At 55.7% G+C, this 56,005-nt stretch carries 58 protein-coding genes (1 of these 58 cut by a window edge); 26 read left to right on the top strand and 32 right to left on the bottom strand.

The annotated features are described in order from the left end of the window. The 15 genes from traN to P1X16_RS29110 form a co-directional block, all read right to left on the bottom strand. On the bottom strand, positions 1-711 hold the 5' portion of the coding sequence (traN, locus tag P1X16_RS29180) for a conjugative transposon protein TraN (RefSeq protein ID WP_089334251.1). Its footprint begins 339 nt before the window's first position; only the first 711 of its 1,050 coding nucleotides appear in the window; its start codon is at positions 709-711; the stop codon falls past the left edge of the window. A 17-nt stretch (positions 712-728) separates the two neighbouring features. Beyond that, entirely contained in the window at positions 729-1,937 is a 1,209-nt protein-coding gene (gene traM, locus P1X16_RS29175) for a conjugative transposon protein TraM (protein WP_089334250.1), read from the bottom strand. 5 nt (positions 1,938-1,942) lie between these two features. Then, on the bottom strand, positions 1,943-2,557 hold the full coding sequence (gene traK, locus P1X16_RS29170; RefSeq protein ID WP_089334249.1) for a conjugative transposon protein TraK: 615 nt from the start codon (positions 2,555-2,557) through the stop codon (positions 1,943-1,945). Between the two features lie 44 nt (positions 2,558-2,601). Next, positions 2,602-3,756: a hypothetical protein gene (locus tag P1X16_RS29165; RefSeq protein ID WP_277236330.1), complete on the bottom strand. Its 1,155-nt coding sequence runs from the start codon at positions 3,754-3,756 to the stop codon at positions 2,602-2,604. 55 nt (positions 3,757-3,811) lie between these two features. Beyond that, a complete protein-coding gene (locus tag P1X16_RS29160) occupies positions 3,812-4,459 on the bottom strand; it encodes a hypothetical protein (protein WP_089334246.1) in 648 nt (215 codons plus the stop codon). A 33-nt stretch (positions 4,460-4,492) separates the two neighbouring features. Further along, complete coding sequence (locus tag P1X16_RS29155) at positions 4,493-5,140, bottom strand: hypothetical protein (protein ID WP_089334245.1); 648 nt, start codon at positions 5,138-5,140, stop codon at positions 4,493-4,495. Positions 5,141-5,183: 43 nt separating this feature from the next. Further along, positions 5,184-5,744, bottom strand: coding sequence for a hypothetical protein (locus tag P1X16_RS29150; RefSeq protein WP_143437239.1), 561 nt, complete (start codon positions 5,742-5,744; stop codon positions 5,184-5,186). A 19-nt stretch (positions 5,745-5,763) separates the two neighbouring features. Beyond that, positions 5,764-8,265 carry a TraG family conjugative transposon ATPase gene (locus P1X16_RS29145; protein WP_089334243.1) on the bottom strand — a complete coding sequence of 834 codons (2,502 nt, stop codon included), beginning with the start codon at positions 8,263-8,265 and terminating at the stop codon, positions 5,764-5,766. Positions 8,266-8,300: 35 nt separating this feature from the next. Next, complete coding sequence (locus tag P1X16_RS29140) at positions 8,301-8,630, bottom strand: DUF4133 domain-containing protein (RefSeq protein ID WP_089334242.1); 330 nt, start codon at positions 8,628-8,630, stop codon at positions 8,301-8,303. 12 nt (positions 8,631-8,642) lie between these two features. Beyond that, positions 8,643-8,963 (bottom strand): DUF4134 domain-containing protein, encoded by a 321-nt coding sequence (locus tag P1X16_RS29135; protein WP_089334241.1) that lies wholly within the window; start codon positions 8,961-8,963, stop codon positions 8,643-8,645. 69 nt (positions 8,964-9,032) lie between these two features. Beyond that, positions 9,033-9,995, bottom strand: coding sequence for a hypothetical protein (locus P1X16_RS29130; RefSeq protein WP_089334240.1), 963 nt, complete (start codon positions 9,993-9,995; stop codon positions 9,033-9,035). A 154-nt stretch (positions 9,996-10,149) separates the two neighbouring features. Continuing rightward, positions 10,150-10,896, bottom strand: coding sequence for a LytTR family transcriptional regulator DNA-binding domain-containing protein (locus P1X16_RS29125; protein ID WP_277236325.1), 747 nt, complete (start codon positions 10,894-10,896; stop codon positions 10,150-10,152). Between the two features lie 33 nt (positions 10,897-10,929). Beyond that, complete coding sequence (locus tag P1X16_RS29120) at positions 10,930-12,819, bottom strand: histidine kinase dimerization/phosphoacceptor domain -containing protein (protein WP_089334238.1); 1,890 nt, start codon at positions 12,817-12,819, stop codon at positions 10,930-10,932. 29 nt (positions 12,820-12,848) lie between these two features. Beyond that, a complete protein-coding gene (locus P1X16_RS29115; RefSeq protein ID WP_089334237.1) occupies positions 12,849-13,481 on the bottom strand; it encodes a hypothetical protein in 633 nt (210 codons plus the stop codon). Between the two features lie 36 nt (positions 13,482-13,517). Further along, positions 13,518-14,333, bottom strand: coding sequence for a ParA family protein (locus P1X16_RS29110; protein WP_089334236.1), 816 nt, complete (start codon positions 14,331-14,333; stop codon positions 13,518-13,520). A gap of 754 nt (positions 14,334-15,087) precedes the next feature. Here P1X16_RS29110 and mobC (P1X16_RS29105) point away from each other — a divergent pair. The 7 genes from mobC (P1X16_RS29105) (at position 15,088) to P1X16_RS29075 (ending at position 25,361) form a co-directional block, all read left to right on the top strand. After that, positions 15,088-15,408: a plasmid mobilization relaxosome protein MobC gene (mobC, locus tag P1X16_RS29105; protein ID WP_089334235.1), complete on the top strand. Its 321-nt coding sequence runs from the start codon at positions 15,088-15,090 to the stop codon at positions 15,406-15,408. Continuing rightward, the gene (locus P1X16_RS29100) at positions 15,405-16,247 is read left to right on the top strand and encodes a relaxase/mobilization nuclease domain-containing protein (RefSeq protein WP_089334234.1); all 843 of its coding nucleotides are present in this window, start codon (positions 15,405-15,407) and stop codon (positions 16,245-16,247) included. Before mobC (P1X16_RS29105) ends, P1X16_RS29100 begins: the two co-directional genes overlap by 4 nt. A gap of 40 nt (positions 16,248-16,287) precedes the next feature. Beyond that, positions 16,288-18,297, top strand: a complete 2,010-nt coding sequence (gene mobC, locus P1X16_RS29095) for a conjugal transfer protein MobC (RefSeq protein WP_089334233.1) — start codon at positions 16,288-16,290, stop codon at positions 18,295-18,297. A gap of 1 nt (position 18,298) precedes the next feature. After that, positions 18,299-18,742 carry a helix-turn-helix transcriptional regulator gene (locus tag P1X16_RS29090; RefSeq protein ID WP_089334232.1) on the top strand — a complete coding sequence of 148 codons (444 nt, stop codon included), beginning with the start codon at positions 18,299-18,301 and terminating at the stop codon, positions 18,740-18,742. Positions 18,743-18,856: 114 nt separating this feature from the next. After that, on the top strand, positions 18,857-21,664 hold the full coding sequence (locus P1X16_RS29085) for a DUF3945 domain-containing protein (RefSeq protein ID WP_179225600.1): 2,808 nt from the start codon (positions 18,857-18,859) through the stop codon (positions 21,662-21,664). Positions 21,665-21,793: 129 nt separating this feature from the next. Next, positions 21,794-23,863, top strand: a complete 2,070-nt coding sequence (locus P1X16_RS29080) for a toprim domain-containing protein (RefSeq protein WP_089334230.1) — start codon at positions 21,794-21,796, stop codon at positions 23,861-23,863. Positions 23,864-24,269: 406 nt separating this feature from the next. Further along, positions 24,270-25,361 (top strand): IS110 family transposase, encoded by a 1,092-nt coding sequence (locus tag P1X16_RS29075; protein ID WP_245855421.1) that lies wholly within the window; start codon positions 24,270-24,272, stop codon positions 25,359-25,361. Here P1X16_RS29075 and P1X16_RS29070 read toward each other — a convergent pair. The 10 genes from P1X16_RS29070 to P1X16_RS29025 all read right to left on the bottom strand — a co-directional run bounded on the left by P1X16_RS29070 (position 25,358) and on the right by P1X16_RS29025 (position 30,936). After that, positions 25,358-25,591, bottom strand: coding sequence for a GDCCVxC domain-containing (seleno)protein (locus P1X16_RS29070; protein WP_071884577.1), 234 nt, complete (start codon positions 25,589-25,591; stop codon positions 25,358-25,360). The two genes, P1X16_RS29075 and P1X16_RS29070, sit on opposite strands and share 4 nt — an antisense overlap. A gap of 14 nt (positions 25,592-25,605) precedes the next feature. Next, positions 25,606-26,223: a mercuric transport protein MerTP gene (merTP, locus tag P1X16_RS29065; protein ID WP_044017963.1), complete on the bottom strand. Its 618-nt coding sequence runs from the start codon at positions 26,221-26,223 to the stop codon at positions 25,606-25,608. Continuing rightward, positions 26,220-26,603, bottom strand: coding sequence for a metalloregulator ArsR/SmtB family transcription factor (locus P1X16_RS29060; protein WP_044017964.1), 384 nt, complete (start codon positions 26,601-26,603; stop codon positions 26,220-26,222). The genes merTP and P1X16_RS29060 overlap by 4 nt, the downstream gene beginning before the upstream one ends. 302 nt (positions 26,604-26,905) lie before the next feature. Next, complete coding sequence (gene arsB, locus P1X16_RS29055; RefSeq protein WP_089334424.1) at positions 26,906-27,994, bottom strand: ACR3 family arsenite efflux transporter; 1,089 nt, start codon at positions 27,992-27,994, stop codon at positions 26,906-26,908. An 11-nt stretch (positions 27,995-28,005) separates the two neighbouring features. Next, entirely contained in the window at positions 28,006-28,500 is a 495-nt protein-coding gene (locus tag P1X16_RS29050) for a GNAT family N-acetyltransferase (protein WP_089334425.1), read from the bottom strand. Between the two features lie 27 nt (positions 28,501-28,527). Beyond that, positions 28,528-28,971, bottom strand: a complete 444-nt coding sequence (locus P1X16_RS29045; protein WP_089334426.1) for a DMT family transporter — start codon at positions 28,969-28,971, stop codon at positions 28,528-28,530. 36 nt (positions 28,972-29,007) lie between these two features. Next, the gene (locus P1X16_RS29040) at positions 29,008-29,781 is read right to left on the bottom strand and encodes a metallophosphoesterase family protein (RefSeq protein ID WP_089334427.1); all 774 of its coding nucleotides are present in this window, start codon (positions 29,779-29,781) and stop codon (positions 29,008-29,010) included. Positions 29,782-29,850: 69 nt separating this feature from the next. After that, the gene (locus tag P1X16_RS29035) at positions 29,851-30,309 is read right to left on the bottom strand and encodes a DUF6428 family protein (protein ID WP_089334428.1); all 459 of its coding nucleotides are present in this window, start codon (positions 30,307-30,309) and stop codon (positions 29,851-29,853) included. 26 nt (positions 30,310-30,335) lie between these two features. Then, positions 30,336-30,686: a metalloregulator ArsR/SmtB family transcription factor gene (locus P1X16_RS29030; RefSeq protein ID WP_089334429.1), complete on the bottom strand. Its 351-nt coding sequence runs from the start codon at positions 30,684-30,686 to the stop codon at positions 30,336-30,338. Then, positions 30,673-30,936 carry a hypothetical protein gene (locus P1X16_RS29025; protein WP_143437259.1) on the bottom strand — a complete coding sequence of 88 codons (264 nt, stop codon included), beginning with the start codon at positions 30,934-30,936 and terminating at the stop codon, positions 30,673-30,675. Before P1X16_RS29025 ends, P1X16_RS29030 begins: the two co-directional genes overlap by 14 nt. Positions 30,937-31,279: 343 nt before the next feature. Between P1X16_RS29025 and P1X16_RS29020 the strand changes: the two genes are divergently transcribed. The 12 genes from P1X16_RS29020 to P1X16_RS28965 all read left to right on the top strand — a co-directional run bounded on the left by P1X16_RS29020 (position 31,280) and on the right by P1X16_RS28965 (position 42,017). Then, a complete protein-coding gene (locus P1X16_RS29020; RefSeq protein WP_089334431.1) occupies positions 31,280-32,182 on the top strand; it encodes a zincin-like metallopeptidase domain-containing protein in 903 nt (300 codons plus the stop codon). A 326-nt stretch (positions 32,183-32,508) separates the two neighbouring features. Continuing rightward, positions 32,509-32,925, top strand: coding sequence for a hypothetical protein (locus P1X16_RS29015; RefSeq protein ID WP_089334432.1), 417 nt, complete (start codon positions 32,509-32,511; stop codon positions 32,923-32,925). Between the two features lie 191 nt (positions 32,926-33,116). Then, on the top strand, positions 33,117-33,404 hold the full coding sequence (locus P1X16_RS29010) for a hypothetical protein (RefSeq protein ID WP_089334433.1): 288 nt from the start codon (positions 33,117-33,119) through the stop codon (positions 33,402-33,404). 28 nt (positions 33,405-33,432) lie between these two features. After that, positions 33,433-33,741, top strand: coding sequence for a hypothetical protein (locus tag P1X16_RS29005; protein WP_089334434.1), 309 nt, complete (start codon positions 33,433-33,435; stop codon positions 33,739-33,741). A 51-nt stretch (positions 33,742-33,792) separates the two neighbouring features. Further along, on the top strand, positions 33,793-34,356 hold the full coding sequence (locus P1X16_RS29000; protein WP_089334435.1) for a hypothetical protein: 564 nt from the start codon (positions 33,793-33,795) through the stop codon (positions 34,354-34,356). A gap of 55 nt (positions 34,357-34,411) precedes the next feature. Next, positions 34,412-35,098, top strand: coding sequence for a hypothetical protein (locus P1X16_RS28995; RefSeq protein WP_089334436.1), 687 nt, complete (start codon positions 34,412-34,414; stop codon positions 35,096-35,098). A gap of 317 nt (positions 35,099-35,415) precedes the next feature. Beyond that, positions 35,416-35,685 (top strand): hypothetical protein, encoded by a 270-nt coding sequence (locus tag P1X16_RS28990; RefSeq protein WP_089334437.1) that lies wholly within the window; start codon positions 35,416-35,418, stop codon positions 35,683-35,685. 620 nt (positions 35,686-36,305) lie between these two features. Beyond that, positions 36,306-38,210, top strand: coding sequence for a Qat anti-phage system ATPase QatA (gene qatA / locus P1X16_RS28985; protein ID WP_089334439.1), 1,905 nt, complete (start codon positions 36,306-36,308; stop codon positions 38,208-38,210). A 3-nt stretch (positions 38,211-38,213) separates the two neighbouring features. Continuing rightward, positions 38,214-39,116 carry a Qat anti-phage system associated protein QatB gene (gene qatB / locus P1X16_RS28980; RefSeq protein WP_089334440.1) on the top strand — a complete coding sequence of 301 codons (903 nt, stop codon included), beginning with the start codon at positions 38,214-38,216 and terminating at the stop codon, positions 39,114-39,116. 8 nt (positions 39,117-39,124) lie between these two features. Continuing rightward, positions 39,125-40,522: a Qat anti-phage system QueC-like protein QatC gene (gene qatC / locus P1X16_RS28975; RefSeq protein ID WP_089334441.1), complete on the top strand. Its 1,398-nt coding sequence runs from the start codon at positions 39,125-39,127 to the stop codon at positions 40,520-40,522. Positions 40,523-40,524: 2 nt separating this feature from the next. Continuing rightward, positions 40,525-41,274: a Qat anti-phage system TatD family nuclease QatD gene (qatD, locus tag P1X16_RS28970; RefSeq protein ID WP_089334442.1), complete on the top strand. Its 750-nt coding sequence runs from the start codon at positions 40,525-40,527 to the stop codon at positions 41,272-41,274. Positions 41,275-41,738: 464 nt separating this feature from the next. Beyond that, entirely contained in the window at positions 41,739-42,017 is a 279-nt protein-coding gene (locus tag P1X16_RS28965) for a hypothetical protein (RefSeq protein WP_089334443.1), read from the top strand. Between the two features lie 110 nt (positions 42,018-42,127). Here the strand turns inward: P1X16_RS28965 and P1X16_RS28960 are convergent, their stop codons facing one another. Together P1X16_RS28960 and P1X16_RS28955 are read right to left on the bottom strand one after the other, a co-directional pair. Next, positions 42,128-42,547, bottom strand: coding sequence for a toll/interleukin-1 receptor domain-containing protein (locus tag P1X16_RS28960; protein ID WP_245855414.1), 420 nt, complete (start codon positions 42,545-42,547; stop codon positions 42,128-42,130). A 470-nt stretch (positions 42,548-43,017) separates the two neighbouring features. Continuing rightward, positions 43,018-44,136 carry a replication initiation protein gene (locus P1X16_RS28955; protein WP_089334445.1) on the bottom strand — a complete coding sequence of 373 codons (1,119 nt, stop codon included), beginning with the start codon at positions 44,134-44,136 and terminating at the stop codon, positions 43,018-43,020. A gap of 810 nt (positions 44,137-44,946) precedes the next feature. On the opposite strand from P1X16_RS28955, the gene P1X16_RS28950 reads away from it, so the two are divergent. Next, positions 44,947-45,972, top strand: a complete 1,026-nt coding sequence (locus P1X16_RS28950; RefSeq protein WP_089334446.1) for an LPD29 domain-containing protein — start codon at positions 44,947-44,949, stop codon at positions 45,970-45,972. Between the two features lie 188 nt (positions 45,973-46,160). Further along, positions 46,161-46,331, top strand: coding sequence for a hypothetical protein (locus P1X16_RS28945; RefSeq protein WP_179225620.1), 171 nt, complete (start codon positions 46,161-46,163; stop codon positions 46,329-46,331). Positions 46,332-46,360: 29 nt separating this feature from the next. Here P1X16_RS28945 and P1X16_RS28940 read toward each other — a convergent pair whose 3' ends face one another. Both P1X16_RS28940 and P1X16_RS28935 read right to left on the bottom strand, forming a co-directional pair. After that, entirely contained in the window at positions 46,361-48,874 is a 2,514-nt protein-coding gene (locus P1X16_RS28940; RefSeq protein WP_089334447.1) for a Tn3 family transposase, read from the bottom strand. A gap of 3 nt (positions 48,875-48,877) precedes the next feature. Beyond that, positions 48,878-49,450: a DUF4158 domain-containing protein gene (locus P1X16_RS28935; RefSeq protein WP_089334448.1), complete on the bottom strand. Its 573-nt coding sequence runs from the start codon at positions 49,448-49,450 to the stop codon at positions 48,878-48,880. A gap of 138 nt (positions 49,451-49,588) precedes the next feature. Here P1X16_RS28935 and P1X16_RS28930 point away from each other — a divergent pair, with 138 nt between their 5' ends. Beyond that, positions 49,589-50,227, top strand: a complete 639-nt coding sequence (locus P1X16_RS28930) for a recombinase family protein (protein WP_089334449.1) — start codon at positions 49,589-49,591, stop codon at positions 50,225-50,227. Between the two features lie 184 nt (positions 50,228-50,411). Here the strand turns inward: P1X16_RS28930 and P1X16_RS28925 are convergent, their stop codons facing one another. Then, positions 50,412-51,293 carry an AraC family transcriptional regulator gene (locus P1X16_RS28925; RefSeq protein WP_277236301.1) on the bottom strand — a complete coding sequence of 294 codons (882 nt, stop codon included), beginning with the start codon at positions 51,291-51,293 and terminating at the stop codon, positions 50,412-50,414. A 96-nt stretch (positions 51,294-51,389) separates the two neighbouring features. Next, positions 51,390-51,683 (bottom strand): hypothetical protein, encoded by a 294-nt coding sequence (locus P1X16_RS28920; protein WP_019949546.1) that lies wholly within the window; start codon positions 51,681-51,683, stop codon positions 51,390-51,392. Between the two features lie 519 nt (positions 51,684-52,202). Here P1X16_RS28920 and P1X16_RS28915 point away from each other — a divergent pair. The 3 genes from P1X16_RS28915 (at position 52,203) to P1X16_RS28905 (ending at position 55,136) form a co-directional block, all read left to right on the top strand. Next, a complete protein-coding gene (locus tag P1X16_RS28915) occupies positions 52,203-52,610 on the top strand; it encodes a heme-binding protein (protein WP_089334453.1) in 408 nt (135 codons plus the stop codon). Positions 52,611-52,703: 93 nt separating this feature from the next. Continuing rightward, entirely contained in the window at positions 52,704-53,933 is a 1,230-nt protein-coding gene (gene fdhA / locus P1X16_RS28910; protein ID WP_089334450.1) for a formaldehyde dehydrogenase, glutathione-independent, read from the top strand. A 291-nt stretch (positions 53,934-54,224) separates the two neighbouring features. Further along, on the top strand, positions 54,225-55,136 hold the full coding sequence (locus P1X16_RS28905) for an AraC family transcriptional regulator (protein WP_179225621.1): 912 nt from the start codon (positions 54,225-54,227) through the stop codon (positions 55,134-55,136). Between the two features lie 53 nt (positions 55,137-55,189). On the opposite strand, the gene P1X16_RS28900 is transcribed toward P1X16_RS28905, so the two are convergent. Then, a complete protein-coding gene (locus P1X16_RS28900; RefSeq protein ID WP_183405510.1) occupies positions 55,190-55,345 on the bottom strand; it encodes a hypothetical protein in 156 nt (51 codons plus the stop codon). A gap of 433 nt (positions 55,346-55,778) precedes the next feature. Here P1X16_RS28900 and P1X16_RS28895 point away from each other — a divergent pair. Then, a partial coding sequence (locus P1X16_RS28895) for a helix-turn-helix domain-containing protein (protein ID WP_277236293.1) occupies positions 55,779-56,005 on the top strand: 227 nt, incomplete at its 3' end.

Genomic DNA, 56,005 nt, shown 5'->3' with positions numbered 1-56,005 from the left:
GTTGGCGATGTGCAGCGGGAAAAACAGCGTTTCGTTCTGATACCCTACCGAGCCCGCCCGCAGGCTGAGTTGATTGGCTGTTTTGCTATCCGCCGTGCCTTTTCCGGCCAATGCTTCAACTGAGAATGCATCGAGGTTGCCTTGGGGAATAGGCGAGTTGGATAGAATGGCCTCCGTGGTGGAGCGTGACGTAGAGGCAATGGCCGGTGAGCTAGAAAGAGAGTTGGACCGAACGGCGGCAGTGCCCGCGCCCAGGTTCAGCGACAGTATTTTGGGGTTGGAATTGTAGTTGACCAGAAACGAGTACAGCTTACCATCTGAGGTTAGAACCGTCATGTTGGTTTCCGCGAAGCCCTTGGCCGCTGCTTTCACGCGAACAATGTTCTCCGCGCCCGTAGCCTTCGCCGCAATTAGGCCCGCGCTACCCAAGTCAACATACGTCACCGGGAAGGGAAACACCAAGTGAGTAGTCTTTTGGTCGCTCACATAAAGTGGATAAGAAGCCATCTCGTTATCATCCGAGTAGTCCAGCATCTTAGGGGCTCTCTGAGCGTTATTGTCCGGTACATCAACGTACTGGCTTTTGGCCTGACGCATAGAGTTAGCGCGATAAGAGCGCCCTTGCGGCGTATTGGCTTGGGCCAGGATAGGCGAAGCGTTGAGCAAGGCCAGCGCGAGGGCGGCACCAAGGGAAAGGAGGGGCTTATTCATAGGAGGGAGGGATTAGGTTAATCTTTATCGACTTTCAACATGATATTGTACCCAGCTTTCAGGCGCACTTTGACCAAGCGAATTTTCTTCTGGCCCAAGCTCTTTACCGCCGTTACCGCTACCCCAGCCGCCGCCGTGGTAGGGTCCGCACTCATGGTCATCATATCGGCCGCGCCCATTGCGTCAGCCCCCGCTTGCTTGCTGGCATCCCGCGTGATAGTACCCGGAATGTGTAGGCCCTGCAATCCGTCCACGTCGTACACTTCGAGCGAAGCCGGGAAGATGCTACCCCCCGCTTTTAGTGTTTCAATGGTAATGCTCAACCGTTCCCCGCTGAGGCTACACGTACCATAGATGAAGGTGTTTGCCGCCAGCTTGTGGCCATTAACTACGGCCGGTTCTGTAAGCCGCATTTTCACCAGCGAACCGCTCACCACTTCTTGTGATTCGTGAATAACCGCCGGTAAGGTATTGGCATCGACATTGGCCGAGCTACCATCATCCAACCCTTGAAAAGAGGCCGTGCGCTTAGTGCCGCTGCTAGCACCCAGGCGCGAGACAATAGCATCGTTATCTTCCACGATAGCCTTAGTAGCCGGTTTCTTTTTAACGGGTGCAGCTGGTTTGGTAACCGCTACGGCAGCACCCCCACCGCTAGCCGAAGCCATTACTCCGGCATTGGTTTGAGCATTGATGCGTTCGAGAGTAGCTTGGGTGCGGGCCGCTTCCAATTCGCGCTGATGCTGAGAGCGCATCAATTCCATCTGCTGTTCCGGCGTTAGGGACGAGGTAGCCGGCGCGGCTACTTGCCCGCTGCTTTGCTGCGCGGCTTGTACCGCGGCCAACTGCTGCTGCGCCGCCAGTACCTGCGCGTCAGCCGGAGCCGAGCTAGGTTGACCATTCGCCGCCACTCCATAAGCCAAGCCGGTTGCAGCGCCCGGTGCAGAAACAGTATCTACTTTGCCAGAAACAAGGCCCCGGTTACGCATGGAATCAACCGGGGCGGCATACGCGGCTAATTTGCTGCTGGTAATGTTACTAGCGCCTGCTTTGGGTAATTCCGTATTGATACCGGCAACAGGTGGTGCAACGCCCGCTGCTTCGGCGCCCTTGCCCCCATCCCCCAGCCAAAACATAGCGGCCATAAACGGCACCCCGACAATGGGAATAAAGACCGCCATTTTGCGCGTCCGGTAGAACTGCGCATCTTTTGTGGTGGTAGCCATAGGACTTAACGGGCGATAGTGGATAAGGTGTTATTCTGCACTACCCGCCAGTTTTCCATGATGAAGCCGTGCGGGTTGTTTTCCGAGCGCGTTACGTCCCGCAGGGTGCAGTCGGCAACTAAGTCCCGGTTGGTATAAGAAGTAGCTCGAATCAGGCGCTGGTGGGCAAACGTGCGGGCCGTAATGGGCCGGGTATTGCTGAGCACCACGCTATCAACCGTAATTTCCATGCTGATATTGGCAGAAATCAAGTCGTTGTAAAACCCGCGCTCTTTCAAGTTCTCGTACTCCCGTTTCGCGGAGTTATCAGCCAGGTAAAGTGCCTGATTGATATTGCCATCAATGGCCTTTTGGTCGGGGTCCAGGCTAAAGAATAATTCGTGAAACCGCTTAACGTGGCTCCGGGCTTCTACTGGCCGGTTAGCCCGCGCATCGGTTGCGCCAGCGGTGAGCAGTTGGCCACCCTCTAATACATAAATCCGATTCGCTGCCGCCGCTGAGTTCTGAAAGGAAAAGTAGGCAATGGTAACGGCCAGCGTCAGGACGGAGACAATGAAAATGATAGCCAGGGTTTTTACCTGTTTGAAGGCAGAATCAATGGTTTTCAGGGATTCAAACATGATGGTAGCAGCTAGAGGACCGGGCTAGTGCCCGGTCCTGGTGATTAAGAATTGCCGTTGTTGCGGCCGAAGTAGCCGCCTACTCGCTCCCGGATGGCTGACCCGGCCCGATGGCCAAGCTGTTCGCCCCGCGTCATATTGGCCGCGCCGCTGAAGCCAAAGCCACCCTGCGCTGCCCCAACTACTGTTCCCACACCGGAAGCGCCAGCCGAAACGCCCTGCGCACCCATGCGGCCCGCAGCACCCATGCCCGCGCCAGCCGCCGCAGCGCCACCCGTAGCCGCGCTCACGAAAGCACCGGCCGCTGAGCCAGCACCGCTAGCCGAAATGAGCATATCCGTAATGAAGGGCACCAGCACGTAGCCCGCAATGGCCACGAGCAGGAAGACCAAGTAGCCGAAATCAGCGGAATCTACCCCGCGTTGCGCGTTCAGGCGGTCAATGTCGCCTTGCAGCATTTGCACCTGGAACGAGGCCATCATGGCCCCGAACACATTGGCCACCGGCACCCACAGCGAAATTGTAATGAAGTGGCCAAGCCATTTCTGAATACCGCCCCCAAAGCCGGGGAAAATGGCAATGCCGAACGTTATGGGCCCGAGTACCGAAAGCACCACCAGGATAAAGGTGGAGAGAAAGTGAATGAGCAGCCGCGCCCCAACGTGGAACAGTTCGAGCGTGTTCTTCATCCACTCCCGGAAGTTCTGGTTTACATCATAAGAAACCTTCTGGAAGGTAAGGCTCATTCGGTCACCAATACCCCCCATCCCGGTAGGCCCGGCCAAGTCGGCTAGCTTGCGCTCGTAGGCTTCATCCGTGGCGAAATCCTTGTTTTCCGGCTTATTAGCCAGAATATTCTTTTTTTCTTCTTGCAGCGCGACAATCTTAGCGGATTGGTCGTTTCGGATTGAATCGGTGCTATGGGACAGCGCCCCGGTAAAGCCTCGTAGGCCCTGGCAGAGCGCCGGGAAGAACAGGATGCACAAGCCAATTAAAAACGGCCGCAGCAGCGGGTACACGTCGATAGGTTCCGCCCGCGCAATGTGCCCCCACACTTTGGCACTGATGTAAATAAGTGCGCCCACACCGCCAATTGCCCGACCTAGATTCGTGAATTGGGATACAAGCGGCATCATGTTGGTGTACAAATCATCCAACATGGTTTCCATCGCGTCTACTTGCGCGAGGATAGAATTCATGTCCATAGGAAAGGGGAGTAAGATTCGGGACGGAAATAGAATAGCTAAGCGGCGATTACTTCTTGCCCATCAGGGCTAGTACTGACTCTTTATCTTGGACAGTTTGAGCCTGAACGCGGGCAACAGCCCGGCACTTGCTGGTATAGTAGTTCATCAAGTCATGCTGCCCTTCTATTTTGTCAGCGATGTTGTTGATGAACTCTATCCGTTCGGGATCCGTCATTTTAGCCTTCCCGGCGCTGAGCACCCCGACCAGCTCACTAAGCAGGCCGATGTTTTCATTCAGCATCTTACCGTACATGGAAGTAGCCCCGGCAAGCTGGTTGGCATCAAGACCCTTGTTGCGCAGCTCAGGCATAATGTTGGCGTACAGCGTAATCATCGCGGCCTGGCGGTCGTAAATTTCCTGTACCCGGCGATAGGTGCGAACCCCGGAACTGATTTGTAGCAGGCTGCTATACCATTGGTCGTGTAACTGTTGGGTTTTGTCGATTACACCCTTAATCTGACCGCTTACCACCTTCATATCGGCCGCTAGCAGCTTGCCTTGCGCTAGCAAGGTGCCCGATACGGTTTGGTGGCCAATCTGCTTGCGCGAAATCTTTTCCGAGATAGGAGCCGATATAACGGCTGGTAGTTGAGCGTATGCTTGGTGAGCACCCAGGGCGAGGGCCAGCGCGAAGAATTTGGAGAAGGTATTCATACTAGCTGAAGCTTTTAAGTGAGCATCCTACCCCTACCGTTTCGACATGAGGTTTTTAAGTGATTCCAGGTCTTGCGCCTGTTCCTTGGCTACGCGCATCATCATTAGGTTGCGCTGCGTGTAGTAATTCACTAGGCCAGATTGGTCGGTAATCTTCTTGTCCAGTTGGTCGATGAAGCGCATCCGTTCGGCATCCGTCATTTTGAGCATAGCCGGGCTCACGATGGTTTGCAAGTCACCAATGGTGTTGGAGCTTTCCAATAGCATCTTGCCGTACATGGTCGTCATATCGGCCAACTGTTGCGGCTTGATAAAAGGCGACTTGCGCAGCACCTCAATAGCCGACGAGTACTGTTGGATAATTTGGGTTTGCTTCTCGAAAATGTTCTTCACCCGGCGATAGTCCCGGACCGCCGAGCTAATCGACAGTAGCCCATCGTACCAGTTTTTGGCCATGAGCATATTCTTCTCCGAGAACATCTTGGTTAGTTCTTGCTCCTTCACCCCCGCCGAAACCAGCTTGTTAGCCGCCGATGAAAGAGCTTTCATGGTGCCTTGCAAGCCAGTTTGCACCCCACTTTGTACTTCTAGTACCGGAGCTGTTACCACGAGTTGAGCCGAGGCCTGCGTGACACTAAGGCCCAACAGTGCCAGGCTTAGGATTCCTATTTTCTTGTTCATAACAGTAGGAAAAGAGGGTGAATAGAATAGCGGAATTAGGCGGCTACTTTTTCGCCAGGGGCTCGATGTAGGACATTTCACGCTCAGCGTTCAGGCGGACGTGCTGCATTCCGTCCCATACCATCTGCATTTGCGGCACTGCTTTGTCGGACGTGGGCGCGGGCTCATCTTGGGTGAGGGGCACTAGCATCTTGGCCAACTGCTCGCATTGCGGCGTGTATTTGTCCCATATTTTGGCCTGATCTTCGGGCTTCTGCTTTTTAAGAGGCCGCGCCGTAATCACTTTGCGAATGATGGCGCGGTAGTTCCGCCAAATGCCCTCAGCTAGCGGGTGCTCCTTGATACCCGAGCCAAGCTCACTGCCGTACCAGTCGCTGACCGATTGCGCGTAAGCCCGCCCCGCCGCCACGTCGGCCGCAGCAGCCCCAGGCAGCGCTGCTACGCTATCAGCAAACGCCGTTGCCGCCGAGGCTTGGGCCGAAGCCGCTACCGCCGTTACCGGGGCACTGGCCGCAGTACCATCAGTACTAGGCGTAGAGGATTCCGAATTGCCACAGCCCGCCAAGGCCAGCAACATTCCTAGAGAGAGCAAGGACGTTTTCATGTTTTTCCCTTTTGTTCAATTACCGCTTGGCCAAGGCTTCTTCGCGCAGTTCGGCAGCCACCAGCTTTATTGCCGTGGGCATATCGGCCGTTTTCTTGAACTTGTCGAACAGCCGCATCTTCTCCGATTCTTCCGTGGAGTAGGTGATGTATTCCTCTTTGGAAACTTCGATGGAATACACCTTGGATACCACGCCCCCCAGGGAGATAAATACTTCGGTGTAACGGCCTCGTTCGGGCTTATTGTCCCGGTTGATAGAGAGGATAATAGCCTTCTCCTTTTCGGTCAGCGACAGCAGCGCTTGTATCTGGTCGAATTTGAGGATGAACTTGCGCTGGTCGAGTAGAATCTTGGTGTCCGAGTTGTTGATAATGGCATCTTTTACAATGGCATTACCGATAATATCATCTACTTCCTGCGTTACTACGATTGCCTCACCGAAGAACTTACGCACCGTCTTAAACAGGTACTTGATGTACTCTGCCATGCCCGGCGTAGTAAGCGCCTTCCAGGCTTCCTCAATCAAAATCATCTTCCGTACCCCTTTCAGCTTGCGCATCTTGGAGATGAAGGTTTCCATGATAATGAGGGTAACCACCGGGAACAGGATCGGATGATCCTTTATGTTGTCCAGCTCGAATACGATAAAGGGCTCATTCACCAAGTCCAACTCTTTAGGCGAGTTGAGCAGGTAATCGTACTCCCCACCCTTATAGTAGGGCTTTAGGACGTATAGGAAATTGTCTATATCAAAGTCCTTTTCGCGTACTTTTTCTTCGCGCAGAATTTCCGAGTAAGGGCCTTTTACGAAGTCATAGAACGTGTTGAAGCTAGGCTTAACAGCCGGGTTTTCTTCCAGCATCACGTAGTACAAGCTCACGGCCGTAGAGAGCGAAACGTACTCCGATTGGCTTACATTCTCGTCGTCCTTCTTCCAGAGAGCTTGCAGCAGCGTTTTGATGCTTTCCTTCTTTTCTACGTCCAGCTTACCCGACACCAGGAAGGGATTAAAGGCAATCGGGTTATCTTCTTCATAGGTGAAGTACACGCCGCCTTTCAGCTCACAGAGGCCCTTGTAGGAGTTACCCGTATCGACCAACAAGACGTGCGCCCCTTGCTCGTAGTACTGGCGAACCATATGGTTCGTGAAAAACGACTTGCCCGAGCCCGAAGGCCCCAGGATAAATTTGTTGCGGTTGAAGATGATTTGCTTTTTCATCGGCTCATCCGACAAATCCACTTGCACCGGCTTACCGGATAGGCGGTCGGAAAGCTTAATGCCCTTCGTCGCGCCGGTACTCCGGTAGTTGGTTTCGGTGGCCCAAAAGCAAACGGCCTGCTCGATGAAGGTGTAAAAGGTTTCTTCCGATGGGAAGTCGCCCGCGTTACCCGGCACCCCACCCCAATACAAAGCGGCAATGTCCACCGTGTTTTGCCGAGGCTTGCAGTTCATGGTGTTGAAGGCTGCATTGATCAGCTTGCGGGTTTCGGTCAGCTCATCTTCACTTTCGGCCCAGGTCAGTACATTGACATGCACCCGCGCCGGCCGGCGCTTGTCCGCTACCGCTTCATTGAGGTAGTCTTGATAGAATTGATAGTTGACCGTGTTTTGCCGCGAGTAGAGCGAGAGCGAGTTAAGCCGGTCCTTCTTTTGCTCGAAGGTTTTAAGCGTCTTAGCCGTATTATCCAGGAATACATATTGATTCAGGATATGGCTAGTACCCAGCAGCAGGCCCAGGGGGGCCGCAAAGGAAATCGGGAAGTCGGTGTATTCGGTGCTCAGCTGCTCGTAGCGAATATCCGATTCCACGCCCAGCGGCAAATCATCCAGATTCGCCACCGAAAACATGTTGCAGATTTGCTGGCCCACCTTCAACCCTTCGGTTAGGTCCAAGTCTACTTGTTGGGCCTGCTCAGATAGGTTGAGCGCAAAATACTTTTCCAGCAAGCCCGCTTTTTCCGGGGTGCCGGCCAACTCGTCGGAGGTGAGCCGGTGAGATTTGATGTAGGGGGCATTCGTGGGGCCTACTCCTTCCAACGTACGCACGAACTGCCCTACGTTGTCAAAAAAGGCTTCCATCACCTTTACATCGAGCATATCCTTGGGCACGATGTTACGCCGGGCCAGGAGCCCCGAAGCACTGTTCCAGTTGGGACGCTCCGAGGACATTTTAGTAATGAATAGGTAGCAGTAGTGGTTGAGAAACGGGCGCTCGAAAAAGTGCCGCTCATAGGCCGCGGAGAGTAGCGTTCTATCCGTTTCAAAGCCGGGCGCATACTTATCCTCTACAAACCAATCCTGCTTGTGGACCGCGCAGTGGTCAGGCAGCAAGCGCACCGCTTTTACAAAGGCCTGTTGTAGCTGCGCATAGTCTTCACGCGAGAGCGTAAAAATCTCCGGTAGCTCCAGCCGGAAGGCCACCGTTACATCGGCGTTCTTCGAGATGAGGCAATCCTTCTCAATCTTATAAATCGGCTGCTTGGATTCGAGCGAGGCGGACGGAAGTATTTTACTGCTCATATAATAAATCGGTAATAACCTAAGACCGGGCGCTACTAGCGCCCGGTCCGGTCCTCGTTCAAATTTTGGAATAAGCGACTCTGCCGATTCGTAATTCGCTTTGGCGCTGAGCGCCGAGCACCGGCTTTCATCATGCCGTGCTCCCCGTATTTCGTATTTAAGGCGAATACCCCGGCCCACATACCCCCACCCAGCACGAGCGTTATCACTACCGTCAGCAGCAGCGGAGTACCCAGTAGATACATGGTCACGAAGGCCGCGAACACCAAGCCGATGCCTGCTACCAAGTAGTATACATTGCCTCCAATAAGCCCGTTGAACTCCCAAGGCTTATTAATGCCGCGATTCAGGTTGTATTGAGGCATGGCGGCGTAGGCTTACAGGAAGAACGAGCGAACTACCGTTGCTACCAGTACCAGGAAAATCATAGAGCCGAACCACGATACCGCCGTTTTCTGCGTGTCTTGGTCGCCTGCGTTCCACTTGCTATACACCTTGATAGCGCCGATCAGACCAAGAACAGCCCCGATTGCATACATGAGCTTGGTAAGCGGGTCGAAATAGTTGGTAACCTGAGTAGTGGCATCCTGAATGCCGCTGGCACCACCAGCTGCGCCGCCGCCTTGAGCAAATACAGCTTGAGTGCAGAGCATGAGCCCGAGGATAGCAATTGACGTGAGAATCTGCTTCTTTTTCATGGTCGTAAAAGATTGGATGAGGGAAAGAAAAAGGTTTAATAATCTGGTTATGAGATGACTAAAGGATTGCTACGCGAACAGGCTCGCTATTTCATTGCTGGTTTCCTTGGTTCGGAGAGCCCATTGCTCGCCTAGAGTAGTATCCGCTAAAGCAGCAGGTCCCTGTGGCTGCTCTCCTGCCTGCAACTGAGCCACGAATGCGGCCACTGTTTCAACTGCAAACAGCTCTTCCATTTCGACAGGGGCAACGTCTGCTTTCGTCGCTACCAATTCCTCAAATTCGGCCAGAGGCTCCCCAAAATCAGCTAGAGGCTCATAGCTGCCAGCGACGGCAGGCTGGTACACTATCTCAGGCTCAATAGCAGATACCTCGATGGCGTGGTGCTTAGCTTCAGCATTTGTATCCGTCTTATTGGTGTCCTCAACCAGTCTTTCTTGGCCTGCAGTTGTGCTAGCACCATCCTTATCCACACCATTAGCCTCAGCCTCAGTATTATCAACGGGCATTTGGTGGGCCTTTCTGCGAATCAGCGCCTCTAGCTGCGGATTTGGGCGGTCCTCCTGCTCTTGCCGGGATTCGTCGGCTGCTATGGCCTCGTCCGTGGCTCCGGCCACTGATGCCGCCGCGTCCATTGGTCCACCATCATCTTCGCTATCATCCCGACCGGTTGCCCTGGCTGTGGAATCGGGCAGCTCCCCTCCTACTACCGCCGCTGCGCCTTCGGGTAGGTTCTCTGCCGCCCCAGCTTCGGGCGCTTCAGTAGTTGCGTCTGCTTCCGCCGTACCGGCTGCCGATTCAGTGGCCGTAGGCGTAGCCACGAAGGCTGACTTTGGCCGCACAAGGGACGGTGGCGCAGCGGCCGTAGTGCCAGGGGCCGCGCCTGCCAGTTGAGGTCCGCCGCTTACCTTCTTTCCTTTTAGAAGGTCAGAAAAGTCATCGCGGTAATAGAGAAATCCTACTACCAAGTAGTAGAGTACCAGTAATACCAGCACGAACACGAAAAACTGGCCCCAGGAATATTGACTAAGCATAGCAGTATAAAGCAGTGGCTGAATCCCCACTACTAAGCTAGAGTCAGGATTCAGCCAGAGCCAGAGTATTTGATGAATGGCAGAAATTGGGTGGTGAGCTGCAAATCCACTACACGAACGGTAATGGCCAATCAGTCACGAATGAGGAAAAACGCTACCCAAGCAGGTGGATACGGTTCTTCAATTCCTCTTTGCAGGCCCGACTAACGGGGATATACTCTTTGCCGAGCAGTACGCAGCCCTCGACATAGGCTTGCACATGGTCCAGGTTGACGATGTGGGAGCGGTGGGTTTTGAAGAAGCAGGGCGGTAGCTTTTGCTCTAGCTCCTTCAAGGTGGAGTCAAACACGTAGCTGCTGGTAGCCGTGTGCAGGCGGACGTAGTTTTGCAGGGCCTCGAAGTACAGTATATCGCTCACTGCTATCCGGACGTGCCCCGAGCCATGACGGACAAAGAAATGCCGGGCAAACTGAGTAGTATTTGGGGCTGAGGTTGCCATTTCCTCACTGGCTGCAGTTCTTGGCGGGGGAACTTCGTAGGCATTATACAGGGCCATTTCCAGTTGAGCCCGTAGCGAATCATCGGTGAAAGGCTTGAGCAGGAAGCCGAAAGGCTGCGCTACCTTGGCCCGGTTGAGGGTAGCCGAATCAGAACGGGCTGTGAGAAACACTACCGGAATGGCAAACTGACGACGTACCAGGATAGCTGTCGCAATACCATCGGTATCACCCTGAATATTCACGTCCATCAATACCAGTTCTACTTGCTGCTCAGCTAAGGTGGCCAGCGCATCATCGCTATTATCAACTGGCTCTAAGGCATTATGACCTAGTCGGATCAAAGCCCGCTGTATTTCGTCCGCAATCAATACTTCATCTTCAACAATGAGGATAGTAGCCATTAGGTCGGCGTTTAAAAAGGAAATGGATAGTCATCAAGGGTGAAAAATTTCGATGCAGGTGCCGGTGGGTACGTTGGGGGAAGCGGTGACGGTTGCTTTCAACTGCTTGGCCAGCTTGCGCACAATCTGCATACCGAGCCCCTGGCCCTCGAAGCCAGTGGCAGGCAAGCCAGCGCCATTATCCGTTACCGTTAAGTGAAATCCTTTGGTTGAAACGCCTTTCAGGGCGATATGCAGGTGGCCCGCGGCCTGCTCACGAAAGGCGTGCTTATAGGCGTTGGTTACTATTTCGCTGACCAGCAATCCAAACGCGCTACCGTCCTTGGCGCACATGGCGACTGGAGCCAAGTCCGTAGATAGCTCTATCTGCCGATGGGGAGTAGCCAAGGATAGACGGAGCGCAGGCAGCAACTCTGCGAGGTACGAGTCAAGCCGAATCTGAGCTAGGTTTTCCGCCCGGTACAGAAACTCGTGCACCAGGGCCATACTCTGAATACGAGCCTGGTTGCCCGCCATTAGAGCCGTAACGGTTGGGTCGTTCGAGGCGCTGCTTTGCCAGGAAAGCAGGCTGCTCACCAATTGCAGGTTGTTTTTAACGCGGTGGTGGATTTCTTGCACCAGCACTTCCTTTTCCGTTACTGATTCCTGAATTTCCGCATTGGCCGAGGCCAGCAAGCCATTAGTCTTAGCCAAGAGCGCCCGACTACGACGAAGCCGCCAGTAGAGCAGGGTGCCAGCCGTTAAACCTAGCAAGAGCAAGGAAGCCACCCCGAGCAGCGCCCGTTTCTGTTGCTGCTGCTCCCGAACCAAGGCAGCGTCAGCGCGGGCCTGCTGCCTCAAAAGCTTGATTTGTTGCTCCCGAGCTTGTACATCGTACTTGACGTGCAGCTGAGCCAGGGCTTTCTTGTTTTCTTGGGCTTCCAGAACACGGTTCAAGGCCGTAGCGCCTACCTCGTAAGAATAGGCTTGCTGATAGTCACCCAAGGCCGCATATGCCTTAGCCAGCAAGGTTGAGGCAGCCCCCTGAAATGGGATTGCCCCTACCCTATTGGCTAGCTCCAGGCAGCGGGCGGCAGCGTCGCGCATTGCCGGATAGTTCCGCTGCTGCTGGTACAGTTCCGCTACGTTGATGAGCGCCCCTGCTTCTTCTTTGGGATTGCCGGAACGCTGAGCATAGCCAACTGTCTGATGCAGGTACTTACTGGCTGAATCCAGATTGGTACGAGTGGCGGCCTGCTGCTGATAAATGCGGCCCATTAACAAGCTTGCTTGACCAGCGCCAAGGGACTTGGGTATCAGCCGGTACATGGCCACCGACTTTAAAGCAAACTTGCGGGCTAGGTCGAAACGGTGAAGCTGAAAGTAGGTGTTTCCCAAGTTGTGAAACACAATTGCGGAATCTTCTACTCCAATGCGCGAGGTACCCGAGAGCTTCATATTTTGATAGCTCCGCAAAAGGTATTTCAAGCTTAGCTCAGCATCACCAGTCGTAGAGGCTGTAGCGCCCATGTTCAAATAGAGCAGAGCCAGTTGCACAGGTTGGTTCTGAGCAGTCGCCAGGTCCACTCCTTGCTGATAGTAGGCCAGGGCCTCATCGTAGTTGCCGCTTTCCGTGTTGAAGTTGGCTAGCGTGCGAAGGATGTTCATCTGGCCCCGCCGATACCCGATTTTCTGCGCTAGTTTCAATGCTTCTTCTGCGGTGCTGATGGCGCCGGACAAGTCGTTCGTGCTGGTTTCCACCGCTAAGCGGCTGAGGCAGTACACCCGGAAGGTATCAGGTACGGCTGTTGAGCGACTAAGCAGGCGTAAGGAATCAATCGGGTAATCCCGGAACTCATACCGTATCGCAGGGCTCGACTGCTGACCTTTCGCTATGACGTTAAGCCCCAGCAACAAGACTGTACAGATTCGGAGGCTTAACATCGGCGGATTGTGAAGTACGTTGTAGAGAGCTATTTCTTGACTTGACGTTGGCGTAGCTGTTTTGCAATTGCCTTTTGAATTTGTGCGTCGTTCTTGTCAATGAACTGAGCAATGAGGTTATGCACTATGTCAGGTGGGGATGCGCCATTGCCCACGACAGTACCCAGCAATAGCAAGTATTGATAGTGAGCATCCGTTAGACGCATAGTAAATACCTTCTTATCGGCTGCGGGAGTAAAGAGCGAAGCAAGCTCCACTTTGCCCACTTCAATAGCAGTCGATGGCTCAGTAGTGGATTCTGGAATAGCTTCTACTTTCGGGGTAGTTTCTACAGCGGGTGCCGCCACAGGAGGGGCTGCTTGTGCAGGCTCAGGTGCCGCTGCGAGGGGTTCAACTTTTGGCGCTGGTATTGTCGTTTCAGGCGCAGGAGTAGGCTCTGAAGTAGTTGGGGTAACAGCTTCATTGCTTGGGGCCACCGAAACGTTTTCTCCCTTTTGTTCTTCTTTCCCGGTAGTGGTTTCCGAGGCTGGTTGCGTTGCTGAACTATTGTTCCGCTGAGTTGGAGCAGGACTATCTAAGTGGTTGCTGGTAGCAGCCATGCTTAGCATCTGGTCTAGTGCAGCTTTCTTTTCTTCTTCGCTTTTTGCTTTAGGCTTCGCCATTAGTGTGTTGGACTTTTAGAAGGTGTTCAGTACGTGTTATAGCGAATCGTCCGAAGTCGTAGCCGCACTGCTTGTGGTAACAGTAGCCGAAGGCATTTCAATAGTTTTGCCGGAGGGAGTGACTTGCCCGGGTCCGAGGACGATAGAAAGTATCTCCATTATCAGCTTGCCCATGCCCAGCTTGTCTAGCTCCCGTTCAGGCAGAGAGAACATCGTAGAACGCCTTTCTTTATAGCCAATCAGCAGTTCTACCCGGCTTTGCAGTAGAGGCAATCCTTTCTCTTCAAAAAACGCCTCTATTTTATCGTAAGTGGATTTTTTCTCCGACTTGACGAAGCGGTTCCAGAAAGCATAAAAACCTAGCAGGTTCGATTCGTCGGGGTCTGGTTGAGTTGATTTAAGGAACCCACCCAAAATCTGCATATAGCCCACCGTTGAGGCAATGGTGCCTTGGTCAGCTTCCATTGGCAGGAAAATGTACTGAACCATGCGCAGCAAGTCAGGAAGGCCGGTAACGTTGATAGTACCCGGAGTATCTACCAAAATGAAGTCGTATCCTTGCTTTTCCAGTGCCTCTATAGAATCAACTGATTTTTCAACGCTCGAAATACTCACCGGATAGGGGGTAATGCCTTGGTTGAGCAGCCGGTCTTTGAAAGCTTCATCGGTTTTGACCTTCTGCAATTCTTGATTGCGGTACACTTGAATAGTGTTCTGCGGGTAGTCACAATCTAGAATAGCCACTTTGTAGCCATAGACATAAGCTAGGGCCGAGGCAACGTGAACACTGATTGTAGACTTACCAGCGCCGCCCTTTTGGGTCGCAAAGGCGATAACTTTTGGTTCGCTCATGGGGTCTGGTGGTTTGAATAGGTGATAAACAAAGATAGCAATTGACTTGAAACCTCAAAGCCTCATAGCCTCAATGATATTTTGGTGTTTAACCTCATAGGCTCTTAACCCCAAAACACCAAAGGGTCAATGAGGCTAAATATCATAATATCATGGCCTCAAAACCTCATAATATCTTTGATATTTAGCATCGAAAAATCATCGCCTCAAAATATCAAGTCCTCAAATTTTCATAGCCTCAAAACCCCAATGCCTCAAAGCCTCATAATATCACAGCCTCAAAACTTCATAAGCAGTTGTCCATCTTCAACAGTAATATTGTTCAGTTATCCGGCCTCAAAACCTCAGAGCCTCAGAGCCTCAAAACTTCAAAACGTCCTAGCCTCATAACCTCAGAATATCATAGCCTCAAAATATCTAGAAGACAATTATCCGGTCGTGCAGTCTAAATAGGTAGCTTCGATAATCGTAGAAGTAGATGTTGAGCCTCAAACCCTCAAAGCCTCAAAGCGCCAAAGCCTCATATAAGCTCTAGCTCTAGCACTGTTCAACGACTGTTCAACGCCCCCGTTCTACTAGCCCGTTTAAACGTACAGCAAGCCATGTCATTGTATATACAAACTTCGTTTATATCTTACAATGACACCGCCAAGTTCGCAGGCTCACTTGGCTTGGCTTGCTAAAGCAGACGACATAAAATAGCCTCATAGATGATTTAGACGTAGCTTAGTCCCACTACTCAACGAAAGCCCCTATGACCAATGAAGCAACCCGGGAACCAGTAGAGCCAAACCGCGACCAGCAAATTAATTTTCGAGTAACCGAGCAGGAGAAGAATAAAATTATAGCTAACGCAAAGGCCGCTGGCTACAAGAAGTATTCTGATTATCTGCGCACCCTTGGCGTACAGGGCGAGGTAAAAGAAGTAATGCCGCCAGAGCTACGGCGGCAGCTCGTAGGCATTGGTACCAACCTTAACCAGATAGCGAGGCGCGTTCAGTCCAGCACCTTGTTTAACACCGACGAGGCCCACTTGAAGCAAGCCTTAGCTATCATTCGCTCCTACCTGAAATGATAGCAAAAACAGTAACCGGCAGCGATTTTGAAGGAGCCCTACTATATGGTGCAGGCTTGCGCCGTGGCAAAGGAAAAGAGCCTGAGGATGCGCCTTTACTGGTAGTATCTAATGTGATTCCAGGTAGCCCTAAAGAAATGGCTGAGGATATGCAGGCCACCGCCGCGATCAGCAAGAAGATACAGAAACCAGTATGGCATACGGTGCTTTCGTGGAAGGCCGACGAGGTAGTAACCCAGGAGCAAAAGGTAGCCGCAGCACGGCGTTATTGTGAGTTAATTGGCGCCCCAATTGACCGTCACCAGGTAGTCGTTTATGAGCACCGGGATAAGCAGCACGCCCACGTTCATATCTACCTAAACCGAGTGCCGATTGACGGAGGCCCAGCCCTACGGACTGATAATAATTTCTACCGTCAGCCAGCCATCACCAAGCAGATAAGCCAGGAGCTAGGGATGCAGCCGATACCCGAACGCCGGCAGAGTTTGGCCGATGTGGACCCCATCAAACAGGCAACCCGAGAACTGGTACGCGAGGCAGTAAAGCAGCTCGTAGCCCAGCCCGCTAATAGCGGCCCGCAGTGGCTGCAAGAGCAGTTAGAGCAAAGAGGTATTGCTACTCGATACCGCCACGACAAAGGCGGCATCCTACGCGGCGTTAGCTTCGAGCTAGAAGGAGTAGCAGTAACCGGCCAACAAGTCGGGTTCAAAGCGGCCCAGCTCCGCGAGATGTTCCCGGCTAGCCAGCAGCAAGTGCCCACGCTGCCAACACCTAGCAGCGAGGACGAGGACGAGGCCAAGACCGCCCCCAAGCAGAGGCCGCGAGGCACACGATTATAGAATTGTACTTATTTAATCCACCCCATTTAATAGTAGTATCATGGAGGACGAGAAGGCACTTAAAAAGATAATGGAGTTTATGCGGCTCTTTGCCATTGTGCTGATAGGCATAAACATCTACTACTACTGCTACGGCTACTTTAGTTTGATGGGATGGAGCGCGGCCGTGGTGGAGCGCATTATGGGCCAGCTTACCAAAAACTCATTCTTGTTCAAGGCTAGCTGGGTGAGTAAAACGCTAGCCGTGGTTTTCCTGTTGCTGAGCTGCCTTGGCACCAAAGGCCGGAAGGATGAAAACGTCAAGGGTATTTCCGTGGCAGGATATGGCATCATCGGCTTAACCCTGATTTACGGCTCTGACCTTATCCGCAGCATTGCTATGTCGCCGCTGGTCGCCACTGCTCTTTACTCGTTGTTGCTTGCCGTGGGCTTTCTGTTGCTGCTGAGCGCGGGTAACTGGCTGAGCCGCCTATTCAACAACGACTTGATGAAAGATATTTTCAACAAGGAAAATGAGTCGTTCCCCCAGGAGGAACGGCTTATGCAAAACGAGTTTTCGGTGAACCTGCGCACAGAATATCAGCTGCGAGGCAAAAAGCGCCAGGGCTGGTTGAACGTAGTAAATCCGTTCCGGGCCACAATGGTCCTTGGTACTCCCGGTAGCGGTAAGTCCTTCGCCGTGATAAATGAGTTCATCCGGCAGCACCTGGCCAAGGGCTTCTGTATGTATATCTACGATTACAAGTTTGACGACCTGAGTCGCATATGCTACAATACGCTGCTAAAGCACCAAGACAAGTTCGACAAGCCGGTGGGCTTCTACGTTATCAACTTCGACAACCCGCGCAAAAGCCACCGCTGCAATCCGCTGTTGCCCGAAATGATGACTGACATTGTAGATGCCTACGAGAGTGCATCTACCATCATGCTAAACCTCAATAAGAGCTGGATTAGCAAGCAAGGCGACTTCTTTGTAGAAAGCCCGATCAACTTTGTAGCCGCTATCATCTGGTTTCTAAAGCTGTTCGAGAAAGGCAAGTATTGCACCTTCCCCCACGTCATAGAATTTCTAAGCCGGGACTACGAAGAAATCTTTCCCGTACTGGCCTCTTACCCCGAGATTGAAAACTTAGTAAAGCCGTTCGTTTCGGCCTTCCAGAAGGACGCGATAGAGCAGCTAGAGGGACAGATTGCCAGTGCTCGTATTCCGTTGGGTAGGTTGGCCAGCCCGCAGCTCTATTGGGTAATGAGTGGCAATGACTTTACGCTCGACATTAACAGCAACGAGGAACCCAAAGTGTTGTGCGTAGGCAACAACCCGGATCGCCAAGCCATCTACGGTGCCGCACTTGGGCTTTACAACGCCCGCTTGGTGAAGCTGGTAAACAAGAAGGGCAAACGGAAATCTTCTATCATCATCGACGAGCTGCCCACCATCTACTTCAAAGGGCTGGATAACCTGATAGCCACGGCCCGGAGCAATAAGGTTTCGACCTGCTTAGGTTTCCAGGACTTCTCCCAGCTAGAGCGCGACTACGGCCAGAAGGAAGCCGAGGTAATCAAGAACACAGTAGGCAACGTTTTCAGCGGCCAAGTATCCGGGAACAGTGGCAAATGGCTGAGTGAGCGGTTCGGTAAGATTCTGCAAAAGCGCCAGAGCCTCAGTATCAATATGCGCGAAACCAGCACCAGCCTATCTACTCAGATGGATAGCATGATTCCGGCAAGCACGATTGCTAATCTAACCCAGGGCAACTTTGTTGGGGCCGTGGCGGATAACTTCGGGGAGGAAATAGAGCAGAAAGTTTTTCATGCTAAAATTCAAGTTGACATTAAAACTGTCACTGCTGAGGCGAAAAACTACCAGCCAATTCCCGACATTACCAGCTTCATAAACCCTGCTACTGGCAAGGACGAGGCAGACGAAATGATACAGGCCAACTTCAGGCAAATCAAAACTGACGTTAAAGACCTTTGTGCGCGGGAGTTGACCCGAATCAAAAGCGACCCTGACCTAAAGCACCTCATCAAAGAGAAAGCCGAAAAGTAAAATGAAAGAAGCCGACGCGCCCAGCCCAAAGAACAGCGCTCCAAATAGCCAGCGTGTAGGTAAACGGTTGGCCATTATTCGTGAGGAATTGGGGAAGCACTACGGCGAGGCTGAATGGACGCAGGCCGCCGTAGCCAAAAGGACCGGCCTAACGCAGAATATCATTTGGCGGATTGAGCAAGGAGAAGGAGGGAAGATTGAAAACTGGCTGAAAGTAATGGGCGTCTACGAGGCCGAGGGCTACAACCTGAATTGGGTCTTAACCAAGCATAATGGACGAGTTGGAAAGCTTCAAATGGATGAAGTGACAAAAAAGGCTCCCGAGCCAATCCGGGCGGCTGTTCAGAAGACCTTAGACCGCCACATAATAGCCGTTGACGAGAAGCTAGAGGCTAAAATGAATGAAATTAAAGAACTGATAGGAGCGCACTTTCGTACTTCCTAAAATCAATATTACGTTCTGTTTTCAATAAGCCGTATATTGATGGGTAGGAGCCGTAGCGGTTCCTGCCTTTCTTTTTTCTACGCCTATCCTATTCACATAAACCCAACTTTTCCAATGGCAGAGCAGGAAGTAGTATCCACCCCGGAGGCCGTAGCGCCTACCCCAGCAGCCCCGCAGGTTATCTATCTAAATGGTCTGCCAAATCCTAAAGGCGAAATTGACCCCACACTATTAAGCAACACCCAGGCCGCTTACAGCCTCTTTCAGTTGAAGGTGGACCCTAACAACCCCAATCGGGCCGAGGCTACTCACCTACCCGGAGCCGATGCCCAACTCATAAACGGCTACCATGCCACCATGCGGCCGATGTTCCACTTGAACGGTGCGCCCACGTCAGGTGAGGAATTTGTACACACCAACAAGCCCGCCATCTTCGAGCGCCAGGGGGAGAGCTGGAAAATGACAGAGCAGGGCAGAGCCAGCTTTGCTTACAGGCCACAAGGCCCCGAGGGAGCAAACTATCGGGTTTCTATCCCTGAGTACCAACCTATTCAGGACGCGCCTACTACCCAGGCCCCGAACAATACTGATTCAGCAGCCGGCGAGCTACAAATCAGGTGGAGGCAGCAGGATAAAGAGGTAGCGCCCATGTTGGAGCTACGCGCCTATGTAGCCCAGCTTGATAAGGCCGGGATTGCCGTAGGAGCCATGAGTTTCGGGCAGCAGCCAGATGGGAAGCTGAGCAGCAGCTTTGACGTGACGTACGACCCCAAAAGCCCCCTGCTTTTGCAATTGGAAAGCACCCTGCAAGCTATTCATCAGGTGAAAAACGGGGTTGAAGTAGTGGAGAAGTACGACCAGACCGTTAATCGTTGGAACTCCCTCAGCCCCGACGACCAGCAGAAGGTGATGCCGGGTGCAGCACAGGTAGTGGATGCGTTCAACTCTAAGCAGTGGGAAAGAATGAATGCCCGTTTAACCACCGTGCCATCGGAGAATCTGACCGGCCCGGAGCAAGCGCAGCAGAGCGCCGCCGCGGTGCGCGTAGAGCAGGTTACCCAATACCAGGGCGTGAGCCGGGAGCAACTGATTCAGGAAGCCCCGAACGTATCTCCTTTGCCGACTACCGCCGCTCAAGCCCAGCAATCGCAGCTAACCGCACAGGCAGCGGAGTTGGCCAGCGAGGTAGCCACCACTACCGGGGCCACGCGCAATGCAGCTGAGGCCAAACTAGAAACCGTTGCCGACCAAGCTATGAACGGACCTTCAACTAGCAAGGCTGAGAAAGCCGATGCGTTGCGCGATGAAGCAGTTACTAAGCTGGGAGTAGGAGAGCAGCAGCCAGCACCTAAAGTGGCCGCAGCACCAGCCGAAGCCGAGCAGCAGTCGGCAGCCGGTGAGCTACAAATCAAGTGGAAGCAGCAGGGCGAGGGAGTAGCACCGCTACTAGAAATGCGGGCCTACCTAGACCAGCTCAAAGATTCAGGAGTAGCGGTTGGCCCCATGAAGTTTGACCGGGGAGCAGATGGTAAGCTAAGCGGCAGTTTCGGCGTAAGCTACGACCCGGCCAGCCCCGACCTGGCCAAGCTAGAAGGCACCATTCAGGGCTTAAAACGGGTAGGCAACGGCGTCGAGGTAGTAGATACCCCGGAGCAGGTTGCCGCTCGTCGCCGCAGTATTGGGGTGGATGGCCAGGACCAAGCTACCGATTTGGGCTATTCCGTTAAGGAAGCGTTCGGCGTAAAGCAATGGGACGCACTGAGCGCCCAGCTCAGCCAAGCGCCGAAGCAAGCTCTCACCGGCCCGGAGCAAGTACAGCAGGAGGCAGGAATTGAGCGCGTAGGCCAGGTGGCCAAGCAGCGGGGCATCACGAAGGAGGAAGTTATTCAGGAAGGCAAGAGCCTGCTTGATATTGACACCAGCGGCAACCCGGTTTCAGCCTTTCTGAAAAACTTTTACGCCCAGCTAAACGGAGCCCCGAAAACCCGCCAGTCGTTGGAGGTCGATTATGACAAGACCCGCCAGGAGTTGCAGCAACGGTTGACCAGACTTGCCGGTAACGCTACCCCAAGCGACCAGCTAAAGCAGGGCACCCGCGCCGAGCAGGTTATACCAGCCCCCGCAGTAGTTACCCCCGCCGCAACCAGCCCGAGCGTAGCCGCTCCCGCCGCAGCTCCAACCCAGCAGCCCACCGTGCCCGCCCGGGCTCCCAAATTCACGGAGGCCGACATTCCTCAAAAGGTACTCGCTACAATGGGCTTGACGGTGGCCGATTTGAAAGCCAGTGGTCAGATGGAAAAACTGCTTAAAGGAGAGAAAACCGACTTGCTGGCCATGCAGGCCAGCGGCAAGGAAGGGCAGGAGCCGGTGAAATTTGATGCTAAGATGGTTTTGCATCGGGAGGCCAACGGTTCCGCTACTCTTAAAATGGAGTTGCCCAAGCGTCAGCTCGAAATTCCCAACGAGATAGGCGGTCAGCCATTCACCCCGGAGCAGCGCAAGCAACTTGAAACCGAAGGCACCGCGGGCTTGGTACGCGGGCTAAAGGATGAAAAAGGTAATACCTACAATGGCTATGTAGGCATTGACAAAGAGATGAATAAGGTTGTAGTATTGCCGGAAAACAAGGTGTCAATCAAGGACACCATCGCAGGCGTTAAGTTGACACCCGAACAGAGTAAGGATTTGCGCGAAGGCAAAGCCGTTGCTCTTTCCAACATGGCGCGAGGGGATGGAGGCAAGCCGTACGATGGAACGGCTCAAATAGTAGCCTCTAAGGCCAGCATCGTTGTAAAGCCCACTCCCGAGCAGCCCATGCAAAAGCAGACGACAGAAGTTGCGCAGTCCACTACGAAAACTGTCAAAACGGAAGTGCCAACAGTAGAAGCACCTAAGCCCAAGGTACGCGGCCCACGGCTCTAAACTACCCGGCCATCGTAGGCCAAGTTTTCTGACCTCAGAAGCCCGAAAGCCCATCTTTCGGGCTTCTATATTTTCCCTACTACCGCACACACCGAGTGCAGCAAGACCCAACGATTACCACGTACTACAATGGAACACGACCTAACTTTTCAGCAAATCAAGGAGCGCGTAGAACTTCCCGAATTGCTTACTCACTATGGTTACACGCTGCAAAAAGGTGAGGACTTAGCGAAAGGCAAGTGGCATGTTTTCGAGGGTGATGATAAGCTCGTCGTGTTCAAGGGTAGGGGAGGGGATTGGATGTATTTCAACAGCCAGGACGATAGGGACAAGGGTAGTGTGGTTGACTGGATGAAAAACCGGGTGAGCACGGGCCGCATCGCCGGTATCGAGCAGCTACCCGGCCGCAACTTATGGCAGAGTGTAAATGACCACTTCCGAGCTTACCTAAACTTGCCCGAGGCCGAACGCCCCAAGCTCACGTTGCCCCCAATTAGTGAAACCGCCCCAGGCGAGAAGTTTCAAAGCATCTTAACTAAGGACTGCCGCCCGCTGGAAAATACGGCCTACCTAGAAAGCCGAGGTATTACCAAAACCACGTTGCAGAATCCGCAATTTGCGGGCCGCATCCTGAACCAGCTTCATACCGTGCAGCGCGAGGGGATGCCCGCAAAGACGTTTGTAAACACGGCTTTTCCCTCTTACCATGAGGGCCGGATAGTGGGCCTAGAGCTGAAAGGCCAAGGCTTCAAAGGGCAAGCGCCGGAGAGCCAGTTTGCCCGCTCGTTGTGGTTGAGCAAGCTACCTGAAGGGAAGCCGCCAACTCACCTCGTCGTTAGTGAATCCGCCATTGATACGCTGTCCTACGCACAGATGCACCCCGGAGAACGGGCCTTGTATGCGTCCACGTCGGGCACGCTAACACAGAATAAGATTTTTGAAATGAAGCGGCTGATGGGTGAGGAAAGGATACCCGCCATCAAGTCAGCTTTTGATAACGACACCCAGGGCCACCACTTTGATACCAGGCTGCTAGCTGGCTTCGCCAGTGAGCAAAACCCGATGAAAGTAGTTCGGGAGCACCCGCACCTGCTGACCGTGGAAATCAACACAGCCAACTTACCCAGCGTCCAGGCGGTGAGCCAACAGCTCAAAGTGTTCAATGCGAAAATCACGGACCAGTACCACCGGGAAAGCGGCGAGCCAGTTTCACCAGCGATACCGCAGACCCTGCGCGACGAGCTAATTAGTTCGGCCAGACAATACCCGAACACTTATCAGTTTCATGTTCCAATGAACCGGGAGGCACTTGGTGCCTTCAACCAAGCCATCGGTCAGCACTTGCAGTATGACCAGAAAATTGAACTGGTAAAGAGCCAGGGCAAAGATTGGAACGAGGACTTGAAGCAGGAGCAGATGCAAAAGGTAGTCAAGCGAGAGCTTGGCGGCGTAAATGAGAACCAAGTAGGTAAAGCCACGGAGCAGCAGGCCCAGGCCGAAGCCCGCGAGAAGGGGGAGCGCCTAGTTACGGTAGAATTCCGCGAGGGCCGCAATGATATATTACAGCTGAACACCGTACAGCAAGACCTAGAGAAAGCGGGCCTGCGCATCGCCCACGCGACGAGATTAGATAGCAACGTTCCCCGCGAAATAGCTACCGAGCTAACCCTACGATACCGGATAGATTCACCCCAACTCCCCGCTATTAGTGCCGCCCTCGACAACCTAGCCACCAACCCCAGGGCCACCATTAATGAGCCAGTGCAGGATGCCACGGAACGCCGGCAGCTAGTCGCCACCCAGCAGCAGGCCGAGCAGCAGAAGCAGCAGGCAGGCCCACAGATTCAGCCCAGCGATTCACCGGCCCATGACCAAGCCCGCTTGTCGTTCGTGCGGGCCGCTAGTCCACTGGCTAAGGAATTGCGCGATAGTGGCGCGGGCTTGGAGGCTGCATTCTTGCAACAGTTGAGCAAGGTTCTAATTCGACAGCCGGAAATTAAAGGCGCTGACCAAGAGCAACTGAACAAGGTTATGGCCAAGCTCGATAAGTCGCCCGCGCTCAACGAAAGCCCCGCCGCGCAGCAGCTACGGCAGGCGGTGCAGGTGCTCACCACGCCCGCCGTAGCCCCTTCACGGCAGGTGCAGCAGAAGCCGGAGCCGCCAGCACAGGACGTGCGCAAACGTGGCCCCAGGCTCTAATTCTTCGCTTTTTCCCCTTTTGTTCTTTTAAGAAAAAGACCCTTGCCGATGTGGTAAGGGTCTTTTTTTGGGTTCTGCTTTGGTTCGTGCGGTGGCCGGGCTATCCAGGGCTCCGCTTCGCTTCGGTCCTAGCGGACAGCTCCCAATGGTCGCTCCCTTCCTATCCCTTGTATGATTGCAGTGCCTTTCGTAGAAGGGTAGCCAGAAAAGGAAACGAGGTCACCAACTATCCCTAAATGCGGGGCTTCGGCCCTGACATTGCGCGTTAGAGACTGTGCCTCGTTTCCCGTTTTTGCCTGAAGACTGAACAGTATGGAGGGAGCCCGGCGTTGGCATCCCGCATTTGTGCAAGGAGAGTTGCGGTAAAAACCGGACTGGCTAGTTCTTCCCCTTTTTTCATTTCCTTATGCCTACCGCCCATCCCTGCACCAGCCCACTCAAATTTGTCGTGGGCATCGACATTGCGAAAGATACTTTCGTCGCCTGTTTTGGGCAAATTGATGCCCGCCAGCACCTGCGCTTCGGCAAACAGACATCATTCGACAACACGCTGACTGGCTTTGCTGCTTTGCTTAGTTGGACTGAAAAACAAGCGGTGCTGCCGGCTCCCATTTGGTTTGTAGTAGAGGCCACAGGCGTCTACTACGAAGAACTGGCCTATTTTCTAAGTGATAAGGCGCAAGCACTCAGCGTGCTCCTCCCCAACAAGGCGAAGCATTTTGCACAGAGCACCGAGCAAAAGAGCAAAACGGACCAACTTGATGCGCGCTTACTCTGCCGGCTCGGGTTGGAGCGTGCCTTGCCTGCCTGGCAACCGCCCTCACCAGCCTTACGGCAATTACGGGCGCTGGCCCGCGAGCGGCAAAGCTTAACCGGACATGGGGCACGCCTCAAGGTGAAAATCCATGCCTATCAGCACAGCTATCAACCCGATGCCCGTTCCCTGTCCCGCTTGGCCACCCAACAAACACTTATTCAGCAGCAGTTGCTCGCCGTTGACCAGGACCTCGCCGCCTTGCTGGAAGCGGAACCCGAACTTGGTCGCAAGTTGAGACAGCTGACGAGTGTGCCTGGCATCGGTTTGACCACCGCTATCGTGGTCGTCGCCGAAACCAGCGGCTTCGTGCTCGTGGATAACGAGCGGCAACTGGCTTCCTACGCCGGGTTGGATGTAGTGCAACGCCAAAGTGGGCTGTTTGCCGGAGCCACGCGCATCTCGCGCCGAGGGAACGTACGCTTGCGTACGGCCCTTTATCTACCGGCTATCAGCAGCTTGCGTTACAACCCGCAGCAGATGGCCTTCTATACCCGACTGCGGGCGAGACACCCCAACGGCAAGCCTGGTGTGATTGCGGTCATGCGCAAACTCCTCCTGCTTTGCTACTCTCTGTGGAAAAATGACCGGATGTACGACCCGCAGTACCACCCCGCAGTTAACGAATTAGCAGCAGCGCTCGAATCCGTTCACCCCGAAACCAACGAGAAAGCACCAGTTTAGCCGCAGCAACTTCCTGAACCTTGTTCCTGAATGGGCGGACAGGGCACCGAGCCATAAGAGCAGTACACGCAGCAATCACCGGCCAGCGGTTTCAAGACCGTGTGGCAACTCGTGCATTCGTAGAAATATTGACAAGCGTCGGTCGGCATTTGCTCCGCTTGCGCGTGGCCGCATACCGGGCACGTTAGGACGGAAGTAAGCAACGGGGCCTTTGGTTCGAGCGTAAGCATGGAGCAGGGGGAGGTTAGTTCGTGGCCAGCACTTTGTAGCCAGTGCCGTTAATAGCTTGGGCGACCTGCGCGGCGGGGCTTTTGGCCGCATCAAAGCGGACTTGCGCTGTGCCCTGGTCGTAGGAAACGGTCACGGCCTGCACGCCCGGCAGCTGCTGCACCGCGTGCTCGACGTGTTTCGCGCAGGCGTCGCAGGTCATGCCCCCGATGCGGTAGTTCGCCGTTTGCCAGACCGGTCCGGCTGCACTTGCGGCCACTGGAACGGGTGCGACTGGGGTGGGATACAACTTTGCCCCGTAGTAAGGGAAGGCCAGCAGCAGCGCCGCCAGTACCGTTACCACACCTAGGAAGACCTTGGACTGCATAAAGGTGGGTTTTGTGTCCACTGTGCAGCCGCAGGCATCGGCGGCCGGCGCTGGTTTGAGTTGCTGATACCAGGCAAAGCCCAGTGCACCCACGGTAAGGGCTACTGAGTAGGGCCGCAGGGGTTCGAGCCAGGCAAAGGCCGAGGCCACGCCGCCCAGGCCCCCCAGGACCGCCAGCAACGGCGTGATGCAGCACAGCGACGCGGCCAGCGCCGCCACCAAGCCGGCCCCGAGCAGGGGTTTGTTGGAAGAAGGGGAAGTATTCATAAGGCCGATTGAAGCGAAGGAGTGGCCGCTAAGCCCGCCAATAGCGGTTGCAGAATGGGTAAATGCGGTTGGCTGAGGGCATAAAACACGGTCTGGCCGACCTTATGGGCGTGCAGCACGCCCCCATCTTTGAGCTTGCGTAAGTGCTGGGACACGGCCGAGACGGTCATTTGCAGCACGTCGGCGATGTCGCACACGCACAACTGCTGTTCGTCGGCCAGTAGCAGCAGAATTTTTAGGCGCACCTCGTTGCCGGCCAGGGCTAGGACCGAGGCCAGGGACTGAAGGGCCGGCTCAACGTGCGCCAATCGCGCCTGGCACTGCTCGATACGGGCCGTATCAGCGAATACCCGGATGCAGGCAGTAGCTTTTTTAGTCATGGTTATGCAAAGGTACTACTTGCGAATTTAAGCAATTGCTAAAATAAAAAGTTTCTTCTTTTTAAGCTAAAGCGCAGTCTTTGCTTGCATTTCATCACAGTATCTACCGCGAACCAAAGGAAAAGCCCCAGCGCAAAAGCGTAGCTGCTGATGCTCCGCTGCGCTGCGCAACTGCAGCTACGCTTTCGCTACCCACAGGCAAAAGTTGGAGTAGTACTAGAGTAGGAATATAAATTCTTGTTAAGACCTATGTACTGTTGTTAGAACGGTAGTTTCGGAAGCTGCACATTGCTCTTTTGAAGCTAATGACTGCTATACCAGCGGCGGCGGAACCAAAAGGCTACGTTGACCAGGGCAATTAAGGCAGGCACCTCAATTAGCGGCCCGATAACCCCAGCAAAGGCTTGTCCTGAGTTGAGCCCGAACACGCCGATAGCCACGGCAATCGCTAGCTCGAAGTTGTTGCCAGTTGCGGTGAAGGCAATAGACGCATTTTCGGCGTAATCGGCCCCCAGCCACTTACCGGCCGCGAAGCTGAGCACGAACATGATGCCGAAGTACAGGGCTAGCGGCAAGGCAATGCGCAGCACATCTAAGGGAATCCGCACGATGGTTTCGCCTTTCAAGCTAAACATGACCACGATGGTTAACAGCAACGCAATCAAGGTAATCGGGCTAATGGTCGGGATATACACCTGCTCGTACCACTCGTTGCCTTTCAGGCGACGCAGGATAGTGCGCGAGAGAAAGCCCGCCGCGAAGGGAATGCCTAGATAAATGAGCACGCTTTGGGCAATATCCCCGATGCCAATGTTCACGGCGTAGCCTTTCAGCCCAAAGTAGGGCGGGAGTACGGTGATAAACAGCCACGCCAGCACCGAGTAAAACAGCACCTGAAAGAGGGAATTGAGGGCCACCAATCCCGCCGCGTATTCGCGGGAGCCATCGGCTAGGTCGTTCCAGACCAGCACCATCGCAATGCAGCGGGCAATGCCAATGAGAATCAGGCCCATCATGTACTCGGGTTTGTCGGGCAGCAGCCAGATAGCCAGGAAGAACATGAGCAGCGGCCCGAGTATCCAGTTCAGAAACAGCGACAGGCCAATGATGCGCGTGTTCTTAAAGACTGACGGCAGTTGCTCGTACTTGACCTTGGCCAAGGGGGGATACATCATCAAGATAAGACCCAGGGCCAGGGGGACATTCACCGTGCCCACCGAGAAGTAGTTCACCGCGTCATTGATGCCGGGCACCAAGTAGCCCAGGCCCACGCCCAGGGCCATTGCCAGAAATATCCAGAGCGTGAGGCCCCGGTCCAGGCCCGAGAGTTTCTTTTGGGCAACCGCCGCAACGGGCGGCGAGAGGGGAGTAGATTGGTTGAGCGTTGTCATGTAGGGTAAGATTAGGTAATGCCGACCGAGGGGCTACGGCGCTCCATCTGCACCGTATTGCGCCACACGCCGTGGTGCTGGCCGATGCGTTCCCGGTGCCCGATAACCCGGAATCCCGCTTGCGTATGCAGGCCAATACTGGCCGTGTTTTCCTCGAAGGTGCCCGCTTGCAGCGTCCAGATACCGTTGGTTTCGGATGCTTGAATGAGGGCGTGAAGCAGTAGCCGCCCCACGCCTTGCCCGCGCGCTTCAGCGGCCACGTAAATGCTGAGTTCGGCCACGCCCCCGTACACGCAACGGCTCGATACGGGCGAAAGCGCCGCCCAACCCAGCACCGTACCGGCTTCATCCAGGACGACCAAGCGGCTATGGGGTAAGTGGGCTTTGTCCCATGCTTCCCAAGTGGGTGCCTGCGTTTCAAAGGTGGCGTTGCCCGTGGCAATGCCTTGCTCGTAGATGTCGCGTACGGCGGGCCAATGCGTAGCTAGTAGAGGTAGTAGGTTCATCACAGCGAAAAGCCGAAGCAGAAAGGGTTATTTACGATGGAGCAGGTACGCCCCCGCCGCTAGCAGCAACACCCCGGCCAGCTTGCTAAGCGAAAAGCTGTGACGAGGTAGGCTCATCAGCCCGAAATGGTCATACAGCACCGCCGTGAGCAGTTGCCCGGTGACCACTAGGGCGAAGAGGCTGGCTGCACCGACGCGAGGCAGCGAAAAAACAATGGCCGCGATGTAGACCATGCCGAGTGCGCCCCCGGTCCATTCATACCATTTCACCCCGCTCACGTCGGCTAGGGTAGGCAACGGGGACTGCATGGCTAGCAGCACCAGCGCTGCGGTTATGCTCCCGACTACGTAGGAGGCGAGCACGGCCCACATCACGCTGTGCAGCCCACTGCGTAACTGACTGTTGACCGCGGATTGGGTGGTCAGGGCAGCGCCCGCCAATACCAGCACGAGCAGGGGAAGGTATTTCATGGACGGAGGAAAAGGCAACGCGGTCCGTGTGGATGACTAGTAGGCCTTGCGGAGCATGTCGGCGTACTCATTCGGTAAGGGCGACGCTTCCACCGCCTGCGCGGCGTGCTCCACGTCGTAAGCCACCCGCACGAACTCCGAGCGGAGGCTGCTAGCGTCCGTGCGGGTCGTGCTCTGGTCAAGGTGCAGCAGCAGGTAGGCGGCGCGTGGGTCGCCATCCTTGGGCTTGCCCACCGAGCCGATATTGAGCGCGTGCCGGTAACGGGTTTCGCCTTCGTGCTCGTAAGGAATCGCCCGATGGTAGGGCTTATGGGTGTGGCCAAAGAGCAAAATATCCGCCCCTGCCCCTTCCAGCAGGCGCAAAAAGCTGCCTTCGGGAAAGTCCTCGAACAAGTACTGGTTAATGCGGCGCGGCGAGCCGTGGACCATGAGCAGGCTGAGCGTACAGGGTTCGTCCTGAAAGTCCAGGCGCATGTGCTTGGGCAACAGACGCAGATAACGCCGCTCGTCGTCGCCCACTACGGAGTTGGTATAGGCGATGCTTTGCGCGCCCAGGCTCTTGTCGGTGTCTGTCTGGTAGGCACAGCCACAATCGGAGCTGGCCAGGCCAATGCCCTGGTCGTAGTTGCCCGCCAGCGTCGGAATACCCCGCCGCCGCACTTCGTTTACTACCTCGTTAGGCCAAGGGGCATAGCCTACTAGGTCACCCAGGCAGAAAATCATGTCCGGGCGGCGCTGGTCCAAGTCGGCCAGCACGGCTTGCAGTGCGGGGAGGTTGCCGTGTACGTCGGAGAAAAAGGCAATTGTCATCGGAAAGAGAAGAAGGGAAAGTTGGAAAGCAAAACGGCGCAACCCCAGGGGCCGCGCCGTTACCAGAATTTAGCAGCACCCGCCGCCCGGTGTGCAGGCCGCTACTTGCAGTTGGGGCAGCGCAAATTGAGCATTCGGGATACCACAGGCTTCTTGCGCCAAGCAAGCGGTTTGCTTTTGCGTCAGCACAAAGTCTTGACCGTCGAAGGAGAGGCCGAACTTGCCAATAGTTTGCTGCTGGTATTCCACCTCAATGTCCAAATCCTCGTGGCCGAGGATTTTTTCGGATAGCGTCAGAATGTGCAGGAATTTTTGCGGGGCCAGCCGATGGTCATAGTCGCCCGCTTCCCACAGTTGGAAGTTGGCCACGGTTTCGCGGCGCTCGACCCCGCCGCAGTCGATGAAGTGCTTGCTTACCAATCCTACTTCGGTGACGTGGAAGTGAGCCGGGAGGTAGGTGCCATCGGGCAGGCGGAAATTGATAGCTTCCAGTCCGCGCAGGGACTGCTTCAGTTCAGAGATTTTCATGGCAGTGAGGAAGTGAAGGATGGAAATTAGCAGGCGCAGGCATCGGCTGGCCCGCAGGCAGTCGTGGAAGTGGCCTCGATAAAGAAGGCCGTAAATTGTTGGTAGACTTGCTGTAGTAGGGGCGTGTTAAGGCAGTAGCAGACGGTTACCCCCTCGATTTCGCCGCGAATCAGGTCCAGTGCCTTTAACTCTTGCAGGTGCTGAAAGACGGTCGTGCGCGAGAGCGGCAGCTCGGCGGCAATGTCGCCAGAGATGCAGGTTTGCTTGCTGGCCAGCAATTGGATGATGGCGACTCGGGCAGGATGGGATAGGGCTTTGGCTACGCGGGCGAGCTGCTGCTGCTCGTCGGTAAAGGCCGCCGTTTTAGCGTAGGTCATTAGAGGAAGTGGAGAGAGTGTCAGTAGAAGCCGTGGCGGCTAGCAATTGGGCAAAGAGCTTTTCTGCACGCTGATAAGCGCGCTGCTCAGCATCCCGTAGCCGCTGCTCGTCGCCACCACCGGGTAGGCCATTGTACCCCCCTTGCGTTTGTAGGCGCAAACTTTCCAAGACGAGGCATTCGGTGCGTAGCACTCGTTCAAGTACTAGGTGTAGTACTGGATGGACGGAAGAAGGTGAGGTAGAGGCCATACACAAGTAGAACAAAGTAGATGTCGCAAACATACGACATAATGTGACGTATGTTTGCGACATAAGGAAATTATTATTGTACAGAGCAATATAAGCTTGGCGGTAATTTCTATTGCTACTCTAGGTTGCCCTGGCTTAGTGAGCACAAACGCCCCGAGAATGACTTATAAAATCTATCCTTTCGGGACCGACTGAGCAGGAAAGAGAACAAAAGGGAAAAATCACATGATGTGCCATAAAAGATGCAGAAAATACATAAATAATGTTGTAAAAAATGCAACATTAAAACGATTATTTGCGTTTAAATAGTATAAGCAACAAGCAAATAAACAGCCTCTTAGCCATGAAAAACGCTGCCACCTTCGCCCCCCGCACGGATGTTTACGATGTGATAACTAATCGTATTATTGTTGCCCTCGAAAACGGCGTGACCCCTTGGAAAGTTAGTTGGAATGCTGCCCACGGCGCACCACGTAACTATAAAAGCAAGCACGTTTACCAAGGCATCAACGCCTTTCTACTAGGGATGCAGCCCTACGAGCAGCCGTATTACCTGACCTTTAATCAGGCCCGCGAGTTGGGCGGTTGCGTTCGGAAGGGCGAGAAGGGGATGCCAGTAGTTTTCTATAAGACCGGCAAGAAGGAGGACGCGCAGGGCAAGGAGAAGAAGGTAGCCATCTTGCAGTATAGCACCGTCTTTAATATTGCGCAGATTGACGGGGTAGAGTGGAAGTTGCCCGAGCTGCCCAGCCGGGAACATACGCCACTAGAAGCTGCTGAGCAGATACTAGCAGGCTACGTGGGCGGCCCGCGCATCGTGTACGCCGGGAGTGAACCCCACTACCGGACCAGTACCGACACCGTGACCGTGCCCGAGGCCAGCGACTTTCACACGGCCGAGGATTTTTACCTGACCCTGTTTCACGAGTTGGCCCACAGCACTGGCCACAGCAAACGCCTAGACCGGGCCACGCTGACAGAAAAGGCCGCTTTCGGAAGCGAAACCTACGCCAAAGAGGAATTGGTAGCCGAGCTAGCCGCCGCCTTTCTAGGCAACGCAGCGGGCCTTGACTTAGCTACCACCACGGCCGGAAGCGCCAGCTACGTTGCAAGCTGGTTGCAGGCCCTACGTAATGATAAGCGCCTGATTATTTCCGCCGCCAGCCAAGGCCAGAAGGCCGCTAACCTGATTCGGGGGATTGTGCCCAGCTACGAAGCCGGAGAAGCGGAGATACCAGCCGAGTAGGGGAGAGGCCAGCGGTCCGGCCGGAGAAGTCCGGCCGGACCCGGAGCCGCGACAAGAGGAAAAGTGCAATTGCAATAAGGCAGGTTGAGGTGCCAGATAGCAGAACTGCTTTGCAATTGTAAAAAGGTAATTCTCACTTATTGCGGTAGCGTTCTCACCTATTGTGGAAAGAGAACAAAAGGGGAAAAACCACCTTTCGTGCCGAAAAAATATGCAAAAAATACATAAATAAAGGTGTAAAAAATGCAACATTATGCTAGTTAATACGTTTAATAAGTATAAGCAACGCACATAGAAACAGGCTCTTAGCCCTCACGCCTACTGCCATGAAAAGCACCAACCTATACCGCCCCGCTCGTCGTATTCCCGCCGCCCGCTTGGAACGCCTCAGAGCCAGCAATGTCGCCAAGCGTGAGGCCCGCGAAGCTGCCTATCAAGCTGCCGAGCAGGCCCGCCAGCAGCAGCTGACCCCAGCGGCCGAGTGGGAGCCAGCCCCGAGCCTCAAAGCCTTGCCCGGTGGGCTGCATTGGTCGAATCAGGCTCCGGTGCCCGCTATTGGAACTACTGTCACCATCAACCGGGACGGACACCCCGAGCAGGCCAAAGTTGCCGCCTATTGCCACGCCGCAGGCTTTTTGGGACTGGTTACAGAAACCACCCACCACGCCAAGACCGCCAGCCGCAAGAAGCGCAGCCCCCGCGCAAATTGTGTATTCGGTAGTCAGTTGGCCCTTGCCGCATAGGGCCAGCAGCGCCCCTTGCCCAGCAGGGAAAAACCACCTTTTATAAGTCAGGAACCAGCGGGAAAAAGCGGCCTCATTATGACCAAAAAGATGCAAAAAATACATAAATAAAGTTGTAGTTTTTACAACAATAAGCAGGGCAAATACGTTTAGATAGTATAAGCAACGCACACAAAAACAGCCCTTTAGCCATGTCTGACTTTGCCGACTTCCGCACCCAAGCCCGCGCTGCATTTCCCGACCTGAACGTTTCGGTGATGATGTACGACAAGGAAACGGCCACCGGCAGCGGCTTGATATACTACCGGCTGAAAGCGGCCGGAATGAAAATCGGTGCAGCCAGCTTGACCGCCGAGGCCACCAGCCCGGCCGAAGCCATAGCTAGCATGATTCGGCAAGTAGCGCAGGCCCGCCGCGCTACTCGCGCCGCCGCCGATGCAGCGATGCTTGCCCGCAGCCAGCGCCCCGCTTACGCTTAGCCTTTCCCTACCTCTTTCCTTTTTCGCCATGAGCCACGCCACCCGCCTACTGACCCCTGACCAAGCCATAGCCATAGCGCAGGAGAACATTCAAGCCAACCACCATATCACCATCACCGCCTGCTTAGGGCAGGTCGATGTACCGAGCTGCTTTGCGCAGGTCGGCGGGGGAGGGGTAACCAGCAAAGACGGACTGCATTACTCGCAGTGGAGCAATGAGAAGGGAGAGCTGCTAATCATGTTTGCGGGCTTAGGGCTATTCACTTATCAACTCGATTACGACAGGATGCCCGCAGGCTTGCGCCAGTGGCACACGCAGCAGGACGACAACGAGTAGGGCCACCGGCCCCCAGCAGCTAACTACTTTCTTCTCCCTTGAATATTCGCCATGAAAAAGACCCCAGCCCCGACCCCAAAACAGCCCGAAATCAGCCCGCTAGATTGGGTAGGCGACCCGGAGAAATGCCCGAAGTACGTAGGCTTTCCAACCCGGAACGGGCTACCGCCAGTCCTTATTTGGTCGGGCGAGGGACAGGTGCCCGCTATTGGTGCCCGAGTTCATATCTACATGAACAGCTTCGGCCCGGCCGTGGTGAAGGCTTACTTCCACGCTGACGGCTATTTGGGGGTGCTTTGTGCTCCCGAGGTGCTACCCGATTGGTTCCAGCGCCAAAGCCCCGGCGTGACGCTGGTTCACATCTTCGGCCGCGAGTTGGAGCCCTACGGCCCCAAGCCGACCCCCGCCACCGCAGCGGCCCCTGCGCCAGATAAAGAACACCCGTTGGCCGAGTGGGCGGCTGCCATCGACCAGGCGCACGAGGCCAACGACAACAAGCCGGCGATAAACGACCCCGGCGACTGGATACCGGACTACCCCGAAACCGCTAACCCGGACGACAACCAGGACAGCGAGGACTACCCCGAGCACCCGCAGGACGAGCAGCGCGACTAGCCAGCGCCCCCAGCGGCCCAGCCCTTTTTTCCCTTTTGTTCTTTAGCCCCTTGCTATGTTACCCAACCTTCAAGCCATTGAAACCCTAGCGGGCCGCATCACGATTGGTGCCACCGTTCGTAGCACTCGCTACGCCACGGTACAGGGAGCCGTGACCGCCATTTTTTGGAGTGGCTACTTTTACAGCATTGAGGTTGCCGGCCAGCACTCCGACAACGCCGCGAACTACGAGCTGCTTTCAGCGCCGCAGTACCCCGGCTTCAACTATGTAAATCCCAACGCCCAGCAGGTATTAAGCGGTAAGTTTGAAATCATCGTACCGGGCGAGGGAGATAGAATCTACTTCGCGGACACCGCGCAGCAGGCTATTTCATTAGTGGCTGCAACGATTGGCCTACGCGACCAGGAGGCCGAGGTAGCTTATCTGATTCAGCGGGCCGCAGCCGGGCCAGTCAACGAGCTACGTTGGCGCGGGCAAGCAGTGGGCAGCATAGTTGGCCAGCTTGCCTACGTGAGCCACGGCCAGGAGCGCCCCGCCCCCCTCTATCCGGTTGGTACGAAAGTTCGGTTTTATACTGGCCATGAGGCATACACGGTCAGCGGAATAGCCTTGTACAAAGACCGGCTGAATTACGGGCACACGAAGTGGCATTACTTCTACCAGGAGGCCCGCAGCACTCACCACCCCATGAGTGAGGCGCATACCAGCTCAGTAGCCGAAGTTGATTCTGTTGCCGCCTAGTGCTTCTTATGGCAACCCACAGTGAAGAAGTCCGGCGCATACTGTTGTGCGGCCCCCTGCTTTCCAAGCTTCACGAAATCAACGGTTATACTGAGGGAAACGAGCTTATCATTTCCTTACAGGACACCGAGGCTGACCGGGGATTTAAGCGGCCTAAGCCCCCACGCTAATACGCGCCACCTACGCGGAGTGGCAGGCTGAATTTGCCCTTACTCCTAAGCTCCGCGAAAAGCTACTGCCTACGCTCAACCGAGTAGCCCCCCAGCTTGCCGCCTAGTCATTTCTAGCCTTTCCCTAGCCTTTATAGCTCTTTCTCCATGCCATACCCCAGCCAAACCGAGATAGACGCACAAGCCGCCGCCGCAGGCTTTACAGTGGGCGCTTACGTCCACATGAGCACCCGCGACTATACAGTGGCCGCACCTATCCGGGAGTTTTCGTTTTCAGATGGTGAGGTAGTAGCCGTATGGATGAACGGCGCTTGTCGAACCCCGCTGAGCGAGTTACGCCTGAGCACTGGCCACCGCACCCGGCAGCAGTTTCCGGCCGGTTATGAGTTCTTTCTTAAGGTATTGTTAAACAAATAGGGTAAAACCTCCGACTCAGTTCGCGTTCAATGGGTTTTGCCTGCTGGTGGATTTCACCAAATCGCACCGGTGCCAGCAGGCTAACTCGGAGAGGTTCGCGCAGGTCCTGAAGAATATCCCACTCGGCCACGTGAGCAATGCCGATTAACTTTTGTACCGAACTTTTAACCAAGGCCCACTTTGTGCCAACTGCATTAATTTCAACCCCTATTAGGTTTGGTACGCCGCCATCAGAGCAGTCGCTTAGGAAAAAATCGGCGCATGATTTCCCATACCATATCCTGCTCGGCGCTGTTGCATGTCAGGGATGAGGTATCAAATTCGATTTGCAATTCATTAACTACTAATTTGCTACCGCGAAATAGGATATTACCGTGTTGTACAAATGGCATATTCCGCTTAGGCATATGCATCCTGACACGCCAAACCTGCTGACCCGCGTGTAGAACGGCAAACTGCTCCAGTAACTGCCGCTTCTGCTCGGATGTAACCAGCCGTGCGACGTTATAAATGGACTTTCCACGGGTATTTATCGTCAAGCAATCGGTTAGCGTGAGCATGAGTAAATTTCAAGAGTCGCGATTTTTTGTAATATCGAACAGTAATCAGAGTTTTCCGCGATGTGGAATGATAAAGAAACAAACGTTGACCTGTTAGGACACCAACGTATAGCGCAGACTATCGTGGAAATACTACGAGAGGAAGAACTACGACCGCTTACTATCGGCATACATGGCAGTTGGGGGGCGGGTAAAACTTCTATTCTGTCACTCATCGAGGCGGAGTTAAAGGACGATCCAACAACGCTGTGCCTGACGTTCAACGGGTGGCTTTACCAAGGTTACGACGATACCAAGTCGGCCCTGATGGAAGCCGTGGTGCACGCCTTGCTGAGCCAACGCTCGGTGGGAGCCTCGGCCGTGGCGATGGGCAAGCGCCTCTTCAAGCGCATCAACTGGCTGAAAGCCGCCAAGGTAGCGGGCAGCCTAGCCATGACGGCTGCTTCGGGAATGTCGCCGGCAGCCCTTTTTGGCTTGCCTGGCCTGCTTGCCAGCGCCAAAGACGTGTTTGGCGAGAAGGAAGCTAAACCAACCGGGCCGACCGTTAACGTAACGGTAGAGGCGGAAGAAGAAGAATGGCTGAAACCGGAGCAGGCGACCGTGCCTGCGCAAATACAGGCTTTCCGCGACGAGTTGCAAGCCCTTATCAAGGAAGCCGGCGTAGAGCGCCTAGTCGTGCTGGTGGACGACCTTGACCGGTGCCTGCCCACTTCAGTCATTGACATTCTGGAAGCGGTCAAGCTATTTCTGTTCGTTGAGGGCTCGGCCTTCATCCTGGCCACGGACGAGCAGATGATTGAGTATGCCGTGCGCCGACACTTTCCCGATTTACCGGTGTCGCAGGCCGAGTACACGAAGCACTACCTGGAAAAGCTCATTCAGATTCCGATTCGCGTTCCTTCGCTTAACGCGCTCCAAACGCAGAACTACATCCGATTTTTGCTGTTGCAAAACCACTTGCAGCACGACAAAGCCCGATTGGCCCAAATCTGTACGGCCTTTGAACAGGCCCGCGAAACTCCCTACGACAACAAAGAGCTGACCTACGCCTTTATCACCGAACAGCTTGGCGGCTCTAACCAGGACTTGCGCAACATTCTCAATGTAGCGGAGCAGTTGGGTAGCACCCTAGCCAAGGAACTGCGCGGTAATCCACGCAACGTCAAGCGGTTTTTGAACACCTTATTCCTGCGCCAGCGTGTTGCACGTATCTACGGCCTGGAAGGAAAGGTACAGCTCGACGCGCTGGCTAAGCTCATGCTGCTGGAGCGCTTCCATGCCGAGCAATACGAAGCGGTGGTCGCCGACGTGACAGCGGCCCCGGACGGGCGGTCAGCTACGGTACAGCAACTGGAAGCCACTGAGCCCGAGCCTGTGTCGGACGTTAAGCCGAAGGCAAAAGCGAAGCCCGTTACGCCGGCTTCTACGGCCACGGCAGCTGAGGAAGAACTACGGCATTGGGCGCAGTTTGCGCCCCCCCTGGCAGAAGTGGACTTGCGGCCGTACATTTTCATTTCCCGCGAGCGAGTCCTGAGCTTTCAGCCGGGTGAGGAGATTCCGCCGGCGCTGCTGCCGCTCTATCAGGCGCTGCTAACCGGCGTGCGCCTGCAATTTGTAAAGCACGAGGCGGATGCGAAAGCGCTTACCCCGAGCCAGGCCCGGCTGCTGTTCGAGCAACTTCAGCGGGAAGCCGTGACAACCGGAGACTGGCAGACGGTGCCCAAGGCGGTGGATGGATTGGTATACTTGGTGCAGCAGCAACCATCGCTGGAAGTACCCCTTATAACCATGATGAACAGCGTAGCCGCGAAGGACTTAGGGGTGTGGGTCGGTACCAAGTTCGGCTTTTTCACGACGCTGGACGGAAAAGCGGCCCGCCATACCTTTCTGGTGAATCTACAGCAAGACCCGCAGGTGAACGGGACCTTGAAGAGCCTTCTTTCTCAAACGCAACCCATAGCCTAATTCGTGGGAACCTCTGCTAACCGCCGCGGCCCAAAGCCGTCCATTCCCCTGATTCCCGACTGGATTGAGCCCCTTCCTCCCGAAGAGGACCCGGCAAGTGAGCCGATTAACCCAGAGCAGGTACCGTTCGAGCTAGAAGAAGAACCATCCCTGGTAGACGACCCAGCGGACTCAGCCGAGCCCGCTAACCCGACCCAACCAGCCGGCGAGGAGGTAGCAGAGCCTGCGGTGCCGCTGCCCGCCAACCGCTTCAACACCAGCCAGCGGGGCTTTCAAAAGGCCGTTAAAACCAATGACTTTTCCGGCCTGCGACGCACGGTAAAGAATTACGTGGCGCAGGGCCTGGGCGGGGCACGCACGGGGGCACGGCGTCTCAGTCGCTCGGGCCGCGCTGTGGCCTCCTTTGGGGCAGTACTGGGCGACATTCGCCAGCAAGGGTTGGCGGCTACCCTAACCCGGTTGAACCTGGGCCAATTAGTGGGTCAGCCCGTGGTGACCGTGCTTTCGGCCTTGATGGGTCACGTGTGCGGAGTTTCCGCGCTGCTCGATGATGCCATCACCCGCGAGGCCTATGCCGATACCATTACGCGCGTAGTGGCGGACATGCCTAACCTGGACTTGGAGCACCTGACGGAAGCGCAAGCAGGCGAGATGATGGCCGTGTTCTTGGAGCAGAGCATCGTGCTGCGGCTCATCTGCGACATTGGCCGCTCGCAAACCGTGGCAACGGCTGACCCCGACCGTTCGCTGCGCGTGCAGCAAGAGCTGTATCAGATAGTCAATGGCATGGTACACAGCACCATCTTGCCCGAACTGACCCGGTCAATGGCTGACCCGTCTACTTTAAACCGGGAAATTCAACGCATTTATTCCGTTGCCCTGAACGCCATCCTCAAAGCTAACTAGCGTATCCTATGCCTACCAGTGGAATTGAACTACGCATTGGGGAAGCCGACCCGGGGGCCGGCGCCGACCGCACGCAGTTTGCCAATTTCTATACCTTCGATGTGCAGCGTCCCGGTTCCGGCCAGCCGGCCATCAGCCTGAGCGAATTGCTGGTGGCGTTGCGGCGGGTCAGGCTACAGCCCTCCCCCCTGTGCCTGGACTGGCTGGCAGTGGCCTGCGCGGCCTACGCCGCCGATACGACAGTCGACCGCTACACCAACTCGGATGACGGGTGGACGCGCCAGTTTGAACTGTTCGTGCCGGTGAGCGACGTAGCCCAGTGGGAGGCGCAGGCCGAACTGTTGGCTACAACCCTCAACTTTCTGACCGGCGACCTGTGGAAGCTGACCTTTCGGCCGAGTACGGCCGCTATTGTCGTGGCGCGGCGCAGCATGCAGCCGGTTACGTATCAGACCAATACCGTGTGCTTATTTTCGGGGGGAATGGACAGCTTTTTGGGAGCCATGAAGCTTTTAGACTCCGGGGTTCAGCCCCTGTTGGTCGGGCACGCGAAGAGCAGTGACGTTTCTGATTTTCGGAACCAAGCGGCCGAAGCTCTGCGTGCCCACTACCCCTCCCTACACCTGGAGCTGATCAAGGCCTTCGTACGGGTGCAAAAGCCCCCGCGCACCTACGAAGCGGTAATGGGCGAGAGTACCGAGCGCGGCCGCTCGTTTCTGTTTTTAGCCCTGGGGGCGGCCTGTGCCTCCGCCTTGCCCGGAACGGCCCAGAAAAATTTATGGATTCCGGAAAACGGCTTTATTACCTTGAATTTGCCGCTCTCACCCCTACGGATGGGGGCTTACAGTACCCGCACTACGCACCCCTACTATCTGAAGCTGGTGCAGCAGCTGATGGATAACCTGGGACTCAACACGACGGTGCACAACCCGTTTGAATTTTTCACAAAAGGCGAGATGCTGGCTAACTGCTCTGACCCGGCCTTCGCCGCGAGCGTCAATACCATGTCGTGCAGCCGGCCCGCCACGCGAAATGCCCGGTTAGAGGGCGCAGGAACTCGGCACTGCGGCCGCTGCGTACCCTGCATCATCCGGCGCGCGGCCCTGCACCAGGCAGGCATCCGCGATGACAACGCGCTGCTGCCGGCTGACCGTCGGTATCGCACAGATATCTACCGCGACATCCTGCACGCCTCCACAGCTAAAGCAACTAATAAAGCCGCCAAGGGCGAGAACGTAATGGCTCTCCGGTACATGCTGGCCCGTACGCAAGCCGACCCGCAGTACCTGGCAGCGGCCATCCAATTGACGGGGCCGCTCGCGGACCCGCAGCAATCGCTTGCCGTGTACCAGCGTGGCCTGGCAGAAGTGGCGGCCATTCTGCACCGAGTACGGGTAGTGGAGTAGCTATGGCCTGGTACGTTGACACCCACTGCCACCTAGATTTGTTTCCTGGCATTCAGCAGAGGGTAGCTGAGCAGGATGCGGCCCCGATAAAAACCATTTCGGTCACGAATGCCCCCGTCCTGTGGCGCCCCAACCAGCAGTTGTTTCGCTCTTGCCGCAATATCCGGCTGGCCCTGGGCCTACATCCGGAACTGGCTGGCCAACGGAGTAATGAGGTGGCGCTGTTTGAAGCGCTCAGCACCGAAACCAAATACATTGGTGAAATCGGCCTCGATGGCACCACCACCAACCAATGGGAGCGGGATACCCAACTGCGCGTGCTGCGCGGTGCCGCCGCCGCGCTGCGCGCCAGCCCAGCTAAAATTTTGACTGTGCATAGCCGCCGGGCTGCCGCCGAGACCATTCAGGAACTGGCTATCGGGCTGGCCGACACCCCGCACCAAGTCATCTTGCACTGGTATTCCGGCAATCTAACGGAGTTGCGGCGGGCAGTGGAACTGGGCTTCTACTTTTCTGTAAATCACACCATGCTCGCCAGCAAATCGGCGGCTGCGCTACTTAAGGCTATTCCGCGCAGCCGCCTGCTGACGGAAACAGATGCGCCGTTTACTTTTTCAGCCGCTGTGCCTGACCGGCTCACCTCGTTGCGAGCGACGGTAAAGATGCTGAGCCAGCAGTGGGCCATGGGGGAGCAGGAATGCTTATCCTTGGTGTGGGACAACTTTTCGGAATTGCTGCGGGCAACGCAGTAACGCGGCTCCAATAGCCCTCCGTCAAAATTGTTTCAAGCGCAATAGGGGCTTTTAGATTCGCTTGCACACGAGTACCATAGCCTTTTTTCGATGCTACTCGTCGCGAGCAGCAAGGTTACGCCGCACTTTGCGCGTAGTGTAACCTAAGGGTATAAATTGAAAAGCCAACCGCTCCCCGAGCTGCTGATACAGCCAATGTGAAATCAGGATGCACTACCCAGCGCGTTACAGGGGTTAACGAACTGCTCGGCCAGCTACAGACCGTATTGGGATTGCGTTAGTAGTTGGACAAAGAATTACGGTAGAGAGCCCGAGGGCCACCAATCACCCTTTAGCTCGGGAGAGCATCAAAAAGTGTGGGGCACTACCATTCTAGTTTGAAAAACTAGTTGCTTAGCTCCTATCCTAAACCAGCTACAAAACTGGACTGCCCCACACTTTTTGATGCTCTCCTATCTATACGAGTGCCCCCGGCCCCTATCCCGGAGCCGCCGCAGCTCAGCCGCAATGCAGAAATTATTGTCAGTGGCCAGTGGGCCACGGTGGAGGACGTAGCCCACCTGATGAAGTGCAGCCCCAGGAGAGCCGCTAAGCTGTTCAAGGAAATGCAGGAGAGCTACGGCGACAAGCCCACGTTCCTACACCTGGCCCTGTTTACCGGCGCTAGCAATCTGGTAGAAATGGCTCAGCAAGTGATGGCCGCTCGTCGGGCCAAGGAGGGCCAGCAGCCCGCCGCCTCGTAGAGCAGGGACCACCCCCACAAAAAAGCCCCATTCGATGGAACGGGGCTTTTTTATTTTTCAAGCTGGAGGCCGCGAACAAAAGGAAAATCGGCAGTGCTATTTGTGCTGAATTAGGGAGCGACCAGCTCAGCTAGCCTATCTGCAATATCTGACAGTGATTCCTCTGAGGTGTTCAAACCAGCCCGCGAGGCCAACAAGGGGCTGACTTTGTAAAGCTCTTCAAAAGTCGTTTCGTGCAGAACAGGAACAAGTTTACCTTGTGACAAAAGTGCTGAAAGCTCTTTGTCAGCAACTCCCATCCTCGTCAGAGTTTGAAGAAATGCAGGTGTTACTAGCACAATTCCGGTTCGGGATTTTGCCAGCCCTTTGTCTATTTCCCGCATTAACGTTGAGCCTAGAAGAACATCTTTCTCGCTGAACCATACGGAAGTACGGCGCTCTATGAGCTTATCATACAGGTCTTTTGCAACTTCCTTTCGGTCATTCCATGCGTGGCAAAGAAAATAGTCGCGGGTGTCAGGTACGGGCAAGTGCTGCTCGACTAATTGCTTTTCGATGGCAAATTGTTTCTCGATATTTTCACGAACTGGCGTAAGCTCCTGTATTTGGGCAGGAGAATAGAGAATAACCGAGCCACCACCAGATCCCGAACCACCACGCGACCAGCGCGGCCTAATGGTTCTACTGGATTCACCCCCGCTGCTTCGGCTGCTCGAACCGCTCCCTGTCGAGTAGGAAGGAGGGGAGTAGGAGGGAGGGGAATAGCTTCCATAGGAGCTACCGTAGGAGCGGCCACCACAGGCCGGGCATTCCGCTCTTGCACTAGCAGTACGATGGCCCCTAGTTGGTGCAGTACATCTTGACATAGGCGTTACTTGTTGCTGAGGTGAATAGACTTAACTTTTAACCGTACCGAAAATTATAAAATTCCAAGCCATGTCAGCAGTAACTAAACTGCCCGACTGATTACCAGCCGGGCAGTTACTATTTCTAAGGCAGCTTATTCTTTCTCCGCGAATAGTCCCAGCTGCAAATCTTGGCGCACTTGCAGAGCTTCGGCTTTCTGTTGGTCGGTAATCTGCTTTGCCGCCCGCGTCAGAGCCGTATTGCAATACTTCTCCTTACTGTTGATTCGGTCGGTTGGGTGAATGGCTTTCAAGTCCCACTCCCGGAGTATCTTCTTTACGCCTTCCCGGCCCAGCACAGGGGCATAGAGCGCAATATTCTTATCAGTCACCTTCCAGGAGCGCAAGCGTTCAATGAGCGCCTTAGTTTCCGGGTTAGAGAGCCAGGATGCGGGAATGGAGGTTTGCAGCTTATGCGTCAGGTCAAAGCGTAGCCGCACAATTTTGGGTCTACCTGCACTGGTCCGGTTTACTTCATAAACCGGAGTTAAGGTAAAAGCCACGTCTGTATCAGCCAGTTCTTGCAGTGGCTCAGTGGTTGTACGCTGAATCAAATCTTTGACTAGGGGATACTTCATCAACACCTTGCCAGCTTTATCTTTTTTAGGTTGCCGCCGCTTATCCAGGACCGGCCCACAGTCCATGAGCAGACGGTAATCATCTATTGGCACCTCCCAAAAGCCGGTATCCTTGAAAGCGGAAAGTATCTCGAAGAAGCGCATCGAGTACCAGCTTTTCAGCTTCATGTAGTGGGTGAGCTGATAGGTAGTATAGTGTGCAACGTTGATGAAATAGTCAGCCAGAGCCGGGTTAAGAGGAATCGTAATGATGCCATCTTTGTAGCCAGCAGTTTCTTCCCTAGTTGTATCAAGCAGGTTTCTTACCCGCCATTCTGATTTGTCTAAACTTTCAAAAGTCCAGACAGCAGTAGCTAATTCAATGATAGCTGCTTGGGTATGTCGGCGGGCAACATCCTTGGCGATACCAGTATCTTCTACTATATCGTTGATGTGAAGTTGATAGAAGGGCCTAAGCTGGTAATCATCATCTTTGATTTGGTCCAGCACTCGCGCCATAATTCGCTTCGCCGCCACACTCATTTTACTTTGGCGGGAAAAGGTAGCATTCCAGTGCTGCTTGACTAGTTCTTTGTGCTGCGGTTCATAAGCAAAGCCAAGCGGCAGCGGGGCGGGAGAGACACTTTTACTAGCCATAACGCCTTATTGAAATTGGGGACTGTAATTGAAAATAAATGCTCTGGCTTTTTTTGTGATAAGGCTAAGGTAGGAATAAATAAAAGGACATCGTAGAAATGTGTCCTATAATACCGACTCATTTGTCCTTTTATTCAGCAAAACACCGACCCATTTGTCCTTTTATTACCCCCAAAACACCGACCCATTTGTCCTTTTATTACCGCACTAGACCGACCTATTTGTCCTTTTATTGCATTTCACTCCTTATAGTAATACTATTTGTGGTTTTTAGAGAACAATCTGTAAAATTTCTGACTAATAGTTTCCACCCGAGCGAAAGCTTTTAGAAGGAGTACAAGAACCCCAAAAGCAGACAAACAAAACAGCAAATAATGGCATAAAAACGAAAAAACCGGGATTGCACTTTTTTACTATTTTATACTACTATTCACATAACCATTGAGTTTACCTTATACTCCTTTCCACTTTCTCTATCACTGAAATTACTACCCCATTTAGGGCGGTAGCCAGGCTGTCCAGGGCTCCGCTTCGCTCCGGTGCTGCGCACAGTTCCCGATGGTCGCTCCCTTACCATCCTTACCGCGAATCAGAGGAAAACTACCCCAGCCAACAGATAGCGCCACGAGCAAGAATTAGTGGCCACAATGAGGCCCACGGCGGCAAAAAGGGAACAAAAGGGAAAAATCCACGGACTGTACCAGAAAAGATGCAAAAAATACATAAATAATGTTGCACTTTATACAACATTAATAAGCTGTTTTTCGTTTAAATAGTATAAGTAACAAGCACAAAAACAGTTTATTATCCATGCCCAGCACCGCCACTCCCCAGCAAATTAGCCGCGAATCATTTATTAAAAACGGCCGGAAAATTACGGTTGAGGGAGTAAGTGACGCAGTAGGCGTAGGCTACGTGCAGGAGTTCATGCCCGGCAAGATTTCTTATCTGGTGTTTTTGGGCAAGCAGAGTCACCCCCACAAGTATTTTGCGGCCACCAGCGCCGAGGAAGCAGAAAAGCAAATCATCAAGCACCTGACCGCAGCAGGCGAAGCGGCCCAGCGTAAGGCCGAGGCCCGTAAGGAAGCCCGCCAGCCCTTCACCGAGCGCAAGCAGGATGGTATCACTACCCGCAGCTATACCACGGCGGGCACCGCGCAGCTAATCCGCGAAGCCCTGAAAAAAGCCTTTCCCGGCGTGAAGTTCAGCGTAACATCGGAGGTGTACGCCAACGGTTCCAGCGTTGATATTCGCTACACAGACGGACCCAGCGCCGCCCAGGTAAAGGAAGTGTACGCGCCCTTCATTAGCGGCACCTACAACAGCCTAGAGGATATGTATGAGTACAAAGAGGACACCACCAGCGTAGCCCCATCGGGCGAGTTGCTACGTCTAAGCTACGGCGCTAAGTACATTCAATCCCACCGCCGCTACTCCGCAGCCTATGGCTTTTTCCTTAACTCGCTAGACCTACGCGAGCAGCCCCCGTTGGCCGCACAGTTCGCCGCCTTTCATAAGTGGCACAGCAGCCAGCGATACGATATGCAGACCAGCTACGGCGAGAAAAATGGCACTCATACCGTGAGCAGCAACAGCAGTCACGGCGACTTAGAGCAGTTTGCCGCTGCCCTTGTTGAGCAGGGCCACATCGTTAGCCTGAGCACAACCGGCGACGAGCTGAGCGCCCGCAGCAGCACCCCAGCCTTGTCAGAGGTGGAGCCACTAGCGGAGCCCGATCAGACAGACCGCGAGTATTACGCCGCCGAAATGCAGTGGCTAGCCGACCCCGGCCAGGATAGCACCGACCAGGAATTTGAAGCGGCAGAGCGTAGCTAGCTGGTTCAGCAGTAGCCCCCCGGCAGGCCGGTTTGCAATTGCAAAAAGGAGTACAAAAGGGAAAAAATACACCCACCGTGCCAGAATAAATATGCAAAAAATACATAAGTAATGTTGTAAAAAATGCAACATTAAGAGGGCTAAATACGTTTAAATGGTATAAGCAACGCACCTAAAAGCCCTTTTTTATGAGCACCACGCCCAGCCCTCAGCCCGAAATTGTAGAAGAAGCCTATACCATGTTGCTGCAATTAGGCGGCAAGCGGTTTCTGGTAATGACCGGAGCGCACAAGCTGATGGCAGCGGGCCGGACTGAGCACAACCCGAACCCTTGGCTGCGAATGGATGGGTGTTGTTAAACAAATAGGGGAAAACCTCCGACTCGGCGCTACGCCGGTTTGCTCGGTGGCTGCCAGGTGCTGATCAAGTCCATGTCGAACGGGGCGTCGGCCGGCAGGGGCTGGTCGGAGAAGTCGTACTCGCCGTGCAGGTTCAGGTGGCGGTAGGAGAGCACCGCCGAGGGCGAGAGCGTGGCCAGTGCGGCGGCCTGCTGGTCGGGCGGTAGCCCGGCCAGGTGCTGGGAGAGGTGCAGGTAGTTCCAGCAGATGATGGCGTTCATCAGCAGGCGCTTGCAGGTGTCGGCCACCAACTGCTCGGAGCGGGTGGCGGCGTGAAACTCTTGGTTGCGCCCGTGCCAGACGGCGTGGGCGAGTCGATGAGCGCTTTCGCCCTTGTTGAGCTGTTTCTGGATGCGCTGGCGAAGCTCCACCTGGTCGACGTAGCGCAGCAGGAACTCGGTTTTGACCAGCCGGCCCAGCTCTTTCAGGGCCCGGTAGAGCGGGTGCTGGCGGGCGTAGGAGTTGAGCCGGCCGAAGAGGCGCGAGGCCTCGCTGTGGCGCAGCTTCAGGGTGACGACCAGGCGTAGCACCTCATCCCAGTGCCGGGCGATGCGCTCGGGGTCCAGGCGCGCGTCGGGCAGCAGCGTCTGGCCGAGCTGGCGGTGGGTGGACACGGGTTCCCAGCTGTAGAGCTGCTGGTTGGTGAGCTGGCGAATGCGCGGCTCGTAGGCAATGCCCAGCAGGCGGGTCACGGCGAAGATGACTTCGGTGTAGCCGTGCGTGTCGGTGCTGTGCACGTCGGTGGGGCGCTGGGCGTGGCGCAGCAGTCCCTCCAGCAAATGCGTGGCCTCGCGGTCGGCGGCGCTGAACACGGTCGAGTCGAAGACCAGCAACGTCTCGTCCACGTAGGAGTAGGCCGTCAGGCCGCGCCGGTTGCCGAAGTACTTGAACGAGGCGCTGCCGGCCAGCGAATCCACGGCCAGGTCGTACTTCTGCCCGTCGCTGCTGCTGCGGAGCACGTCGGGCGAGAAGCGGAACGCCTCGCGCAGGCGCAGCTGTCGGGTGAAGTCCAGAATCAGTTCGTTGGCCTGGCGCAGGTTGTCGAGCGTGAAGTGGGTGCTGGCCAGCCGTTGCAAGGCGGCTTCGTCCACCTGCGGGGCAACCTGGGCCAGGCGGCGTAATCCCAGGTTACAGCCGAGCCCTACCAGCGCGGCCAGCAGTTGCGACAGCGGCGGCGGGGTGCGGGCGTGCTTGCTGGGCAGCGCGCCGAAGGCTGTGTCGAAGCCCGTGAGCCGTGCCACGCTGGTGAGCACTTCGCGCAGGGGCACCACCCGGTGGCGGGGAAACAAGTGCGCCGGCAGGCGCGGCTGCTCGGCCGGCAGCCGGGGCGTGGTCAGGCGGTAGCGCCCGGTCGGAGTACGGTGCGCGTGCGGATTGGCTGCCTCGGCCAAGTGGGCATTCGTGGCGGCGAACTGCGCCCGCAGCTGCTCCTGCAGCGTCGCCTGGACCGTGGCAAAGTCGCGCCAGGCCCCCAGGCCGGCCTGTTCCAGCAGCGCCTCGCGCTGCCTGGCCCACTGCGCGGCCGGCAGCAGGTAGTGCTCGAAGGCGCGGTACTGGTAGCAGCAGGTGAAGTTGAGCTGGCCGGACTTGACCGCGGCGGCCATCTCCAGAAACAGCAGCGCTTTGTAGAGCGAGGGGCGCAACCGGCCCTGCGCATCGAGGACGTAGGCCCGTTGCGTGAGCGAGAGAAAGTCCAGCGGCACCTGCGCGCCCAGGTGCCCGTCGTGCTGCTGGTAGTAGTGCACGGCCCGCCACAGGTCGGCGCGGGTGGTCGCCTCGTCGACGACCAGCGCTTTGACCAACGCCCCGAGCTTGGTTTGCAGGCGCAACGACGCCGCAGCCAGCGCTTCGTGAAACAGGGCTTCGCCGGCTTGCTGCTCGGTGGCTTGGCGCAATTGCTCCAGCTGCTGGTGGTCTTCGCTCAGCTGCGCGGCCGTGACCTGGTGGCGCTGCAGCAGCGCGTCGATACGGGCCAGCTTCTGTTCGGCCGGCACGTCGGGGGCATCGACCAGGGCACGAATCTGGGTCAGCGCCTGCAGGTGTCGGTAACCCCGGCCCGTGACCTGGCTGGTCAGCTGCTGCGTGGCAGCTCGTTGCTGGTAGAGCGTTTCCTTGACGTGCTCCTTACAGGAATTGACCGTGCTGGTCACGGTTTGCAGCAGCGTATCGACCAGGGCGTCGCCGAGTTCATAGTATTGGTGCACCATGAAGCTGAGCAGGTAGAGGTAGCGCCGCTCGTCGCGGCGGTAGAGCTGCGCGGCCTGGGCCCGCAGCACGTACTCGGCGTAGTAGGTGATGGCTTGGTCCGAGAGGCGCAGGCGCTGCCAGAGCGGCTGCAGCTGCTCGAAGAGCCGCCGCAGGGACGCGAAGTGCGTCACCCGTTCGCGGATTTCCCCGGGGCGCAGGCCCTGGCGAATGCGCTTGAGAAAGGTGAGCGGGTAGCGCCGGTCCGCCTCCGCTTCGCGGGCGTCGGGGTCGTCGGCGGCCAGCAGCCGGTCCAGCAAGCGCTACTCGCCGGGCTGCAGGTGCTGCTGCAAGCGGTGGAGCAGCCGTTTCTCGAAGGCCAGCAGCGCCCGCGTGATCAGGTTGGCCAGGGCGAAGTAGGTGGGCAGCTCCAGGCGGTGCTCGTGCAGGAACAGCACCAGGTAATCAAAGACCGCCGCCGGCTTCAGGTGCTGGCTGCTCAGGCGGAGCGCTTCCTGGTAGAGCCGTTCCGCGGCGGCCGCGTCGAAGCGCCCGATACCCAGTTGGTCGCAGATGAGCTGCTGGTGGGCGTAGTAGCGGGCATCGGCGTAGCGGGCGGGCGCGAACTCGGCCGGGGCCACGCCCAACTGCCGCGCCACGAAGGCCACATCGGCCGCGTGGTAGCGCGTGGCCACGTAGAAGCGCTGGCTGATCTGGAAGTAGCCCAGTTGCAGCGCGAACCCGACCCGGTTGACCGGGGCCAGCATCCGGGCCAGGTGCGGCTCGGCCCACGCGGGGACGGCAAAGACCCGCGCCTGCTCGGCCGCCGGTACCACAGGCGGCTGCTCGTAGAGGTCCCGCTCCTTGCCCAGGTGAATCCGCAGGTGCGTAGCCATAAGCTACCCAAAAGGCGATGGTGTAAACGACCGTTATTTCTACCCACCAATGATAGCGTTAACGTCCATGTAAAGGTATCGAAAACCGGTACCTTTACGAAGCGCATTTACCTTATCGCTACCCTGCCCGTTTTGCCCATGCTATTTGGCTACGTCCGCGTCTCCACGAGCGCCCAATCGGCCGAGAGCCAGAAGAGCCTCATCGCCCGCTATCTGGTCGAGCACCGCTGGACCCTCGACGAGTGGATTGAAGTAGAAATGTCTTCCCGCCGCACCGCCGGGCAGCGCCGCCTGCCCGAGCTGCTGGCCAAGGTTGCTGCCGGCGATACGGTCATCGTCTCCGAGCTCTCCCGGCTGGGCCGCTCGCTGCGCGAAGTGCTGGGCCTGATTGAAGAGTTGATTCACCAGAAGCGGTGCCGGCTGATTCTGGTCAAGCAGGGCCTGGACCTGGACCCGCAGAATCACCGCGACATGACCCACAAAATCCTGCTCACCATTTTCGCCATGCTGGCCGAGCTGGAGCGGGACTTCGTTTCCGAGCGCACGAAGGAAGGCTTGCGGGCGCGGCGCGAGCAGGGCATCGTGCTGGGCAAGCCCAAGGGTGTGGTGCAGCCCTCCATGTACGACGCCGACCGCGAGCGGATTCTGCACCTGCACGCGCTGGGCGTACCGCTCACCACCATCGTGGACGTGCACCTGAAGTACGGCAAGTACCTCTCCCTGAAAAACTACCTGGCCAAGCTGCAGCGCCAGCCAAGCCGGAACGCGTCAGCCTAACCGGACGACTCGGAGGTTTTCCCCTATTTGTTTAACACCACCTTAAGTACCTATATAATTATAATTTTTTTATATAATATGCGCCGTATGGGGTCTCTTTGGGAGCCAGCAGCCTATAGAAGAAAGCCTGCGGTCTGGTTGAGAAAAACGATTTCTCCAGCCAAACGCTAGCAGCTCAACAGCGCTAGCTTTCTTCTGCTTTTGCGAACCCAACTGATTCACGAAAAAACTGCGGCGATACGGCCGTATTTTTCTTGAAGAAGCGGCTGAAATAGTATTCATCCCCGAAGCCCAGCGCGAAGGCGATAGCCTTGACGGATTGACTGGTTAGGTACAGTTCGCGCTTGGCCTCCATAATGATTCGCTCCGTGATGAGTTGGCTGAGCGTCTTCTGATAATGGGACTTGACCAGGCGCGTTAGGCTTCGGGCGGGAACTCGTAACAGGTCGGCATACGCCCCGGCCGTGTGCAGGTGGCGGTAGTGCGTATTAATGGCATCTTGAAGTTGCTGCAGGAGCCAGGGCTCCCGGCCAGACGGGTTCTGCTCGGTGCCTAACGCGGGCTGTGCCGTACGAATACGGATAGCTTTCAGCAAAAAGAGCTTCAGATATAATACGATGGACTCTTGTTGTGCTACCTCTTGACGCCGTACTTCCTCTTGCATCACAGCTGCCAGGGCGGCAAATTCACGCACCGCCTCTGTTGTAACCGGGAAGAAGGGCGGCTCAAAAATGGTGTTGAACAAGATGCCATTGCTAGCTACCTCCTGCTGATGCCGGTAGATGCAGAAAAAGTCGGCATGAAAATCCAGGACCAGGCCCGCTACAGCGGTGCTGGCTTGGATAGTGTAAGGTTGGTAAGGGCCAAAACAACACAGCGTACTGCCAGCAAACAGGTAGGTGGCAAAGTTGGCGCGTAGCTCGCCGCTGCCCTGCGTAAGCAGAATGAGGGAGTAATAATTATTGCGTTGTAAGTAATTAAACGGGGTGTCGTCGCTAAAGGAGTAGCTTCGAAACGCTAATTCACCCGTGTGCGGATGAGTGAGCAGGAGACAGTCAATCGCCATCGCGTGAGAAGAATAGCAGCTAGCCAACTGGACGAACTGCCCGCCAGCCCCTAAAGCGACCTATGCCCAGGCATAGGTCGCTTTAGGGGCTGGTAATTATTTGGCAGCCAAGATAGCTACTTGTTCAATGACAGGCGGCACGGCCAGCAAGTCGGCCGCATGGGCCATCAACGCAGCGGCAATAGGGCCGTTAAGATGCGCCTGCCGGCCTGCTTCATCCGGAAAGGTATCAAAGATACCGAAGGTGGCCGGCGCCAGCTGAATAGCATACCAGGTTATGGTAGCCGGCTCTTGCTGAGCCAGGGGCAGAGCGCCCGTCAAAAAATCGAGTACTGCCTGCTCTTTACCGGGCTTCGCTTCGAGCCGGACCAGCAATCCTACATTCTTCATGGAAGTGGGGGTTAGGTAAATTGATATAACAAAGGTACTGCCTCTCCGAAAGGATTAACATGGACGGACGCAACTAGTGGCTGGACAAAAAGACCATATCCTCAGGATTCTCTACTAGCGAGAGAACATGACAAAGGTCCCTCGGCGGCCTACCCCCGTGCATTATCATAGGGGAAGAAGTGCGGGCGGTGAGGCCTGAAAACAAGGTGTTGCCCCAGGGGCTAGCGCTTTATAGCCAGCCAAATGAAATGAGGAGGCCGCCCCTAAACAACTCGGCGAGGTGCCTGCGAATGCCGGGCCAGGGTACGCCACGGCTGCCGCCGCACCCGTCGGCCTCAGCGCCCGGTAACAACCAGCCCCAGACTAGGCGGACGGGACTAGCACTATCCTCGCAAAGTACTGCATAATCCTAGCAATCTTATGATTTGGCGCAACCGTCCAGTAGGGAGCCTGGTTCATACGGCAGCCTGCTACCCCGGCTGGCCTTGCTACATTCCCACCTTATTCCCCTCCACACCCATGGGTATTTCCCTCGAACAGGCGCAGGCTGCCGTGCAGGCAGCCTACCAAAAATCGCTCGAAATAGGCGTCAAGATGAACATTGCCATCGTCGATGCCGGCGCCAACCTCGTGGCGTTTGCCCGCATGGACGACGCCTGGCTCGGCTCACTCGACATTTCGATTAAGAAGGCTAAGACGGCCCGCTTCTTCGATATGCCCACCGGTGACCTTGGCCAGGCCAGCCAGCCCGGCGGCCCGCTCTTCAATATTGAGGTCTCGAACGGCGGCCTCATCACCTTCCCCGGTGGCCTGCCCATCAAGGACGGCAGCGGCAAAATCATCGGCGCCATTGGCGTCTCGGGCGACACGGTCGAGAACGACCATACCGTAGCCGAAGCGGGCTCAAACGCCGTGGCCGGCCAGTAAGGCAGCGTTCTCCATGTTCAGGAAAAAGCGGCGGGCCTGGCTGGCTGGGCCCGCCGCTTTTTCCTTTTATTCTCTAAAACCACCCAACTCAATATGGCTAGCAACAGAGGCGTTGTTTACCTGGGCCCCGGCAAAGTCGAGGTGCAAAGCATTGATTTTCCTGAGCTGAAAAACCCCAAGGGCAAGAAGATAGTCCACGGCGTGATTCTGAAGGTCGTATCCACCAACATCTGCGGCTCCGACCAGCACATGGTGCGCGGGCGGACCACGGCCCCCGCCGGCCTGGTGCTGGGTCACGAAATCACGGGCGAAGTCATTGAGGTAGGGGCCGACGTGGAATTCCTCCAGGTGGGCGACCTCGTATCGGTACCCTTCAACGTGGCTTGCGGCCGTTGCCGCACCTGCAAAGAGCAGCAAACCGGTATCTGCCTGACCGTGAACGAGGGCCGCGCTGGTGGTGCCTACGGCTACGTGGACATGGGCGGCTGGGTAGGCGGCCAGGCCGAATACGTCATGGTGCCTTACGCCGATTTCAACCTGCTCAAGTTTCCCAATAAGGACCAGGCGATGGAAAAAATCCGCGACCTGACCATGCTAAGCGACATTTTTCCCACCGGCTTCCACGGCGCCGTAAAGGCGGGCGTGGGCCCTGGCCGCACGGTGTACGTGGCCGGCGCGGGCCCGGTGGGCCTGGCTGCCGCCGCGTCGGCGCAGCTGCTAGGGGCCGCAGTGGTGATAGTAGGCGACATGAACAAAGCGCGCCTAGCGCACGCCCGCTCGTTTGGCTGCGAAACGGTAGACCTGAACGAAGACGCCAGTCTGGCCGAGCAAATCACCCAGATTTTGGGCGTGCCCGAAATCGACTGCTCTATCGACTGCGTGGGCTTTGAGGCCAGCGGCCACGGCGCGCAGGCCAAGGTAGAGGTGCCGGCTGCCGTGCTCAACTCGCTCATGGAAATCACCCGCGCGGGCGGTGCCATCGGCATCCCCGGCCTGTACGTCACTGACGACCCCGGCGCCAAGGAAGCCGCTGCCAAAACCGGTAACCTGAGCATTCGCTTCGGCCTAGGCTGGGCCAAGAGCCACTCCTTCCACACTGGCCAAACGCCCGTGATGAGCTATAACCGCCAGCTCATGCAGGCCATTCTCTACGATAAAATCCAGATTGCCAAGGCCGTGAATGTGGAAATTATCAGCCTTGACGACGCGCCGAAAGGCTACGCGGAATTTGATAAAGGCGTGGCGCGCAAGTTTGTGATTAACCCCCACAACCTGATTCCGAGCACCAAACCAAAAGTCAAAACCGAAACGGCCGCTGCCTAGGTAGCTCACCTGCTCAGCTCTCAGCCGGACTGTCTCTAGGGGTGGTCCGGCTGTTTTGGTAAGGCAAAGGACGTTTTTGGGCTGGCGCGGATGGGGGAGGCGTTTGCCAATGGCCGCCCCCGGCCGGCCCAAAAAGCAGGGGCTTGCACAAGGCGCGCAATCGGTGGCAGTCTCCTCGCCAAGAACATTTTTGGCCTGCCGACAGGTTATTAGGGCGCCCGCCGTTGCGTAAGCTTCGCATTGGTCGCTGCCATCCGCCTTCTTTTCCACCTGCTTTTCGCCCCTGGTCCCTTGCTGCCTTCCATCCCGCTCACTGCCCCCCACGAGTTCACCACGCTCATCGACCACCGCCGGGTGCAGACGCTGGAGAAGTACGAGCTGAGCATCCTCGAAACGCTGGCCCCCGGTGACCAGGTAGCGCAGTCGTACAGCGACCTGGTGCTGACCAACATGCTGCGCGGCAAAAAAGTAATGCACCTGCGCGACCAGCAGGCCTTTGCCTACCTGCCCGGCCATACCATGGTCGTGCCCCCAAACCTAAAAATGCTGATTGACTTCCCCGAGGCCTCTGACGAAACGCCAACTCAGTGCGTAGCCCTGGCCATCGACCGGCTGCAAGTCATCGACACGGTCAATTACCTCAACGCGTTTTACCCGCGCACCGACGGCGAGCCGTGGCACCTCAGCCTCAGCCAGCACGCTTTTTATAACAACGAAGAGATTACAGCCCTCATCATCAAGCTAGTACGCATTGGCTTCGATGGTTCCCAGAACAAGGACATGCTGGCTGACTTTGCGGTGAAGGAGCTGCTGCTGCGCCTCATGCAGCTGCAGCGCCTGCACCTGACCGAGCACAACACGGCCGTGCTGGCCTCCTCCAACCGCTTTGCCCACACCCTGCAGTACATCAAGGAGAACCTGGCCCAGAAAATCAGTGTCGAGGAGCTGAGCACGCAGGCCTGCATGAGCCAAGCCAATTTCTTCCGCGCCTTCAAGCAGGAGTTCGGCCTCTCGCCCATCGACTACATCATCAAGGCCCGGATGCGGCTGGCCAAGCGCTGCCTGCAAAACCCTGCCATCAGCATTACCGAGATTTGCTTCAAGGCAGGCTTTAGCAACCTGGCCTACTTCACCCGCATGTTTCGACGGTTGGAGCACATGACGCCCACTGAATACCGGACAATTAGCCAGGGCCACGCGTAAGGGCAGCCGAGCAGGCGGCGCTGCCAGGGCGAAGCTCAGCCGCTTGGCAATGCTTATAGCTGCCGCCCCACACGGCTCAGCCATTCGGGCGTGCTACCCAGGTAAGAGGCAATAAAATGCTGCGGCACTTGCTGCGCGATACCGAGGTACTTGCGCAAAAAGTGCTGGTAAGGCTGGAAATTCGCAAAGCACTCATCGGTAAGCGGCATGTGAGCCTGCAAGTGTGCCCGCAGAAAGTGATAATCAGCCGGAGAATCCAGGCGCTGGAGGTAGTGAAAGCCATGAGTTTGCCACACTATAAGCCATGCACCACAGAACTACCGCCGTGTCAATGAAGGTGCAAAAAGCTAAAGCTTGGGCGTTGCAAACGAGTCGGAGTAGGTATGGTATTTTAAGATATTATATAGTCATAAATAATTATTAAAAATCGAACTCAAACAGTCAATGAGATTCTGTATTAACTCACCCCAAATAGGTTGCAATGAGTAAACAACGTCGCTACTTTGACCAGTAAAGACCTGATAAGATTCAGTTATCAGGTCCTAATCAAAACAGGGCCAAGGCTCTGTATTCATTACTTATCGCATTGGTTAAGTAGCCATACAGAAGTAAGCGTATAGTGCGCAATTGGTAGCTTGCGGCATGCGACGACCTGCCACCGAGTTGAGTTCGGAAGAAGTGACGTGTTTGGAAGCGTGCAGTCAGCACGGACCGCACCCGCGCATGCGGCGGCGGGCGCTGGCCGTGCTGGGCCACCACCGGGGCCAGACGTTGCCGCAACTGGCCGCGCTGTTTGCCGTGCGTTACGCGACGGTACACGGGTGGGTGCAGGCCTGGCACCGGGCCGGCCTGGCGGGGCTAGCCGAGGG

It is taken from the genome of Hymenobacter sp. YC55, from assembly GCF_029433095.1.
In the GTDB taxonomy this organism is placed as follows: Bacteria; Bacteroidota; Bacteroidia; order Cytophagales; family Hymenobacteraceae; genus Hymenobacter.
Note: the sequence above shows the minus strand (reverse complement) of the source record. Positions and strands in the feature narration are given on the sequence as shown.

What these genes read in the sequence shown, in the direction of transcription:
- P1X16_RS28930 (WP_089334449.1), top strand. Translation starts at nt 49,589, where the DNA reads ATGCTATTTGGCTACGTCCGCGTCTCCACGAGCGCCCAATCGGCCGAG.
- P1X16_RS29005 (WP_089334434.1), top strand. Translation starts at nt 33,433, where the DNA reads ATGAGCCACGCCACCCGCCTACTGACCCCTGACCAAGCCATAGCCATA.
- P1X16_RS28955 (WP_089334445.1), bottom strand. Translation starts at nt 44,136, where the DNA reads ATGGCTAGTAAAAGTGTCTCTCCCGCCCCGCTGCCGCTTGGCTTTGCT.
- P1X16_RS29000 (WP_089334435.1), top strand. Translation starts at nt 33,793, where the DNA reads ATGAAAAAGACCCCAGCCCCGACCCCAAAACAGCCCGAAATCAGCCCG.
- P1X16_RS29050 (WP_089334425.1), bottom strand. Translation starts at nt 28,500, where the DNA reads ATGAACCTACTACCTCTACTAGCTACGCATTGGCCCGCCGTACGCGAC.
- P1X16_RS28915 (WP_089334453.1), top strand. Translation starts at nt 52,203, where the DNA reads ATGGGTATTTCCCTCGAACAGGCGCAGGCTGCCGTGCAGGCAGCCTAC.
- P1X16_RS29020 (WP_089334431.1), top strand. Translation starts at nt 31,280, where the DNA reads ATGAAAAACGCTGCCACCTTCGCCCCCCGCACGGATGTTTACGATGTG.
- traK (WP_089334249.1), bottom strand. Translation starts at nt 2,557, where the DNA reads ATGTTTGAATCCCTGAAAACCATTGATTCTGCCTTCAAACAGGTAAAA.
- P1X16_RS29075 (WP_245855421.1), top strand. Translation starts at nt 24,270, where the DNA reads ATGCCTACCGCCCATCCCTGCACCAGCCCACTCAAATTTGTCGTGGGC.
- P1X16_RS29025 (WP_143437259.1), bottom strand. Translation starts at nt 30,936, where the DNA reads ATGGCCTCTACCTCACCTTCTTCCGTCCATCCAGTACTACACCTAGTA.
- P1X16_RS29045 (WP_089334426.1), bottom strand. Translation starts at nt 28,971, where the DNA reads ATGAAATACCTTCCCCTGCTCGTGCTGGTATTGGCGGGCGCTGCCCTG.
- P1X16_RS29140 (WP_089334242.1), bottom strand. Translation starts at nt 8,630, where the DNA reads ATGCCTCAATACAACCTGAATCGCGGCATTAATAAGCCTTGGGAGTTC.
- P1X16_RS29015 (WP_089334432.1), top strand. Translation starts at nt 32,509, where the DNA reads ATGAAAAGCACCAACCTATACCGCCCCGCTCGTCGTATTCCCGCCGCC.
- P1X16_RS29120 (WP_089334238.1), bottom strand. Translation starts at nt 12,819, where the DNA reads ATGTTAAGCCTCCGAATCTGTACAGTCTTGTTGCTGGGGCTTAACGTC.
- mobC (WP_089334235.1), top strand. Translation starts at nt 15,088, where the DNA reads ATGACCAATGAAGCAACCCGGGAACCAGTAGAGCCAAACCGCGACCAG.
- P1X16_RS28935 (WP_089334448.1), bottom strand. Translation starts at nt 49,450, where the DNA reads ATGGCTACGCACCTGCGGATTCACCTGGGCAAGGAGCGGGACCTCTAC.
- P1X16_RS28950 (WP_089334446.1), top strand. Translation starts at nt 44,947, where the DNA reads ATGCCCAGCACCGCCACTCCCCAGCAAATTAGCCGCGAATCATTTATT.
- P1X16_RS29040 (WP_089334427.1), bottom strand. Translation starts at nt 29,781, where the DNA reads ATGACAATTGCCTTTTTCTCCGACGTACACGGCAACCTCCCCGCACTG.
- P1X16_RS29150 (WP_143437239.1), bottom strand. Translation starts at nt 5,744, where the DNA reads ATGAAAACGTCCTTGCTCTCTCTAGGAATGTTGCTGGCCTTGGCGGGC.
- P1X16_RS29125 (WP_277236325.1), bottom strand. Translation starts at nt 10,896, where the DNA reads ATGGCTACTATCCTCATTGTTGAAGATGAAGTATTGATTGCGGACGAA.
- P1X16_RS29100 (WP_089334234.1), top strand. Translation starts at nt 15,405, where the DNA reads ATGATAGCAAAAACAGTAACCGGCAGCGATTTTGAAGGAGCCCTACTA.
- mobC (WP_089334233.1), top strand. Translation starts at nt 16,288, where the DNA reads ATGGAGGACGAGAAGGCACTTAAAAAGATAATGGAGTTTATGCGGCTC.
- P1X16_RS28945 (WP_179225620.1), top strand. Translation starts at nt 46,161, where the DNA reads ATGAGCACCACGCCCAGCCCTCAGCCCGAAATTGTAGAAGAAGCCTAT.
- P1X16_RS28990 (WP_089334437.1), top strand. Translation starts at nt 35,416, where the DNA reads ATGCCATACCCCAGCCAAACCGAGATAGACGCACAAGCCGCCGCCGCA.
- P1X16_RS29110 (WP_089334236.1), bottom strand. Translation starts at nt 14,333, where the DNA reads ATGAGCGAACCAAAAGTTATCGCCTTTGCGACCCAAAAGGGCGGCGCT.
- P1X16_RS28920 (WP_019949546.1), bottom strand. Translation starts at nt 51,683, where the DNA reads ATGAAGAATGTAGGATTGCTGGTCCGGCTCGAAGCGAAGCCCGGTAAA.
- fdhA (WP_089334450.1), top strand. Translation starts at nt 52,704, where the DNA reads ATGGCTAGCAACAGAGGCGTTGTTTACCTGGGCCCCGGCAAAGTCGAG.
- P1X16_RS29070 (WP_071884577.1), bottom strand. Translation starts at nt 25,591, where the DNA reads ATGCTTACGCTCGAACCAAAGGCCCCGTTGCTTACTTCCGTCCTAACG.
- P1X16_RS28925 (WP_277236301.1), bottom strand. Translation starts at nt 51,293, where the DNA reads ATGGCGATTGACTGTCTCCTGCTCACTCATCCGCACACGGGTGAATTA.
- arsB (WP_089334424.1), bottom strand. Translation starts at nt 27,994, where the DNA reads ATGACAACGCTCAACCAATCTACTCCCCTCTCGCCGCCCGTTGCGGCG.
- merTP (WP_044017963.1), bottom strand. Translation starts at nt 26,223, where the DNA reads ATGAATACTTCCCCTTCTTCCAACAAACCCCTGCTCGGGGCCGGCTTG.
- P1X16_RS29030 (WP_089334429.1), bottom strand. Translation starts at nt 30,686, where the DNA reads ATGACCTACGCTAAAACGGCGGCCTTTACCGACGAGCAGCAGCAGCTC.
- P1X16_RS29085 (WP_179225600.1), top strand. Translation starts at nt 18,857, where the DNA reads ATGGCAGAGCAGGAAGTAGTATCCACCCCGGAGGCCGTAGCGCCTACC.
- qatA (WP_089334439.1), top strand. Translation starts at nt 36,306, where the DNA reads ATGTGGAATGATAAAGAAACAAACGTTGACCTGTTAGGACACCAACGT.
- P1X16_RS29080 (WP_089334230.1), top strand. Translation starts at nt 21,794, where the DNA reads ATGGAACACGACCTAACTTTTCAGCAAATCAAGGAGCGCGTAGAACTT.
- P1X16_RS29155 (WP_089334245.1), bottom strand. Translation starts at nt 5,140, where the DNA reads ATGAACAAGAAAATAGGAATCCTAAGCCTGGCACTGTTGGGCCTTAGT.
- P1X16_RS29130 (WP_089334240.1), bottom strand. Translation starts at nt 9,995, where the DNA reads ATGCTTAGTCAATATTCCTGGGGCCAGTTTTTCGTGTTCGTGCTGGTA.
- P1X16_RS29060 (WP_044017964.1), bottom strand. Translation starts at nt 26,603, where the DNA reads ATGACTAAAAAAGCTACTGCCTGCATCCGGGTATTCGCTGATACGGCC.
- P1X16_RS29115 (WP_089334237.1), bottom strand. Translation starts at nt 13,481, where the DNA reads ATGGCGAAGCCTAAAGCAAAAAGCGAAGAAGAAAAGAAAGCTGCACTA.
- P1X16_RS29135 (WP_089334241.1), bottom strand. Translation starts at nt 8,963, where the DNA reads ATGAAAAAGAAGCAGATTCTCACGTCAATTGCTATCCTCGGGCTCATG.
- P1X16_RS29160 (WP_089334246.1), bottom strand. Translation starts at nt 4,459, where the DNA reads ATGAATACCTTCTCCAAATTCTTCGCGCTGGCCCTCGCCCTGGGTGCT.
- traM (WP_089334250.1), bottom strand. Translation starts at nt 1,937, where the DNA reads ATGGCTACCACCACAAAAGATGCGCAGTTCTACCGGACGCGCAAAATG.
- qatD (WP_089334442.1), top strand. Translation starts at nt 40,525, where the DNA reads ATGGCCTGGTACGTTGACACCCACTGCCACCTAGATTTGTTTCCTGGC.
- P1X16_RS29035 (WP_089334428.1), bottom strand. Translation starts at nt 30,309, where the DNA reads ATGAAAATCTCTGAACTGAAGCAGTCCCTGCGCGGACTGGAAGCTATC.
- P1X16_RS29010 (WP_089334433.1), top strand. Translation starts at nt 33,117, where the DNA reads ATGTCTGACTTTGCCGACTTCCGCACCCAAGCCCGCGCTGCATTTCCC.
- P1X16_RS29145 (WP_089334243.1), bottom strand. Translation starts at nt 8,265, where the DNA reads ATGAGCAGTAAAATACTTCCGTCCGCCTCGCTCGAATCCAAGCAGCCG.
- P1X16_RS29090 (WP_089334232.1), top strand. Translation starts at nt 18,299, where the DNA reads ATGAAAGAAGCCGACGCGCCCAGCCCAAAGAACAGCGCTCCAAATAGC.
- P1X16_RS29165 (WP_277236330.1), bottom strand. Translation starts at nt 3,756, where the DNA reads ATGAATTCTATCCTCGCGCAAGTAGACGCGATGGAAACCATGTTGGAT.
- P1X16_RS28995 (WP_089334436.1), top strand. Translation starts at nt 34,412, where the DNA reads ATGTTACCCAACCTTCAAGCCATTGAAACCCTAGCGGGCCGCATCACG.
- P1X16_RS28900 (WP_183405510.1), bottom strand. Translation starts at nt 55,345, where the DNA reads ATGCCGCTTACCGATGAGTGCTTTGCGAATTTCCAGCCTTACCAGCAC.
- qatC (WP_089334441.1), top strand. Translation starts at nt 39,125, where the DNA reads ATGCCTACCAGTGGAATTGAACTACGCATTGGGGAAGCCGACCCGGGG.